This window comes from Paraburkholderia fungorum, assembly GCF_003610895.1.
Lineage (GTDB): Bacteria > Pseudomonadota > Gammaproteobacteria > Burkholderiales > Burkholderiaceae > Paraburkholderia > Paraburkholderia fungorum_B.
In genome coordinates this window covers 1-57,671 of the sequence record NZ_MCAS01000035.1, presented here as the reverse complement: position 1 = coordinate 57,671, position 57,671 = coordinate 1, and the positions used below count along the sequence as shown (strand labels likewise).

Below are 57,671 nucleotides of genomic sequence, written 5' to 3'. Positions count from 1 at the left end.
GTACTTCAGGTCGGCGACCATCACTTCGTCCCACAGACCGCGTTCCTTCAGGTCACGCACCAGGTAGTCGTTGACCACCGTGAACTCGCCCGACAGGTTCGACTTCACATACAGGTTCTGGAAGGTCGGTTCGATACAGGCCGACACGCCGATGATGTTCGAGATCGTCGCCGTCGGCGCGATCGCGATGCAGTTCGAGTTGCGCATGCCGTAGGTGGCGATGCGCGAACGCAGTTCGGTCCAGTCCATCGACTCGCTCGAATCGACTTCGACGTAACCGCCGCGCGCCTGCTCCAGCAGCTTCACCGAGTCTTGCGGGAGGATGCCGCGATCCCACAGCGAGCCGCGGTAGCTGGAGTAACGGCCGCGTTCCTGCGCCAGTTCGGTCGACGCGTAGTAAGCGTAGTAGCAAACCGCTTCCATCGACGTATCGGCGAACGCAACCGCCTCTTGCGACGCGTACGGCGTGCGCAGCAGGTGCAGGCAGTCCTGGAAGCCCATGATGCCCATGCCGACCGGACGGTGCTTCAGGTTCGAGTTACGCGCCTTGGCAACCGCGTAGTAATTGATGTCGATCACGTTGTCGAGCATGCGCATTGCCACGCTGACCGTGCGCTTCAGCTTGTCGTGGTCGAGCGCCAGGGTGCCGTCGGCCTGTTCCTTCAGGTGAGCGACGAGGTTCACGGAGCCCAGGTTGCAGACGGCGATTTCGGCGTCGCTCGTGTTCAGCGTGATTTCCGTGCACAGGTTCGACGAGTGAACGACGCCGACGTGCTGTTGCGGCGAGCGCACATTGCACGGATCCTTGAACGTGATCCACGGGTGGCCGGTTTCGAACAGCATGCCCAGCATCTTGCGCCACAGTTGCGCTGCCGGAAGCTTCTTGAACAGCTTGATCTCGCCGCGCGCAACCTTCTCTTCGTAAGCTGTGTAAGCCGTTTCGAATTCTGCGCCGAACAGGTCATGCAGATCCGGGCAGGTGGACGGCGAGAACAGCGTCCAGTCACCGCCTTCCATCACGCGCTTCATGAACAGGTCGGGAATCCAGTTCGCCGTGTTCATGTCGTGCGTGCGGCGACGGTCGTCGCCGGTGTTCTTACGCAGCTCGAGGAATTCTTCGATGTCCAGGTGCCACGTTTCCAGGTACGCGCAAACCGCGCCCTTGCGCTTGCCGCCCTGGTTGACCGCCACCGCCGTGTCGTTGACGACTTTCAGGAACGGCACCACGCCTTGCGACTTGCCGTTAGTGCCCTTGATGTGCGAACCGAGTGCGCGCACGCGCGTCCAGTCGTTGCCCAGACCGCCGGCGAATTTCGACAGCAGCGCGTTTTCCTTCAGCGCTTCGTAGATGCCGTCGAGGTCGTCGTCCACCGTCGTCAGGTAGCACGACGACAGTTGCGAGCGATGCGTGCCCGAATTGAACAGCGTCGGCGTGGACGACATGAAGTCGAAGCTCGACAGGATGTTGTAGAACTCGATAGCGCGCGCTTCGCGGTCGATCTCGTTCAGCGACAGGCCCATTGCGACACGCATAAAGAATGCCTGCGGCATTTCGATGCGCACGCCGTCGTGATGCAGGAAGTAGCGGTCATACAGCGTTTGCAGACCGAGGTAGCCGAACTGCAGGTCGCGGCTGTTGTCGAGCGCGGCGCCGAGGCGCTTCAGGTCGAACTGCTGGAGCTTGTCGTCGAGCAGGCCGGCGCCGATGCCGCGCTTGATGAACTGCGGGAAGTACTCGGCATAGCGGTCGGCCATTTCCGTTTGCGTGACTTCCTCTTCGAGGATCTCGCGGCGGATCGTGTGCAGCAGGATGCGTGCGGTGACCTGGCTGTATGCCGGGTCCTTTTCGATCATCGTGCGGGCAGCCAGAATCGCCGAGTCGTAGACTTGGGCCATCGGCACGCCGTCGTACAGATTCTTCACCGTTTCCGCGATGATCGGATCGGCATTCACGACGTCGCCCAGGTTCGAGCAAGCCAGTTCGATGATGCCGCGCAGCGCAGCCATGTCGAGCGGACGCGTCACGCCGTTGTCCGTGACATTCAGACCCGGAGTGCTGGCGACGATCTGGTCGTCATGGCCGCGCGCCTGGGTGCGCTTCTCGCGATACAGCACGTAGGCACGCGCGACGTTGTGTTCGCCGCCGCGCATCAGCGCGAGTTCGACCTGATCCTGAATGTCTTCAATATGGAAGGTGCCGCCGTTCGGGCGGCTGCGCACGAGCGCGCGCACCACGTTCTGCGTGAGTTGCTCGACCAGCTCGCGCACACGCGCGGAGGCTGCGCCTTGACCACCGTTGACGGCCAGGAATGCCTTCGTCACGGCGATGGCGATTTTCGACGGTTCGAACGACACCACGCTGCCGTTGCGGCGGATCACCTTGTAGTCGGCGTAGGTCGCTTGCGGCGCGAGCGCTTGCGCGCCTTGTGCCTGGCCAAAGTTCTGGCCAGTCGATGAACCCTCGTACCGGGTCGTCACGTTGTCGGTGGTTTGCATGTGCAAAGCTCCTGGTCTTGGAAATGTTGCGGAGGAAGCCGCGGATTAAAACGAACGCTGCGCCGCCGCGTGCGCAAACGATGGGGTGCAGAAGAAAGGCCGGCTGAGCCGGGTGGCGGGATGCGACAGCGATGAAGCCTGATTCGAATTGATAACGGTCTTCACGCTGTGTGTCGCGATCACTTGCTGTGCCCTTTTCCTGAATTTTTCTGGACGCTGCCGACTCTCTATCAGCCGCGCCGCAGGAATTGTTTTGTCACTGCCTGGAATGCTTGCGGCGCCGTGCTCGGGAGCGGGGCGCCGCATAACTTATGCACTCAGTTATGCACAGAGTTATACACACCGGACACAAGATATAGTGCAAAACTGAATTTCTGGCACCAAGTATAGTGTAGTTTCAAGACAGGTCAAATCGTTTTATTTGCTTTCGAAGTCTTGACTTTTGCATAGCGCGGCGGGAAGCCGCCTCCCCGGAGAGCGAGGCTGCGCCTTGCTCTCCTTGCTTCGCGCAAAGTCGCGCGAAGGGCCGTTACGGCGTTTGGGGAAACTTGAGATAGGGGAAGTACTGATCGGCCAGCGCGGTGTCGCGTTGCAGCCGCTGCCACTCGAAATGGGGTCCTGGATCGGTTTTGCGGCCGGGGGCAATGTCCGAGTGACCGGCCAGTCCCTCGACCGGATAGCGAGCCTTGAGCGCCGTCACAAGCGCGCCGAGCGTGCGGTATTGCGCCGCTTCGAAAGCAGTCGTGTCGCTGCCTTCCAGCTCGATGCCGATCGAGAAATCATTGCAGCGCTCGCGGCCGAAAAAATTCGATGGGCCTGCGTGCCATGCGCGCTCGTTGCAGGACACAAACTGTTCGAGCGAGCCGTCGCGATGGATCACGAAGTGCGCCGACACCCGCACGCCGCGCAGATGCGTGTCGTAGTACGGGTGGGCATCGCAGTCGAGCGTGTTCTGGAACAGCTCGGCAATCGCCGTGCCGCCGAACTCGTCAGGCGGCAGGCTGATGTTGTGCACGACGATCAATGTGGGCACGGCCCCTGCGGGCCGCGCTTCGAAATTCGGCGATGGCAGTTTGCGCGCGGCGTCGACCCAACCGTCGGCCTCGACGGTGAACGCGAGGTTCATCGCGCGTCGCGGCCCGTGGGATGCGCGCCATGACGTTGCGCGTGCGCGGCGCTGCAGAACGCCTGCCCGGCAACGACGACCGAGTCGCTCTTCGGCGCGTGCACGCCGCATTCGGCGCAGCGGATCATCGGCTCGGCAAGCTGCGGCTGCGCTTGCGCGGAGGCTGGCCCACGCGCGCCGCCGTTCGGGCCGCTCCGGCCACTCTGGCCGTTGGCCCCCGCAGCGCTATTCGCACCGGCACCGCCCGTGCGCTGAGACGCTTGCGCGTCATGACGACGCAGCGCCTTCACCAGCCACTGGCCAACGATAAACAACAGGATCAGCAGAAAAATTTGTCGCATGGCAGGACACTCACACTACAGCACGGTGCAGCAGCACCTCGAATACGAAACGGCTGCCGACGTACGCCAGCAGCAGCGCGACGAACGACGCCAGCACCCAGCGCAATGCCGCACGGCCGCGCCAGCCGGACACCTTGCGCGCGGTCAGCAGCGCGCCGAACATCACCCAGGAAAGAATCGCGAACACGGTTTTGTGGTCGAGCCGCAATGCGCGGTCGACCAGTTGCTCGCTAAATATGATGCCCGAGAGCAGCGTCAGCGTGAGCAGGACGAAACCGGCGCCGATCAGGCGGAACAGCAACTTTTCCAGCGTCAGCAGCGGCGGCAGCGTGTCGAGCCAGCTCGACAGCCAGCCGTTGCCCGCAGCCGCATTGCGTTGCGACATGCCGCCGCGCATTGCGTGCAGACGGCGCTCGACCAGCAGCATCAGAATCGCGTGCAACGCCGCTATCGCGAACAAACCGTACGCGATATTGGCGATCAGGAAGTGCAGCTTGAACATGGGCGCGGCCGAATACGGCAGCACACGCACGCCATTGAACGCCAGCGGCAATAAGGAAGCCACACAGGCGAGCGGCAACACCAGCAGGCGCAGGCCGTCGAGCGGGAAGAAAAAACTCTCGATCCAGTAGATGCCGGCGCCGAGCCAGAACATCGCCGACAGCGCGAACGCGAAACCGAAAACCATCGCGTTCTGAGGAAAGATGGTGGTGTGCAGCAGCACGCCGTGGGCTAGCAGGGCAACAAATAGCAGCGCGCGGCCCGAGCTGCTCATGCCCGAGGCGGCCGAGGAAGACAATGGGACCGACCTGCCCGCGGTGACGGGCACCGCCGGCACGCTCTCGAGCATGGGGCGCAAGGCGGCGTGCCGGTGCGAGCGCCAGCCGGCCACGGCGAGACCGCCGTAGAGGAGCGCAGTGAGGGCATACAGTACAATATCCATATTCGAAGTTTACACTAGGCCCCTGCTCCGCGACGTCTCCCGCATCGCGCCCTGCTCCGGCCGCACTGTTCATCGCTCCCCATGCTCGACAATCTGACTCAACGGATGGCGCGCGTCGTCAAGACGCTGCGCGGCGAAGCCCGGCTCACCGAGGCGAACACCCAGGAAATGCTGCGCGAAGTGCGCCTGGCACTTCTCGAGGCGGACGTGGCGCTGCCCGTCGTGCGCGAATTCATCGCCAAGGTGAAGGAAAAGGCGCTCGGCGAGGAAGTCATCAGCAGCCTGTCGCCGGGTCAGGCACTCGTCGGCGTGGTGCAGCGCGAGCTGACCGCGGTGATCGGCGGCGACTACGAAGGCAAGGCGGTCGAACTGAACCTCGCCGTCACGCCGCCGGCCGTCATCCTGATGGCGGGTCTGCAAGGCGCCGGTAAGACGACCACGGTCGGCAAGCTCGCCAAGCTCCTGCGCGAAAAATACAAGAAGAAGGTCCTGACCGTTTCATGCGACGTTTACCGTCCGGCTGCCATCGCGCAGTTGAAGATGGTGACCGAGCAGGTCGGCGCGGACTTCTTCCCGTCGGAACCGGATCAGAAACCGGTCGACATCGCGATCGCCGCGGTGGATTGGGCCAAGCGCCACTACCACGACGTGCTGCTGGTCGACACGGCCGGCCGTCTGGGTATCGACGAAGCGATGATGGCGGAAATCACCGCGCTGCACAGCACGTTGAAGCCGGCGGAAACGCTGTTCGTGGTCGACGCGATGCTCGGTCAGGATGCCGTCAACACCGCGAAGGCCTTTAGCGACGCATTGCCGCTCACCGGCGTGGTCCTCACGAAGCTCGACGGCGACTCGCGCGGTGGCGCGGCGCTCTCCGTGCGTCACGTGACGGGCAAGCCGATCAAGTTCGTCGGTGTCGCCGAAAAGCTCGACGGCCTCGAAGTCTTCTACCCGGATCGCATGGCGAACCGGATTCTCGGCATGGGCGACATTCTCGCCCTCGTCGAGGAAGCACAGAAAGGCGTGGACGTACAGGCTGCGCAGAAGCTCGCCGACAAGGTCAAGAAAGGCGGCGACTTCGACCTCAACGATTTCCGCGCGCAGCTGACCCAGATGAAGGGCATGGGCGGGCTGTCCTCGCTGATGGACAAACTGCCGGCCCAGTTCCAGCAAGCCGCCGCCGGCGCCGACATGGGCCAGGCCGAAAAGCAGATGCGCCGCATGGAAGGCATCATCAATTCCATGACGCCGCTGGAGCGCGCAAAGCCCGACCTGATCAAGGCCACCCGCAAGCGCCGTATCGCCGCTGGTGCTGGCGTGCAGGTGCAGGAAGTCAACCGCATGCTGAATCAGTACGACCAGATGCGCACGATGATGAAAAAGCTGAAGGGCGGTAATCTGCAAAAGATGATGCGCGGCATGAAGGGCATGATGCCCGGCATGCGCTAAGCTTTAGCAAGACGGCGGCGCGCGTGCTTTCGTGCAGGAACCGTGGCACGCGCGGCTGACTCCGGATTTATGCGGGTTTATTCTGTACCGCATGCCGCCGTCCCCCAGGGGATTTCCTTCGGGGTATTCCCACTCACACTATGTATACAGTTACCGCCCGTCTGACGTCATGAACCGCGAAGAAGCTCTCCACATTTTTAGCCACTCCGAAGAAATCGTTTCGGCCGACGACGTCAACGCGTCGATCAGCGGCATGGCCACGGCCATCCGCAACGAGATGAGCGAGGACTTCCCGCTCGTGCTGTCGGTAATGGGCGGCGCGGCGGTGTTCACCGGCATGCTGCTGCCGCACCTCGATTTCCCGCTCGAGTTCGACTACATCCACCTGACCCGCTATCGCAATACCACCAAGGGTGGCAATGAGATGCAGTGGCGCGTGGCGCCGGCCGAGTCGGTGAAGGATCGCGTCGTGCTGGTGCTCGACGACATCCTCGACGAAGGCGAAACCATGGCCGCGATCCGCGACCGCATCCTCGCGATGGGCGCGAAGCGCTTCCTGAGCGCGGTGCTGTGCGAGAAGATCATTCCGAAGGCGAAGCCGCTGCGCCCGGACTACTGTGGATTCGAAGTACCGGACCGCTACGTGTTCGGTTGCGGGATGGACGCCAAGGGTTACTGGCGCAATCTGCCGACTATCCGGGCGTTGACTGAGGGCGCTTGAGCGGCGTGCTTGAGCGACATAATAGCGGCGGCGTTTTTTGACGACGCGGCTCGATAAAAAAAGCGGCCAACAGGCCGCTTTCTTATTTGCCGAAGACGATGCAAAGGGTGGCTCTACCCGCCTCGCACTCTCTGCGCCGACTCAAAGCTGATGCACAAAAGAACGGATACCGCCGAGCATCATCTCCACTGAGATCGCCACGAGCACCAACCCCATCAAGCGCTCAAAGGCCATCATCGCGCGCTCGCCGAGCCAGGCCTGAATCCGCTCCGCCAGCATCAGCACGATCGCGCAGACGATCATCGTGACAGTCAGCGCACCGATCCACTCGAACATCTTGCCCGGCGCCTGCGATGTCAGCAGCATCACCGTCGCAAGCGCCGACGGACCCGCCAGCGCGGGAATGGCGAGCGGCACGATGAGCGGCTCGCCGCCCCGCGTGTCGCCGCCGAACGGACCGTCCGGATGCGGAAACACCATTCTGAGCGCGATCAGGAACAGCACGATTCCACCGCCGATACGCAGCGACTGGTCGGTCAGACTCATCATGCGCAAGAAACGGTCGCCGACCACCATGAACACCAGCAGGATCGCGAAGGCGATCGCCACCTCACGGAGGATGACGATCGTGCGCCGCTTCGGCGCCACCCCGCGCAGACAACTGATGAAGAGCGGAATGTTGCCGAGCGGATCGGTGATCAGAATCAGCAGGACTGTCGCGGACAGAAAGGTGTATTCCACCTCGGCTCCGCTTAGCGCGCCAACGCGGCGCGAACCTTGCCGATCACCGTTTGAGCGGCGTCCTCGACCGGCAGCAGCGTCGCTTCAGCGTCGCGGCGGCCTTGATACTCGAGCTTGCCGTCCTTGAGACCCCGATCGCCGATCACCAGACGATGCGGCACGCCGATCAGTTCCCAGTCGGCGAACATCACGCCAGGGCGTTCACCGCGATCGTCGAGGATCACGTCGACACCTGCTTCGAGCAACTCGGCGTACAGCTTGTCGGCCTGCTCACGCACGGCATCGCTTCGGTCATAGCCCATCGGGCACAGCACCACCTCGAACGGTGCGATCGACTCCGGCCAGATGATGCCCTTGTCGTCGAAATTCTGCTCGATCGCCGCGCCCAGAATACGCGTGACGCCAATGCCGTAGCAGCCCATTTCCATCGGACGCGGCTTGCCGGTTTCGTCGAGGCAGGTGGCGTTCATGGCATCCGAGTACTTCGTGCCGAGCTGAAACACGTGGCCCACTTCAATGCCACGGCAGATGTCGAGCACGCCCTTGCCGTCCGGCGACGGGTCGCCCTTCTTCACGTTGCGAATATCGGCGACGACCGGCTCCGGCAGATCGCGGCCCCAGTTCACGCCGGTGGTGTGGTAGTCCACCTCGTTCGAGCCGACCACAAAGTCGCTCATGTTCGCCACCGTGCGGTCCGCGACGACCTTGACCGGCTTCTTCGTATTGAGCGGGCCGAGGTAGCCCGGCGGCGTGCCGAATGTTTCGACGATCTCGGCTTCGGTCGCCATGCGGAAATCGGCGAGTCCCGGCAGCTTGCTCGCCTTGATCTCGTTCAGATCGTGGTCGCCGCGCAGCATCAGCAGCCAGATGGTCGGCTCGGCACCTTCGTTTTCCGTGGCGAGGACGATCGACTTGATCGTGCGCTCGAGCGGGATGTTCAGCAGTTCAGCCACGGCTTCGCACTTCGCCTTGCCCGGTGTCGCGGTCTTCTTCATCTCCTCGGCCGGCGCGGCACGTTGCGCGTGCAGCGGCAATGCTTCGGCCGCTTCGACGTTCGCGGCGAAATCCGAGGTCGGGCAATACGCGATCGCGTCTTCACCCGTGTCGGCGATCACGTGGAACTCATGCGAACCGCTGCCGCCGATCGAGCCGTTGTCCGCTGCCACCGCGCGGAAATCCAGACCAAGACGCGTGAAGATGCGCACGTACGCGTCGTACATCTTGCGATACGACTCGCGCAGGCCTTCCGCGTCCTTGTCGAACGAGTACGCGTCTTTCATGATGAACTCGCGGCCGCGCATCACGCCGAAACGCGGACGGATCTCGTCGCGGAACTTCGTCTGGACCTGATAGAAGTTCACCGGCAACTGGCGGTAGCTCTTGATCTGATTGCGCGCAATGTCCGTGATCACTTCCTCATGAGTCGGTCCGATCACGAAATCGGATTGCTTGCGATCCTTGAAGCGCAGCAGCTCAGGGCCGTATTTTTCCCAACGGCCCGATTCCTGCCAGAGTTCAGCCGGCTGCACTGCGGGCATCAGCAGTTCGATCGCGCCGGCCCGGTTCATTTCTTCGCGCACGATGGCTTCCACCTTGCGGATCGAACGCAGGCCAACCGGCAGGTAGCTATAGATGCCGCCGGCGACGCGGCGGATCATGCCGGCGCGCACCATGAGCTTGTGGCTGACGATCTCGGCGTCGGCAGGCGCTTCTTTCAGCGTGCCGATAAAGAAACGGGAAGCTTTCATTCAGATTTTCCAAAAGCGGCGGCTCCGGAAGGACCGCCCGAAAGGTGAAAACGGTGGGGAAATCGACACAGACCCGGCTTGAAGCCGGCACGGACTCGCCGAACACCCGGCCAACGGTCTGCGTATACCAGGCAAAACCCCGGCAAAACCGGCCCGAGCGCAGCGTTGAAGCCGCCGCGCAAAGCCTTTGCAGCAAGGGATAAGGCACGGAAAGACAGACAGGCTACCGCAAACGCGGGCCTTTTGCGGCGAATCGTTCCAATCTGGTGCGAATCGGTGCGTCGGGTCCGTTATCTGTTTATAATCAAAGCAATTTTAAAGGATTCGAAGGTGGTTGTATGCTGGATCGTGAAGGCTTTCGCCCGAACGTCGGCATCATCCTCTTGAACGCGCACAACGAGGTGTTTTGGGGCAAACGGCTCCGTGAACATTCCTGGCAGTTTCCGCAAGGGGGCATCAAGTACGGAGAGACCCCCGTGCAAGCGATGTATCGGGAGTTACACGAAGAAACCGGGCTGCTTCCTGAGCACGTCAAGGTGATCGGTCGCACGCGCGACTGGTTGCGTTACGAGGTGCCTGACAAGTTCATCAAGCGCGAAGTACGCGGTCATTACCGCGGCCAGAAGCAAATCTGGTTTTTGCTCCGGATGGTTGGACGCGATTGCGACATATGCTTGCGCGCCACCGACCACCCCGAGTTCGATGCGTGGCGCTGGAACGAGTACTGGGTGCCACTCGACTGTGTGATCGAGTTCAAGCGGGATGTGTATCAGTTGGCGCTGACGGAGCTATCCCGTTTCATGCGCCGGGCTGCGCCGCGTGCGGAAAAACCTGGCGGGCACCATGGGCCTCGCTATCCCCGGATAGCGCCGTCAATGGAAAGTCCGCCGGATTCGACGATGATGACGGTCACCACCTCGGTGACCACCCTCAGCATCGAAACGTCGATTCACACGACGATCGCGTCTGATTGCGGTCCGGGTTCCGGGTCGGTGGCCGAGGTTGGCTCCGCGTCGGAACACGAAGACGAGTCCGATCGCGAAACCGCCGCCGGCTCGCTGTTCCGCCCAGGCGTACGCAATTAACAACTCTGTGCGGCCGTCCACGCCGCCTCCACGGGTGCGGCTCAACAGGCCGCGCCCGTCTTTCGAGGAAACCATATTGAAAGCACTTGCTCTCGTCGTGGCGTGCGTCGCCACCGGCGCCCTGCTGGCTGGATGTTCGAGCGCCGGCAAACCCACCAATAAAGACGACAGCGCGTTTGCCTATCTGCTGGACCGGCCGACCAACTGGGTTGAAAACAAGGTCGACACCTTGCCGCCACTGCCACAAGACTCGAATCTGCTGCCTTTTGAAGTCTCCGGCAACACGCCGCTGCAGTTCGCAATCGACAAGAATTCACTCAGCGTCGGCACCGACGGCGTGGTGCGCTACACCGTCGTCGTCACGAGCCCGAGCGGCGCGCGCAACGTGAACTACGAAGGGATTCGCTGCGACACGTATGAATGGCGCCAATATGCGGGACTGAACGCCGATCACGACGGCTGGGATCAAACCGTCGCCAACGACTTCAGGCGCATCGAGAATGGCGCGCTGAACGCCTATCAGGCAACGCTGTATCAGGATTATTTCTGCGCGAACAAGATACCCACGGCCAGCGCGAAGCAGATTGTCGAGAACATCCGCTACAAGCGCACGCAGACCTCGCTGATCCACTAAGGCAGTTTTTTCGTGAGCGTGCTTTAGATTGTCTGAAAGCCGCTTCGAGCCTCGGATGTAAAAAAGCCGTTCCAGCTCACGCTGGAACGGCTTTTTTTGTCTATCGCGCAGGTTGCGCCGAGCAGTCAGACCAGCACAAGATTGTCGCGGTGGATCACCTCAGGCTCCAGCATATAGCCGAGCACCGATTCAATTTCGCCGCTCGGACGCCGCTGGATCAGCTTGGTTTCCGCGCTGCTGTAGTTGGTCAGGCCGCGCGCGACTTCACGCCCGGCCGCGCTCAGGCAGGCGATTACTTCGCCACGCGCAAACGCACCCTGCACACCCACGATGCCGATCGGCAGCAAGCTCTTGCCGCCTTCGGTCAGCTTTTCGACCGCGCCGTCGTCGATCACCACGTGGCCGCGCACCTGGAGGTGATCGGCCATCCATTGCTTGCGCGCCGCCATGCGTGCGGTGCGCGCGATCAACTGCGTGCCGATCGCTTCACCCGAGGCAAGGCGTGACAACACGTCGGCTTCACGCCCGCTCGCGATCACCGTATTGGCGCCGCTGTGCGCCGCGCGTTTGGCGGCAAGAATCTTGGTCAGCATACCGCCGCGGCCCAGGCTCGAACCCGCGCCACCGGCCATTGCTTCGAGCTCAGGCGCGCCGGCATCGGCCTGCTGAACGAGTGTCGCACCCGGATCCTTGCGCGGATCAGCGGTAAAAAGCCCTTGCTGATCGGTGAGGATAACAAGCGCATCGCCTTCGATCAGATTCGCGACCAATGCGCCCAACGTGTCGTTGTCGCCGAACTTGATTTCGTCAGTGACGACCGTATCGTTCTCATTGATGATCGGCACAACGCCCAGACGCAGCAGCGTCAGCAACGTGGAACGCGCATTCAGATAGCGTTCGCGATCGGCCAGATCGGCATGGGTTAGCAGAATTTGCGCGGTCTGGATCGAATGCTCGGCAAAGCGGCTTTCGTAAACTTGCGCGAGGCCCATTTGACCGACAGCAGCGGCCGCCTGCAGCTCGTCAATTTCACGAGGCCGTTTGGTCCAGCCGAGCCGCTGCATGCCTTCGGCAATAGCACCCGAACTGACCAGCACGACTTCCTTGCCTTGCGCGCGCAAAGCGGCAATCTGGGCGGCCCAGCGGCCGATCGCAGCATGATCGAGGCCGCGCCCGTCGTTGGTGACAAGGCTCGAGCCGACTTTCACTACCAATCGCCGTGAATCTGCGATGACTGAACGCATTGTGCGCGGTCTCCCAGGATAACGCGTGATGCCTGTGTGCCGGCGGCCTTTGCAGGCGCCGGTGCTCAGGCTTGCTCAGGTTTGTTACGACTGCGGGTCGATGTCGGACTCGTCCGCAGCGGCAGCCGGTGCTTCCGGTTTCTCGCGGAAACGTACGTCGGCGGCGAGATCTTCGGCTTCAGCCGCGCGCTGCGCGTCCGAATGCGCGGCGATGTGGTCATACACCGCATAAACAAGACCTTCGCAACCCTGGCCGGTCAGCGCCGAGATTTCGAACACCGGACCGTCCCAGCCGAAGCCTTCGAGGAATGCCGACACCCGCGCTTCGCGCTCGTCTTCGGGCACCATGTCGAGCTTGTTGAGCACGAGCCACCGCGGCTTCTCGTAGAGCAATTCGTCGTACTTGCGCAGCTCGTTGACAATTGCCTTGGCTTCCGCGACCGGGTCGACGGACTCGTCGAACGGTGCGAGGTCGACGATATGCAGCAGGAGGCCAGTACGCTGCAAGTGGCGCAGGAACTGGTGGCCGAGACCGGCGCCTTCCGCCGCGCCTTCGATCAGACCGGGAATGTCGGCAATCACGAAGCTGCGGCTCGGCCCGACACGCACCACGCCGAGGTTCGGTGCGAGCGTGGTGAACGGATAGTCCGCAATCTTCGGCCGCGCGTTCGACACCGACGAGATGAAGGTCGACTTGCCGGCGTTCGGCATGCCGAGCAGACCGACGTCGGCCAGCACCTTCAGTTCGAGGCGCACCATGCGGCGCTCGCCAGGCTTGCCGTCGGTTTTCTGGCGCGGCGCGCGGTTCGTACTGGATTTGAAATGCAGGTTACCGAGACCGCCCGCGCCGCCTTGCGCGATCTGCACGCTCTGGTTGTGCTCGGTGAGGTCGGCGATCAGCTCGCCGGTTTCCATATCGGTAATAGTCGTGCCGACCGGCATGCGCAGCGTGATATCGTCGCCGCCCTTGCCGTAGCAATCCGCGCCACGGCCGTTTTCGCCGTTGCGCGCCAAATGTTTTTTCGCGTAGCGATAGTCGATCAGCGTGTTGATGTTGCGGTCTGCGACCGCAATCACGCTGCCGCCCCGGCCGCCGTCGCCGCCATCCGGGCCGCCGAACGGAACGAATTTCTCGCGGCGCATCGACGCGCTGCCATCCCCTCCGTCGCCGGCGATGACTTCAATCCTCGCTTCGTCAATGAACTTCATGCGTAACTCCGTCCCGTGGTGTACTGCTAGATGGTGCTGCTGGGTTGATGCTTTCAGATGATGCTATTTTGCCGCGCCCGCCGTGCGGTGGGCAATCGGCCGATCGGCCAGGTACGCCGATGTGGCCGTTCAGTCCGCCAATTCTTCGGACAAAAAGCGCTGCAATAAAAAAAGCCCCGCTAACTTCGCGGGGCCTTTTTCCGGTCCTGAAGCCCGTGCCTGAGTAAGCTCAGACTGCTGCCGGGACGACGTTGACCATGTGCTTCTTCGCTGCGCCCTTCGTCGAGAAATTGACGTGGCCGTCCGTCAGCGCGAACAAGGTGTGATCCTTGCCGATACCGACGTTTTCGCCCGGGTGCATACGCGTGCCACGTTGACGCACGATGATGCCGCCAGCGTTGATGGCTTGACCGCCGTAGACCTTGACGCCGAGACGCTTCGATTCAGAGTCGCGGCCGTTGCGGGATGATCCGCCTGCCTTTTTGTGTGCCATTTGATTTGCTCCTTAACCGTTGCGCTTACGCGTTGATCGCGTCGATGCGCAGTTCGGTATAGTTCTGGCGGTGGCCGCCATGCTTCTGGTAGTGCTTCCGGCGACGCATCTTGAAGATGGTCACTTTTGCGTGACGACCTTGCGACACGACGGTAGCCTTGACGGAAGCCCCACTGACCAGCGGCGTACCGAACTTAATCGATTCGCCTTCGCCCACTGCGAGAACCTGGTCGAGCGTGATTTCAGCGTCAATGTCTGCCGGTATCTGTTCTACTTTAAGTTTTTCGCCGACGGCAACTTTATACTGCTTGCCACCGGTTTTTATGACCGCGTACATTGAGAACCTCACTCTGTGTTCATTTTTCCCACGCACCGCGCGCGGAAACCCGTGATTATACATAGAGTTAGCTGCTCGGTCAAAACTCATTGAGAGTCGCGGCGCGCAGCGCCCGGCGCGGTGTCATCCGACCCCGGTAGCGGCCCTGCCACGGCCCGCGCCGCCTCGCGTCGCAGCCTGCGACCCGGAACTGTCGCGATTCGCCTTATAATTCGCGGCACTACCCAATTCAGCCATCATGTCGTCGACCGCCACCCCCTCCTCAAACGCCGCCAGCCTGCTCGCTCCGATCGCCGAAGACATGCAGCAGGTCAATCGCGTCATACGGCACCGTCTGGCGTCCGACGTGATGCTGATCAATCAGATCTCCGAGTACATCATCAGCGCCGGGGGCAAGCGGCTGCGGCCCGCCCTGCTGCTGCTGGTGGCAGGGGCACTGGGCGAGACCACCGGGCATCGGCACGAACTGGCCGCCGTCGTGGAATTCATCCACACGGCCACGCTGCTGCACGACGACGTGGTCGACGAATCCGATCTGCGGCGCGGCCGCCAGACCGCCAACGCGCTGTTCGGCAACGCCGCGAGCGTGCTGGTCGGCGATTTCCTGTACTCGCGCTCGTTCCAGATGATGGTCGGCGTGGGCAAGATGCGTGTAATGGAAATCCTGTCGGAGGCGACCAACATCATCTCCGAGGGCGAAGTGCTCCAGTTGCTGAACATGCATGACGCCGACGTGGACGAAGCGCGCTACATGCAGGTGATCCGCTACAAGACCGCCAAGCTGTTCGAAGCCGCCGCCCAGCTCGGTGCGGTACTGGCCGGTTCGGACGCGAAGACCGAAGCCGCCGCGGCGGAGTTCGGCCGCCGCATCGGCACCGCGTTCCAGATCATGGACGACTGGCTCGACTACACGGGCACGGCTGAATCAATGGGCAAGAACGCCGGCGACGATCTGCGCGAAGGCAAACCCACGCTCCCGCTGATCTATCTGATCGAACGCGGTTCGCCGGAACAGTCGGCGCTCGCACGGGAAGCCATCGAACAGGGCGGGACGGACCGTTTCGACACCATTTTCGAGGCGATCACGCGCTCCGGCGCGCTCGACCACACGCTTGAATGCGCGAAGCAGGAAGCGATGGCCGCAGCTGCAGCAATTTCTTCGTTTCCCGATTCCATTTTCAAAGATAGCCTGCTAGAATTATGTTCTTACTCGACGGCGAGACAGTCTTGAACGGGACTGAAACGCCGAGTTAGTCTGAATCGAGTGCAGCAGTACAAATCGGGGTGTAGCTTAGCCTGGTAGAGCGCTACGTTCGGGACGTAGAGGCCGGAGGTTCGAATCCTCTCACCCCGACCAGATTTTCCTTGTTAGTTCAAGGCTCGAAAAACCGCCCAGCTTGCTTGGCGGTTTTTTGTTTTTGGGTCGCAATTTTTAGTGACCGATAAGTGCTTTGCCGTCGCGGGTGATGGGCTTTGGGCATCCCAGAGCCCTCCACACAACCGGTTCGCGTAGCCCCCTCTGCTATATTCTCTCCATCCCGTCCCCTACCCTTCACAACGCGTGGAACAACTTCCCTTATGGGCGCAGATCGGCGCCGTCTTTCTGCTACTTATCTGCTCCAGCTTCTTTTCGATTTCCGAAACGGCGATGATGGCGATCAACCGCCATCGCCTGAAACACCTTGCCAATCAGAACGCGCTCGGCGCGAAGACCACTCAAGGTCTGTTGGCGCACACCGACCAGCTGTTGAGCGTGGTGCTGATCGGCAACAATCTCTTCAACACGATCATCCCGGTGCTCACCACCTCGATCGCGTTGCATACCTTTGGCCGTAACAATGTGGTGCTGTCGATCGCGACGGGTATCGTCGCGTTTCTGATCATCGTATTCGCGGAAATCACGCCGAAAATTGTGGGCGCGACGTTCCCCGAGAAGATTGCGCTGCCGGCCAGCCTGCTGATCGCACCCATGATGCGAATCGGCAAGCCGCTCGTCTGGTTCGTCAATCTGTTCGCGAACACGATCCTGCGCGTCCTGCATATCAACACCAAAGGCGCGCACGATCAGCGGCTTTCCACCGAAGAACTGCGCACCATTGTGCTGGAATCAGGCAGCTTCATGCCGACCAAGCACCGCAGCATTCTGTTGAATCTGTTCGATCTCGAGAACATCTCCGTCGACGACGTGATGATCCCGCGGCGCCGCATCGAAGCGCTCGACTTCGACGCGCCGTTCGAACAGATCCTGCATCAGCTGGAAACCTGCTACCACAACAAACTGATCGTCTATCAGGGCGACATCGACCGCGTGCTCGGCGTGCTTCACGTGCGCAAGACACTGGCCGCGCTGCATAACCAGGAACTGGAACGCGAGACGTTGCGCGAATTGCTGGCCGAGCCGTACTTCGTGCCGAGCGGAACGCCAGTGTTCCAGCAACTGCAGTACTTCCAGGAGAGCCGTCACCGTACGGCGCTGGTCGTAAATGAGTACGGTGAGTTACAAGGGCTGGTCACGCCGGAAGACATCATCGAAGAGCTGATCGGCGAATTCACCACCTCGATTCCGCGTAGCGCCAATTCGCGTGGCGGCTGGAACGAGAGCGGCGAATGCATCGTTGCCGGCAGCATGCCGTTGCGCGAACTGAACCGCTGGCTGCATCTCACGCTGCCGACCGATGGACCGAAAACGCTCAACGGACTGATTCTCGAGATACTCGAAGACATTCCCGACGGCGACGTGTGCGTACAGATCGGCGACGTGAAACTCGAGGTGATGCGCAGCGACGATCAGGCAATTCGCACCGTCAAGCTATTCAAACCACCCAGTCGCACGGGCGCGAAAACCGTCAAGGCTGTGCGCGGTTAAGCCCTGCACGCCGTAGCATTGCATAGGGCAGCGCTGCGCGCCATTAGCCGATTGGCCGAATAGTGCCGCGAGCGGCCTTACCGGATGATGGAGTCGTCATGTTCTACAGGCGGCTCGTCACCGGTCCCTCATGCAAGAGTCTTTTCAACGCACGGCGTCGTTGCGGCCCATCGCCGTCGATCGTGAAAGCGCCGTCAAACCCAGGCAAAAGAGCTTTGCGGCCAGCGCCGCAGTCGGCGCCAATCTCAACCCGGATCTCGCCGATTCCGACAACGCACCCGCCGTACGCCTGCTGACCGACACGTTGCAGGAAGCAACCCGCCGCAACGCATCAGACCTGCATATCGAGCCGGCCGAGCATGGCTGGCGCATGCGTTTGCGCATCGACGGCGTGCTGCATGAAATCCCCCAGCCCCCCGCGCATTTACGCGACGCCTTCATCACACGCGTGAAAGTGCTGGCACGCATGGATATCGCCGAACGACGCGTGCCGCAAGATGGCCGGCTGCGCATTGCCACCTCACCGGGCCGCGTCGAAGACTACCGCGTCAACTCGCTGCCTACCCTGTTCGGCGAAAAGCTGGTACTGCGCCGGCTCGACGCGTTGCCTGCCGATCTTTCGCTGGACTCACTCGGCCTCGATCCACAACAACGCGCAGCAGTCGATGCCGCGATCCGTGCGCCGCACGGCCTCGTGCTCGTGACGGGGCCCACCGGCAGCGGCAAGACGTTGTCGCTGTACTGCTTCCTGCACATGCTCAACGACGAGGCGCGCAATCTGTGCTCGGTTGAGGATCCGGCGGAAATTCAATTGGCCGGGATCAATCAGGTGAGTGTGCGCGAAAAGGCCGGCCTGACATTCGCGCTGGCGCTGCGTGCGTTTCTCCGTCAGGACCCCGATGTGATCATGGTTGGCGAAATTCGCGACAACGAAACCGCCGACGTCGCCGTGAAGGCAGCGCAAACCGGACACCTCGTGCTGTCCACCTTGCATACGAACGACGCGCCTGCTGCCGTCGCGCGCCTGATCGACATCGGCGTCGAACCGTACAACCTGGCCGCCGCACTCAAGATGGTGACGGCACAGCGGCTGGTGCGGCGATTGTGCGTGGCGTGCCGCGCACCCGCGCCGCAATCAACGGCGGCGCTGCGAGCAGCGGGCTTCGCAGACGATCACCTCGACGACTGGCAACCATTCGGCGCCGCCGGATGCGCGGCTTGCCACGGCATCGGCTACCGCGGCCGCGTCGGCGTTCACCAGGTGATGCCTGTCTCCGATGCAATGCGCGAGTTGATCGTTGCACGCGCAAGCACCCATGAGTTGTCCCGCCTCGCCCAGGCCGAACGGGTTGCCACCTTGCGCGACGCAGCCTTGGCACGTGTGCGCGACGGCACGACGAGCCTTTCTGAAGCGCTGGCCGCCACCGAGGTCTCATGAGCACCGCCGCCTCCACTCAGTCCGCAGCTGATTTGCGCTTCAGATGGCGCGGTGTCGACGCCAACGGCCTTAAAAAAAGCGGGGCGCTCGTTGCGCCGGATGCTAGCGCCGCGCGAGCGATGCTCAAGCGCGACAATCTGTTCATCCTCGAACTGGCGGCCCGCGGGCCGGCACCACGCCCCAGAACCCGCGCCACCGACGTGACGATATTCACCCGCCAGCTCGCCAGTCTGCTGCGCGCCGGGCTGCCGCTCGCTCCCTCGCTGGAACTGCTGGCGCAAGCACAAAGCTCGCGCCGGCAAGGCATGCCGCGAATCGTCGGCGCGCTGGCGCGTGATATCACCGGCGGCCTGCGTTTTTCGGCGGCTTTGCGGCGACATCCGGCGCAGTTCAACGCGTTGTATTGTCAGCTCGTCGAGGTCGGTGAAGCCGCTGGCGCCTTGCCGACAATCCTCGCCCGGCTCGCCGACGACCGTGAACGCGCCGCCGCGCAGCGTTCCAGAGTGCGCGCGGCGCTGACCTATCCTGGGGCCATCCTGCTGCTCGCCATGGCGATTACCGCAGCCTTACTGATCTGGGTTGTTCCCACCTTCAAGCAGATCTTCGACGGTTTCGGCGCGAAGCTGCCCGTACCGACGCAGTTCGTGCTGGCTTTGTCCGCAGGCGCCGCGCGCTGGAGTGTTCCTCTGGTCGGCATGATCTTCGCAGCAGGGTCGGCTGTGACATTTCTGCTACGACGTTCCGAAGCAGCGCGCCTCTGGTTCGCGCGCGCATCGCTGATAATCCCGGTCGCCGGTCCATTGCTGCGTACCTTGTGCGCGGCGCGCTGGAGCCGCGCGCTCGGCACCTTGTTGTCGGCCGGTACACCACTCGCGGACGCATTCGGTTCACTCACTCACGCCACCGGCAACGCTTTCTTCGATAGCGCCACCGTGGAAATTGCCGCCCGGCTGCGGCGTGGCGAGCGGCTTGCCGCGGCAATGCGCGCGGCGCGCTGCTTTCCACCGGAGGTCGTGCAGCCTGTTGCGGTTGCCGAGGAGTCCGGAGCGCTCGACACGATGCTGATCGACGTCGCGTCGCTTGCAGATCGTCAGGTAGACGAAAAGATCGGCACGCTCTCGAGCCTGTGCGAGCCGCTTGTCATCATCGTGCTGGGTACGCTGGTCGGCGGCCTCGTGATCGCGATGTATCTTCCCATTATTCAACTTGGCAACGTGGTGTAGCATCGCAGCCGAATCCCACCCTTTTTATATGCAGTTCACTACCCCACTCGTGTCAGATACCTCTTCCAGCCTGCTTTCGGGTCTGCTGTCCGGCCAGTTCACAACCGGTCTCGAGCTCGCGTTCGGCAGCTTGCCCGGCGGCCTGCGAATCGCATTCGCGATCGTGTTCGGTCTGGTGATCGGCAGCTTCCTGAACGTGGTGGTGCACCGGGTGCCGATCATGCTGGAGCGCGCGTGGCGCGAGGAGGTCAGCGAGGCCACCGAACAGCCGCTTGAAAGCGACGGCTTACCCACCCGCTACAACCTGTGGGCACCGCGCAGCGCATGCCCTCATTGCGGCCACGTGCTCAGCGCGTGGGAGAACCTGCCGCTGCTGAGCTACCTGCTGTTGCGCGGGCGCTGCTCCGCCTGCAAGACACGCATCAGTCTGCGCTACCCGTTGCTCGAAATCGCCACCGCCGCCTTCGCAGCAGGGGCGCTCATGCTGTATGGGCCGACCGGCACAGCACTTGCCGCCTTCGGACTATGCGCCGCGCTGCTGGCGATGAGTGCGATCGACATCGACACGCATTTACTGCCCGACTCGATGACGCTGCCGCTCCTGTGGGCCGGTCTGATCGTGAACTTCAACGGCATGTTCGCGAGCCTGCACGACGCCGTGCTGGGCGCGATCTTCGGCTACCTGGTGCTGTGGGCCGTGCATTGGCTGTTCCGGCTGGTACGCGGCATTGAAGGCATGGGTTATGGTGATTTCAAACTGCTGGCTGCGCTCGGTGCATGGCTCGGCTGGGCGGCGCTGCCGCAGATCGTGCTGATCGCGGCGGTGACTGGCGCAGTAGTCGGTCTCGCGGCAACATGGCGTGGCCGCATGCGCTTCGAAGAGCCGCTGCCGTTCGGGCCGTTTCTTGCAGCAGGCGGTGCAGTTACGCTGTTTCTCGGCACACCGCTTTACCTGGCGTTAGGAGGCTGAAGCATGTTTGCTGTGGGATTGACCGGCGGCATCGGTAGCGGCAAATCGACCGTGGCCAACCTGTTTGCCGCACACGGCGTACCGCTTGTCGACACCGACCTGATCGCGCACCGCATCACGGCACCGCACGGCATCGCAATGCCGCAGATCGCCGCGGAGTTCGGCGATTCGTTCGTTGCCGCAGACGGCTCGCTCGACCGCGCCCGCATGCGCACGCTGGTATTCGCCGACGAGGGCGCGCGCAAACGCCTCGAGGACATCACGCATCCGTTGATTCGCGCAGAGACCGAGCACGAACAACGCGAGGCGCAAGGGCCGTACGTGATCGTGGTGGTACCGCTGCTAGTGGAATCGGGGAGCTGGAAAAAGCGCGTGAATCGCGTGTTGACGGTCGATTGCAGCGTCGACACGCAAATCTCGCGCGTGATGAGCCGCAACGGCTTCACCCGTGAACAGGTTCTGGCGATCATCGCCCGCCAGGCGACGCGCGAAGCCCGTCTCGCCGCAGCCGATGATGTGATCGACAATGACAACGTGCCGCTCGACGCACTCAAGGCACACGTTGACACGCAGCATGGCGTCTATCTGTCGCTGGCGAGCGCATGAAAATAGGCGGGCCGTGGTGTGCTGCGCGCAAAGGTCTGTTGAATTTTTCAGTGACACGCGAACCGAAGCACGCCGAAAACCGCTCGAAACACGTGAAAAAAATTGCGAGAGCGCGCTGAAAAAGTGCGTGATTGCTAGGGTAGTCTCACGGCATTAGAATGTTCTGCATTCCTGTCACCGACCACGCCCGAGGCGAGCCCGCTTGATCCTTTACGAGTATCCCTTCAACGAGCGAATCCGGACGCTATTGCGCCTCGAAGATCTGTTCGAGCGCTTCACGTTCTTTCTGACTCAGGAAGACGCCCGGGAACATCACGTCGCGCTGACAACGTTGTTCGAAATCTCAGAGGTGGCGGGTCGCGCGGATCTGAAGTCCGATCTGATGAAGGAGCTTGAGCGCCAGCGGCAAACCCTGGCGCCGTTCCGCGGCAATCCTGGCATCGAACAGAACGCACTGGAGGCAGTGCTAGGGGAGATCGAGCAGACTTTGGCGGGGCTTTCACAGATGCAGGGCAAGACCGGCCAGCATCTGGCAGACAACGAGTGGCTCGCCAGCATCCGCAGCCGCGCGATCATTCCGGGCGGCACCTGCAAGTTCGATTTGCCTTCGTATTATGCCTGGCAGCAGATTCATCCCGATCAACGCCGTCAGGACATCGCCAAATGGGTCACGCCGCTGCTTCCCTTGCGCGATGCGGCAACCATCGTGCTGCGTCTCGCGCGCGAATCGGGTCAGGCGTCGAAGGTCATGGCTATGCAGGGCAGCTATCAGCAGATGCTGTCCGGCCGTTCATACCAGCTGATGCAAGTCCGCGTGGCACCTGAACTGCGCGTAATTCCCGAGGCTAGCGCTAACAAATACATGCTTTGGGTGCGATTTACCGTGCAGGACGGCGATCTGCGTCCGCGCGCGGTGGATGTCGACGTACCCTTCCAGCTCACGCTGTGCAGCCTGTAACGTTCGCCCTTTAGAACCGAACCGCGGGCTACGCCTTTGAAGGGGCAAAAAATGCCCCTATATTCATTACTTGTTCAGTTTCCGATCGACTGCCTGACCGTATGCCTACCGTCGTCAAATGCCCCACTTGCGGGAAGGATGTCCGCTGGACCCCTGAAAGCCGCTTCCGCCCGTTCTGCTCCGATCGCTGCAAGCAGATCGACCTCGGCGCATGGGCCGCTGAGAAGTACAAGATTGGCGGCACAGATAAAGAAGCATCGTCGGATGAATCGCCTGGCGGGGACTACAACCCGCATTAAGGCCTCCAGCAGAGCGTGTTGCAACCGGGCGAGGCGACGCCGCTCACGCAGCGCCGCCGGCAACCGGGCACTGTCTTTCTAATTTTGCTCAGCCGCGAGCCATTCCAGTACGGGAATCGCCGCCGGTAACAACGGCGAAACTGTCGCCGGCAGCGTCTGCCAGACAAAGGCCTGGCCCTCGCGGCCGTGCGGATCGCCGGCCCACTCTGTCACCTTGCAAAAGAACAGCCGCACGTAGGCATGCGGGTAGTCGTGTTCGAGCGTGCGCCAAAGATGGCTCGCCTTGACGTCGATACCCAGTTCCTCGTGCAACTCACGGGCTAGTGCGGCCTCGACCGACTCGCCCGCCTCCAGCTTGCCGCCAGGAAACTCCCAGTACCCTTCGTACGGCTTGCCTGCCGGGCGCTGCGCCAGCAGATAGTGCCCGTCGGGCTGAACCAGCACGCCCACGGCCACTTCGGTCACCGGGCGGCCAGCCGCGTTGTTCGGCGCGTCGCTCATGCCGGGGCCTTCCGGCCGGACCAGTCGCGCGCGAATTGCCACGCGACACGCCCCGAGCGCGATCCGCGCTCCAGTGCCCAAACCAGCGCGTCGCCCCGCGCGGCCTCGACTTCCGCGTCGTCGCAGCCGAAATGGCGCAGCCAGTGGCCGATGATCGACAGGTAGTCGTCCTGTTTGAACGGATAGAAGCTGACCCACAGCCCGAAGCGCTCGGACAGCGAGATCTTCTCTTCGACCAGTTCACCCGGATGAATCTCGCCGTCGGACGTGTGCTTGTACGTCTCGTTGTCGCTCATGTATTCGGGCAACAGGTGGCGGCGGTTGGAGGTTGCGTAGATCAGCACGTTGTCCGACTGCGCGGCGATCGAACCGTCGAGCGCGACCTTCAGCGCCTTGTAGCCCGACTCGCCGTCTTCGAACGACAAATCGTCGCAGAACACCACGAACCGCTCCGGCCGTTGCGAAATCTGATCGACGATGTCGCCCAGATCGTGCAAATCGTCTTTATCCACTTCGATCAGGCGCAGACCGTCTTTCGCATAGGCATTCAGGCAAGCCTTGATGAGCGACGACTTGCCGGTACCGCGCGCGCCCGTCAGCAGCACATTGTTGGCCGGCTGCTTGTGCACGAACTGACGCGTGTTCTGCTCGATCAACCCCTTCTGGCGGTCGATGTTTTGCAGGTCGTCGAGCGTGATCGACGAGATGGCCGGGACCGGCTGCAGATAACCGCGCCCCTGCCGTTTGCGCCAGCGAAAGGCGACCGCCGCCGACCAGTCGATTTCCGGTTGGGCAGGCGGAAGCATCGCTTCGAGGCGGACGAGCACGGCTTCGGCCCGGGTCAGAAACTGTTCGAGTTTATCCATGGCTATGAGGTAAGCGGCCAAAGCGGCAGCCAAAGCGCCGCGCAATGAACCAGGTTACGAACGATAGTCGGCGTTGATGCTCACGTAGTCGTGCGACAGATCGCAAGTCCAGATCGTGGCTTGCGCATTGCCGCGGCCGAGTACGACGCGAATGCCGATCTCGCTCTTTTTCATGACGCGCTGGCCGTCTTCTTCGCGATAGGCCGGATTGCGGCCGCCGGCAGTGGCGACCAGCACGTCGTCCAGATACAGATCGATTTTGCCGACGTCGAGATCGTCCACGCCGGCATAGCCGATGGCCGCGAGAATGCGGCCGAGATTCGGATCCGATGCATAGAAAGCCGTCTTCACGAGCGGCGAGTGGCCGATCGCATAAGCGATCTGGCGGCATTCGCCGACGCTCGAGCCGCCTTCGACATGCACGGTCATGAACTTGGTCGCACCTTCGCCGTCGCGCACGATCAGTTGTGCGAGGGCCTGGGCGACTTCGGTCACCGCGTCGCGCAGCGCTGCATAAGCGGGCGAATCGGTGGACGTGATCGCCGGCAAGCTCGATTTGCCCGAGGCGATCAGAATGAAGGAATCGTTGGTCGACGTATCGCCGTCGATCGTGATGCAGTTAAACGAGCGGTCTGCCACGTGCTTGACCAATGCGTCGAGCACCGGTTGCGCGACGGCGGCGTCGAAGGCGAGGAAACCGAGCATGGTCGCCATGTTCGGCTTGATCATGCCGGCGCCCTTGCTGATGCCGGTGAGCGTGACGGTGTGCCCTTCGACCGTGACCTGGCGCGAGACGGCCTTCGGCAACGTGTCCGTGGTCATGATCGCCTGGGCGGCGTCGTACCAGTTGGCTTCCTTGCGGTTCGCCAGCGCAGCCGGCAGACCCGCCTTCAGACGATCGACCGGCAGCGGTTCCAGAATCACGCCCGTCGAAAACGGCAGAACCTGTTCCGGTGTGATGTCGGCGAGACGCGCCAGTTCGGCGCAGGTTTCGCGTGCTGCAACAAGGCCCGGCTCGCCCGTGCCCGCGTTCGCGTTGCCGGTGTTGATCACCAGCGCGCGAATCGGCTTGCCGCCCGCACGCACGCGCTCCAGATTCTCACGGCACACCGTGACGGGCGCGGCGCAAAATCGGTTTTGTGTGAACACGCCGCCCACTGTCGCGCCGTCGCCAACGGAAATGACCAGCACGTCTTTGCGGTTCGGCTTGCGGATATTCGCCTCCGCCCAGCCCAGCGTAACGCCGGCGACAGGGTGGAGTTGAGCGGGATCGATCGAAGGGAAATTGACAGCCATGGTCGCGACCTGTCGAAGAAAATGCCGGCGGACGCCGGCATCGATGGAAACGGAAACTGATGATTCGAGCGCGTTGCCGAATCACCGCGAAATCACCTGCAAAGCACTGTGTAAAACGAAGCGGCGCGCTTGAAGCGCGCCGCCTTCGCCATTATGCAATCCTACCGTGACACTGCTTGTACTTCTTGCCGCTGCCGCACGGGCACGGGTCGTTGCGGCCCACCTTCGGCACGCTGTCCGCGCTTACGTCCGACGCCACGGCGTGCGACGAGCCATGGCTCATCGCCTCGCCGATCATCGCAGCGGTGGCTGCTTCCGCAGCCGCAGGCGCGGCGGCTGCCGCCTCGGCGAATTCCGCATGACGGAACTCGACGTTTTCAAGGTGGCTGCCCTGCTCTTCGTACTGCTCGGCGGCCTGTTCCAGCTGTTCCGGCGACTGGATCTGCACGTTCATCACCACACGCGTGACTTCGAGCTTCACAGCGTCGAGCATCGCGGCGAACAGTTCAAACGCCTCGCGCTTGTATTCCTGCTTCGGATTCTTCTGCGCATAACCGCGCAGGTGGATACCCTGGCGCAGATGATCGAGCGCGGCCAGATGTTCGCGCCAGCTGCGGTCCAGCGTTTGCAGCATGATCGAGCGTTCGAACGCGCTGAACGATTCGCGGCCGACCTGTTCGACCTTCGATTCATACGCTTCGTCCGCGGCGGCTTCCACCGCTTCGAGGATCTCGTCCGCGCTGATCGAATTCGACTCGTTGATCATTTCCTGGATCGCGAGGTCGAGCTGCCATTCGTTACGCAGCACTTCCTCCAGCTCAGGCACTTCCCACTGCTCTTCGATGCTGCCGGCCGGCACGAACTGGTGAACGATGTCCGCGATCACGCCATGACGCATCGCGCCGATGGTTTCGGTGATGTCGTTCGCTTCGAGCAATTCATTGCGCTGCTGATAGATCACTTTGCGCTGATCGTTCGAGACATCGTCGTATTCGAGCAATTGCTTGCGAACGTCGAAGTTGCGTGCTTCAACCTTGCGCTGTGCCGATTCGATCGAACGCGACACGATGCCCGCCTCGATCGCCTCGCCTTCCGGCATCTTCAGGCGGTCCATGATGGCGCGCACGCGATCGCCCGCGAAAATGCGCAGCAGCGGATCTTCCAGCGACAGATAGAAGCGCGACGAACCCGGGTCGCCCTGACGGCCGGCACGGCCGCGCAACTGGTTGTCGATCCGGCGCGATTCGTGACGTTCGGTGCCGATGATATGCAGACCGCCCGCGGCCTTCACCTGATCGTGCAGCGCCTGCCATTCGTCGTGCAGCTTCTGGATGCGGGTTTGCTTGTCTGCGTCAGAAAGCGTTTCATCCTGTTCGAGGAAGGACGCCTGCTTTTCAGCGTTGCCGCCGAGCACGATGTCGGTACCGCGACCGGCCATGTTGGTGGCGATCGTGACGCGCTTCGGACGGCCCGCTTCAGCAACGATCTCGGCTTCACGCGCGTGCTGCTTGGCGTTCAGCACTTCGTGCGGCAAGCCCGCCTGCTTCAGCAGATGCGACAGCAGCTCCGAGTTTTCGATCGACGTCGTGCCGACCAGCACCGGCTGACCACGCTCATAGCAATCGCGAATGTCGCGGATCACCGCGTCATAACGCTCTTTGGCGGTCTTGTAGATCTGATCCTGCTTGTCGATCCGCTTCGGCGGACGGTTGGTCGGGATCACGACCGTTTCGAGACCGTAGATCTCGTTGAATTCGTATGCTTCGGTGTCGGCCGTGCCGGTCATGCCGGACAGCTTCGCGTACATACGGAAGTAGTTCTGGAACGTGATCGACGCGAGCGTCTGGTTCTCGCTCTGGATCTTGACGTGTTCCTTCGCCTCAACGGCCTGGTGCAAGCCGTCCGACCAGCGGCGGCCCGACATCAGGCGGCCGGTGAATTCGTCGACGATCACGACTTCGCCGTTCTGCACCACATAGTGCTGATCCTTGAAGAACAGCGTGTGAGCGCGCAGTGCGGCGTACACGTGGTGCATCAGCGTGATGTTTTGCGGCGCGTACAGGCTTTCGCCCTCGCCGATCAGGCCCCACTCGGCGAGCAGACGCTCGGCCTTTTCGTGGCCCGATTCCGTCAGGAAGACCTGACGGCCTTTCTCGTCCAGCGTGTAGTCGCCCGGCTTTTCGACGCCGGTGCCGTCCGCTTTCTCTTCGCCGATCTGGCGTTCGAGCAGCGGCGGCAGCGCATTCATGCGCACGTAGAGTTCGGTGTGATCTTCGGCCTGGCCGGAGATGATCAGCGGCGTACGGGCTTCGTCGATCAGGATCGAGTCGACCTCGTCGACCACCGCGAAATTCAGGGCTCGCTGCACGCGCGCGTCGGTCTCGTAGACCATGTTGTCGCGCAGGTAATCGAAGCCGAATTCGTTGTTGGTGCCGTAAGTGATGTCAGCGGCGTACGCTTCCTGCTTCGCGCCATGGTCCATCTGCGACAGGTTGATGCCGACCGACAGGCCCAGGAAGTTGTACAGACGCGCCATCCATTCGGCGTCGCGCTGGGCAAGGTAGTCGTTGACCGTGACGACGTGCACGCCGCGGCCGGACAGTGCATTCAGGTACACCGGCAGCGTGGCGACGAGCGTCTTGCCTTCGCCAGTGCGCATTTCGCCGATCTTGCCGTAATGCAGGACCATGCCGCCGATCAACTGTACGTCGAAGTGGCGCATCTTCAGCACCCGCTTGCTGGCCTCGCGGCACACCGCGAAGGCCTCCGGCAGGAGCTTGTCGAGCGACTCGCCACTCGCGACGCGCTGGCGGAATTCACCCGTTTTCGCGCGCAGTTCGTCGTCCGTCAATTGCTCGATCTGCGGCTCGAGCGCATTGATCGCCGTGACGGTCTTTTGATATTGCTTGACTAGCCGCTGGTTACGGCTGCCAAAAATCTTCTGTAGAAAACCGGTGGTCATCGGATCGGTGTCTGCGTCGCGGCTTCGGCTGGTTCGCGGCGTGCGGTTCGTGCACGTGCGCTCCGGGGTCGGAAGGGCCTCGGCGGCTTAGTCCAAGAGTGAATTCGAATCGGGCATTTTAGCACGCGCCCCCGCCCGCGCCTGTGTCAGCAGTGCGACGGCGGCAAGGCACTGGAAGCCCGCCGCAGCGACCTCCGACAGCAAGCATTGAGGCGGGTCCGCGTGCATCCCGCGCGGTACAATCGCCGCGTGAACGCACATCGGGTGCGAACACGCTGTCACAATCAAACATGAGCCGTTTTCCTTCCTTTTCAAGGCCGCCGCCCCAGCAGTTCAAAGCGCGCCGCCCGCAACCCGTCGCTGAAGTGCTCAAACGCACTGATGCGTTCGCGGCCCTGCGCGCGGGCGTCGAGCAGATTGCGGCGCTGGAAAAGGATTTACGCGAGCTGCTGCCGGATTATCTGGCCACCAGCGTCGAGCCGAGCTTCATCAAGGAAGGCGTACTGGCCCTGTTTGCCGCGCACAACGCGCTGGCTGCCCGCCTGCGTCAGATCGAGCCGCGGCTGCTGTCGGAGTTGCAGCAGCGCGGCTGGCCGGTCAATGCGCTGCGAATTCGCGTACGGCCGCAGCCGCTGAAAGACCCGCCACCGGTCAAACAGGCGCGCATGACTCCGGCTGGCGCGGACGCGCTGCACGCGCTATCCGAATCGCTCGCGCCTTCGCCACTGCAGGAAGCTTTGGCGAAAATGGCAGCGCGGCATCGGCGAAATCGCTGAACAAAAAATAAGCGGCCCACAAGGGCCGCTTATTTTTCATCCATTCGCTTCGGAAATTTCATCCGAAGCCACTACGTAGATTACGCAAACGCCGTCTGCGTTTCGTACGCAAAGCCGCGCGGCGCCTTTTGCGTGTCCTCGAATGTGACGATTTCGTACGAATCCTCGTGCGCCAGCAGTTCGCGCAGCAGCGCATTGTTCAAGCCGTGGCCCGACTTGTACGCCGTGTACGAAGCCAGCAACGGATGGCCAATGACGTAAAGGTCGCCGATCGCGTCGAGCATCTTGTGCTTCACGAATTCGTCGTCGTAACGCAGTCCGTCATTATTCAGAATGCGGTATTCGTCCAGCACGATGGCGTTATCCATACTGCCGCCGCGCGCCAAACCGAGCTCGCGCATCATCTCCACTTCATGCGCAAAGCCGAACGTACGCGCACGGGCAATTTCCCGCACATACGACGTATTGGCAAAATCCACTTCCAGTGCCTGGCCGGTTTTATCCACTGCCGGGTGACGGAAATCGATGGTGAATTTGAGCTTGAAACCGAAATACGGATCGAGGCGCGCGAATTTATCGCCGTCACGAATTTCGACCGGCTGGGTGACCTTGATGAATTTCTTCGGCGCGTTCTGCTCTTCAATACCGGCCGACTGAATCAGAAACACGAACGAACCCGCACTGCCGTCCATGATCGGAATTTCTTCGGCAGTGACGTCGACATAAAGATTGTCGATGCCGAGGCCCGCGCATGCGGACATCAAATGCTCGACGGTCGACACGCGCGCGCCGTCTTTCTGCAACACGGAAGCGAGGCGCGTATCGCCAATCGACATCGCCGACGCAGGAATGTCCACCGGCGTGGGCAAATCCACGCGCGAAAACACGATGCCAGTATCCGGCGCCGCCGGACGGAGCGTCAGGTCGACCTTGCGGCCGGAGTGCAGGCCGATGCCGACTGTCTTGACGATTGATTTGATAGTGCGCTGCTTCAACATGGTGATCTTCTATTCGATTGAAAATCCCAATCGGGACTTTTTATTCCATAGCGCGAAGTATACTCCAATACCCTAAGGAGCGTCGTTTCGCGGAACGTATCAATCTGTTTCGCTGCATTACCCAATAGGTGCCCGTCAGGGAAAGCGTGACGGGCCGATGTCCGGAACGGAGGCGTTTCCGGTCATCGGCCCGCGTAACGGCCTGTCACAAAAGCGTCTTATGCGCCGTTGCCCTGATACAACGCGCTAACCGCGCAGACTCAAGGCGAAGGCATGAAACGCCATCGCAACTAGCTCAACGTAGCGAGGATACTCTCTGCATCGCTGACTTCGAATTTGCCGGCAGCCTCGACGTTCAACGTCTTGACCACGCCGTCGTCGACAACCATTGCGTAGCGCTGGGAACGGATTCCCATGCCGCGCGCCGACAAATCCTGCTCAAGACCGAGCGCCCGCGTGAAAGCCGCACTGCCATCCGCCATCATGCGCACCTTGCCCGAGGCGTGCTGATCGCGTCCCCACGCGCCCATTACGAACGCGTCGTTGACGGACACGCACCAGATCTCGTCGACGCCAAGAGCGCGCAACTGCTCGGCATGCTCGACGTAACCCGGTACATGTTTGGCCGAACAGGTCGGCGTGAATGCGCCCGGCAACCCGAAGATCACCACGCGCTTACCCGCCGTCTGCTCGCGCACGTCGAAGCTGTTAGGCCCCAGCGTGCAGCCCGCCCGCGTGTCTTCGACGAACTCGAAGAGCGTTGCGTCGGGCAGCTTCTCACCTGTTTGAATCATGCTCAGTCCTTTGCATCGATGCGAAGCACGCTCGCACGTTATCGTGTCGCAGTGAATTCAGCGGGCGCCCCAATACAGGCCCCGCCATCCGGCGACAGTTACCCCATCCGCTTCGCGAATCCGAAGAGGGCACTTGTCCTTGCCGCGAATCAGACGATACGCGGCTGGTTCGCCGTTCACTCGCCACGCTCGTGCATTCGTCCGCCTGCGCTGCACTGCTTGACAACCCGCAGCGCGGCAACGAAAGCCTGCTCGTGCGCTCAGTCCGCCTGCTTGCGCAGGAACGCCGGAATGTCGTACGTATCGACGCCCTTTTCCTGCAGCGCCTGCACGTGCGAGGCTGCCGTATCGCGCGACGTGCGCCACACAGCCGGCGTATCGAGCGCGCCGTAATCGGCCGTGCTGGCATGCGAGGACGACGGTGCGTAAGCAGCGTGTTGCATCCCGCCGATCGGCTGGTTGTCCGTGCCGGTGCGCAGCAGCGTCATCGGTGCCGATTGCTGCTTCTTCGCCGCACGGCCCAGACCCGTTGCCACGACCGTCACGCGCAGCGCGTCGCCCATTGCATCGTCGTACACCGCACCGAAGATCACGGTCGCGTCTTCTGCAGCATAGCTCTTGATGGTGTTCATCACTTCGCGCGTTTCCGACAGACGCAGCGAACGGCTCGACGTGATGTTGACCAGCACGCCACGCGCGCCCGACAGATCCACCCCTTCCAGCAGCGGGCTGGCCACAGCCTGCTCGGCAGCCAGACGTGCGCGATCGACGCCGGCGACCGTCGCCGTGCCCATCATCGCCTTGCCCTGCTCGCCCATCACCGTCTTCACGTCTTCGAAGTCGACGTTCACCAGACCGTCGACGTTGATGATTTCCGCGATGCCGGCCACTGCGTTGTTGAGAACGTCGTCCGCGCACTGGAAGCACTTGTCCATCTCGGCGTCATCGCCCATCACCTCGAACAGCTTGTCGTTCAGAACGACGATCAGCGAGTCGACGTGATCCTCCAGTTGCTGCGAACCCGCTTCTGCGACGCGCATGCGCTTGCCGCCTTCGAATTCGAACGGCTTGCTGACCACGCCAACAGTCAAGATACCCATTTCCTTGGCGATCTGCGCAACCACGGGTGCTGCGCCCGTGCCCGTGCCGCCGCCCATACCGGCGGTGATGAACACCATATGCGCGCCACGCAGTGCGTCGGCGATGCGCTCACGTGCTTCTTCTGCTGCCGCGCGGCCCATTTCCGGCTTGGCGCCAGCGCCCAGACCCGTGTTGCCGAGCTGGATCACCGCGGACGCGCGCGAACGCGACAGAGCCTGCGCGTCCGTGTTCATCACGATGAAGTCGACGCCTTGCACGCCTTTGTTGATCATGTGCTGAACGGCATTGCCGCCAGCGCCACCTACTCCGATCACCTTGATGATGGTGCCGTTCGTTTCGGTTTCCAGCATCTGGAATTCCATGTTGCCTCCGTCAAGATAAAAAATTTGCAGCCACTCGGCCGTTATTCGGCAGGAGATCGGGCAACCTCCTGTCGCGCGCCAGCCGCCGGCACCAGCGCGTATTTCGAAATCTGTTTCTGAAACGCGAAATCTTTAGAAGTTGCCGAGGAACCAGTCTTTCATTCGCGTGAAGACCTGGCCCATCGACCCCGACTGCACCGCGACCTTGCGGCCGCGCATCCGTTGCGAGCGTCCTTCGACGAGCAGGCCCATCGCCGTCGAATAACGCGGGTTACGCACGACGTCGGCAAGACCGCCTGCGTATTCCGGCACGCCAATGCGCACCGGCTTCAGGAAAATGTCCTCGCCGAGTTCGACCATGCCGAGCATCATCGACGCGCCGCCGGTCAGCACCACGCCGGAGCTCAGCAGTTCTTCGTAACCCGACTCGCGCACCACTTGCTGCACGAGCGAAAACAGTTCTTCGACACGCGGCTCGACCACCGCCGCGAGAGCCTGGCGCGACAGCGTGCGCGGTCCGCGCTCGCCGAGACCCGGCACTTCGATCATTTCGTCCGGATCGGCGAGAGCCTGCTTCGCAATGCCGTAGTCGACCTTGATGTCTTCCGCGTCCGGCGTCGGCGTGCGCAAGGCCATCGCGATGTCGCTCGTGATCTGGTCACCGGCGATCGGAATCACCGCCGTGTGGCGAATCGCGCCTTCGCTGAAAATCGCAATATCCGTCGTGCCGCCGCCGATATCGACCAGCACTACGCCGAGTTCCTTTTCGTCTTCCGTCAGCACCGCCAGCGACGAAGCGAGCGGCTGCAGGATCAGATCGTTCACTTCGAGCCCGCAACGGCGCACGCACTTGACGATGTTCTGCGCCGCGCTCACCGCTCCGGTGACGATATGCACCTTCACTTCCAGCCGGATGCCGCTCATGCCGATCGGCTCGCGCACATCTTCCTGGCCGTCGATGATGAATTCCTGCGTCAGGATGTGCAGCACCTGCTGATCGGTCGGGATGTTGATCGCCTTGGCCGTCTCGATCACGCGCGCGACGTCCGTCTGCGTGACTTCCTTCTCCTTGATCGCCACCATGCCGCTCGAATTGAAGCTGCGGATATGGCTGCCGGCGATCCCGGTAAATACGTTCGTGATCTTGCAGTCGGCCATCAGCTCGGCTTCCTCGAGCGCGCGCTGAATGGACTGCACGGTGGCTTCGATGTTCACCACCACGCCCTTCTTGAGCCCCTTCGATTCGCTCTGGCCGAGGCCGATCACCTCGTAGTGGCCCTCGCCCTTCAATTCGGCGACGATAGCCACTACCTTCGACGTCCCAATGTCGAGGGCGACCAGCAGATCTTTATAGTCTTTACTCATAGCGTGCTCATTGCGTGTGATGTCCGTTTACTTCTTGCCCTTGTCGGGTTCGCTGATAAAGCGCATGCCAGCGGCACGAATCGCGAAACCGTTCGGATAGCGCAAGTCTGCATACTCGATGTCCTTTCCCCAACGTTGCGTCACCGCGTTCCACGCCGCGGTCAGGCGGCGGCTTCGATCAAGCAGCGTGTCCTGATTACGTTCGCGCCCAAGCTCCACTTGCATTCCGTTCGACAGCTTCACCGTCCACGCATAACGCGGCGACAGCGTGACTTCTTCGGGCGTCGCGCCTAGGGGCGCAAACCACTTCTTGAAGTCGCTATAACGCGCAACGACCTCTTTTGCCGTACCGTCCGGGCCGTCGAACGCGGGCAACTCTTCTTCGAGCTCGCCCTGGTTCGCGGTGAACAACTCGCCGTCCACACTCACCAGCTGATCGCTGCCCCACGTACCAAGCGGTTTGTACTCTTCAAGCGTGACAGCCAGCGCATTCGGCCAGACTCGCCGCACACTCGCGTGACGCACCCATGGCATCTGCTCGAACGCCTGCCGCGCGACGTCGAGATCCACCGTAAAAAAGTTGCCTTTCAAGCGCCCTACTACCCCGGCACGCACCGTCGGCGAATTGATGTGCTCGGTGTCGCCGTCGATCTGGATCTCGCGCAGCGCGAAATTCGGACGCTGGATCAGCCAGTAACCGCCAGCCGCCAGCAGCACGAGCACCAGCACCGCATGCAATGCGTTGGCGGCGAGATTGAGCTGGCGAACGTTGTTCCACATGGTGTTGCTTTCGGGTCGCCCCGGTCAGTCCTTTGTTAGTCCTTGAGCGTCAGCGCCAATACGCCGACCACCAGTTCCTGGTAGCTGATACCCACCGCGCGCGCCGCTTTCGGCGGCAGCGAGTGATCGGTCATACCAGGCGCCGTGTTCACTTCCAGGAAATACGGGTTGCCTTCAGCGTCGAGCATGAAATCGGCGCGGCCCCAATCGGCACAGCCGAGCACGTCGAACGCGCGGCGCGCCAGCACTTTCAGGCGTGCTTCTTCGTCAGCCGCCAGACCGCACGGAATCAGGTACTGCGTGTCGTTGGCGATGTACTTCGCGTGGTAGTCGTAAAACTCGCCGGCCGGCACGATGCGAATCACCGGCAGATCCAGATCGCCGGCAATGCATGCGGTGTATTCGCCGCCACCTTCGATGCTCTGTTCCACCACGACGATCCTGTCGTACCTGACCGCTTCGAGCAGCGCCGCCGGCAATGCGTCGGCGCTTTTCACCTTGATCACCGCAACGCTCGAACCTTCGCTGGCCGGCTTCACGAAGAGCGGCAAGCCGAGCTTCGCGACGATGTCTTTCGCGCGTGCTTCGTAGTCGTCGCCGCGCAGCACTGCCTCGAACGGCGGCGTCGGAATGCCGAGTTGCTGCCACACGAGTTTCGTGCGGAACTTGTCCAGACCCAGCGCCGAGCCGAGCACGCCGCTACCCGTGTAGCGAATGCCGTAAAAATCCAGCGCGCCCTGGATCTGGCCGTTCTCGCCGTAGCCGCCATGCAGCGCGTTGAACACGCGTACAAAGCCTTCTTCCTTCAACGCAGCGAGCGGACGCTCGGCCGGGTCGAACGGATGCGCGTCGACACCGGCGTCGCGCAGACCTTGCAGCACGAGGCGGCCGGAATTGAGCGACACCTCGCGCTCGGCGGAATTCCCACCGAGCAGCACTGCCACTTTGCCGAATTGTTTTGGATCGATGCTGCTCATCTCACACCTTCGTCTCTTGTGCGAGGCGACCCGGCACACCGCCGATCGAACCCGCGCCCATCGTGATCACCACATCGCCGTCGCGCACCACTGCTGAGAGCGCGTCCGGCACTTCGTCCACCGACTCGACAAACACCGGTTCGACCTTGCCCGCCACGCGCAGCGCACGCGCCAGAGCGCGGCCGTCCGCGGCGACGATCGGCGCTTCACCGGCCGAATAGACTTCGGTCAGCACGAGCGCGTCGACGGTCGACAACACCTTCACAAAATCTTCGAAACAATCGCGCGTGCGCGTGAAACGGTGCGGCTGGAAGGCCAGCACCAGACGCCGCCCCGGAAACGCGCCACGTGCGGCCGCCACCGTTGCCGCCATTTCGACGGGGTGATGACCGTAATCGTCGACCAGCGTGTACGCGCCGGCGGCTTTTCCTTCCGACACGACCGGCACTTCGCCGTAGCGCTGGAAGCGTCGGCCCACGCCGTTGAAATCCGCCAGCGCTCGCTGGATATCGGCATCTTTCACTTCAAGTTCAGTCGCAATCGCGATGGCGGCCAGCGCGTTCTGCACGTTGTGCTCGCCTGGCAGGTTCAAAACGATGTCGATCGGCGCCGCGTCTTCGCGCATTGCCGTGAAATGCATCTTGCCGCCACGTGCTTCGACGTTGACCGCGCGAACCTGAGCATCCGGCGCGAAGCCGTAGCGGATGATCGGCTTGGACACGAACGGCAGGATTTCCTTCACGTTCGGATCGTCGACGCACAACACCGCGATTCCATAGAACGGCAAACGATGCGTGAATTCGATGAACGCCTGCTTGAGCCGGGCGAAATCGTGCCCGTAGGTGTCCATGTGATCGGCATCGATGTTCGTGATGACTTCGATCACCGGGAACAGATTCAGGAACGACGCATCCGACTCGTCCGCCTCGGCGACGATGAAGTCGCCCGTTCCCAGACGCGCATTCGCGCCCGCGCTGATCAGGCGCCCGCCGATGACGAACGTCGGATCGAGGCCGCCCGCCGCGAGCACGCTTGCCACCAGCGAGGTGGTCGTGGTCTTGCCGTGCGTGCCGGCAATCGCGATGCCCTGCTTCAGGCGCATCAGTTCCGCGAGCATCACGGCGCGCGGCACGATCGGGATGCGGCGATGACGCGCGGCCAGCACTTCCGGGTTGTCGCTGCGCACCGCGGTGGAAACCACCACCGCATTCGCGCCTTCGATGTTCTCCGCCGCGTGACCGATCGCGATCCGTGCGCCGAGTGCGGCCAGGCGATCGGTGATTGCGTTGCTCGTCAGATCCGAGCCGCTCACCTGATAGCCGAGATTGACCAGCACCTCCGCGATACCGCTCATGCCGACACCGCCGATGCCGACAAAGTGAATATGTTTGACGATGTGTTTCATTGCTTTCCTTCTGGGCTCGCGCCCGAAATCGAACCCGCCACAGTCGCGCAAATCTTTGCGACCTGTTCCGTGGCGTCGGGTTTCGCGAGCGAGCGCGAACGCTCCGCCATCTCCGCGAGGGTCTCTCGCGTCTGGCTGCGCAACCAGTCGGCGAGTTGCTGCGCCGACAGATCGCGTTGCTGCACGACCAGCGCCGCGCCGTTATCGGCGAGGAACGCTGCATTAGTGGTTTGGTGATCGTCTACTGCAAACGGGAACGGCACGAAGAACGCCGCCACCCCAACTGCTGCAATCTCCGACACGGTCATCGCGCCCGAACGGCAGATCACCAGATCCGCGTTCGCGTACGCGCTCGTCATGTCGTCGATGAAAGGCACGAGCTCTACATCGGCGCCTGCTTGCAGGCCCGCCGCCGCGTAGTTCTCACGCAGCGCTTCAATATGCTTGGCGCCCGCCTGATGCACGATGCGCGGACGCTCATTCGGCGCCAGCAGCGCAACCGCGCGCGGCACCACTTCATTCAACGCCGCCGCGCCCAGACTGCCGCCCACCACCAGCACATTCAGCGGACCGCTGCGCGCTGCGTAGCGTGCTTTGGGTGCAATTGCGCGCGCAAGTTCCGCACGAATCGGGTTTCCGGTCCATTCGCCGTGCGGCAGCGCATTCGGAAACGCAACCAGCACGCGTTTGGCGACTTTTGCGAGCACCTTGTTGGCGAGACCCGCAATCGAATTCTGTTCATGCAGCACCAGCGGACGGCCACTCATCGCGGTCATCAAACCCGCCGGGAATGTGATGTAGCCGCCCATGCCAAGCACGACGTCGGGCTTCACGCGCCGCAACACGCTCAGACTTTGCGAGCAGGCGCGCAGCAGATTGAGCGGCAACATCAGCTTGGTCTTCAGACCCTTGCCACGCAGTCCGCCAAAGCGCACGTACTCCATCGGGATGCCGTGTTTCGGCACCAGGGTAGCTTCCATGCCGGCGGGATTGCCGAGCCAGACGACCTTCCAGCCCCACGCCTGCATCAGGTGCGCGACCGCGAGCCCCGGGAACACATGTCCCCCGGTGCCACCGGCCATCACCATCAGCGTGCGTTGCGGGAGAGCGGTCATACTTTGCCCCCACGCATGAGCATGAACGGGAATTCGTTTTGGCTCCGGCCGCTGCGCTTAACTTCGCGCGCTTTGCGCACGAAGTTAGCCTTCGCCGAAATCGTGTGCTGCTGCATGGGGGTCATACCTTCCCCCCACGCATCAGCACACGATTTTCATAATCCACGCGCATCAACACCGCCACCGCCACGCAGTTCAGCAAAATGCCCGAGCCGCCATAGCTCACGAGCGGCAACGTCAAACCCTTGGTCGGCAGCAGCCCGAGGTTCACACCCATGTTGATGAAGGTCTGGGCGCCGAACCAGATGCCGATACCCTTCGCGACCAGCCCCGCAAAGGTGCGGTCGAGGGCCAGCGCCTGACGGCCGATCTCGAACGAGCGGCGCACGATCCAGTAGAACATCAAGATCACGACAAGCACGCCGACAAAACCGAGTTCCTCACCGATCACCGCCAGGATGAAGTCGGTATGCGCTTCCGGCAAATAGTTGAGTTTCTCGACACTTCCGCCGAGCCCCACGCCAAACCATTCGCCGCGCCCGAACGCGATCAGCGAGTGCGTCAATTGGTAAGCCTTGCCCTGCGCGTAACGGTCGTCCCACGGATCGAGGTAAGCGAAGATCCGCTCACGCCGCCACGGCGACGCCCACACCAGCAAGCTGAACGTGCCGACCGCGGTAGCCACCAGGCCGCCGAACAGTTTGCCGTTCACGCCGCCGAGGAACAGCACGCCCATCGCGATCGCGGCGATCACCATGAACGCACCCATGTCCGGCTCGAGAAGCAGCAACGCACCGACGAGACCCACCGCCACCGCCATCGGCAGAAAGCCCTTGGCGAAGCTGTGCATGTACTCCTGCTTGCGCACCGTGTAGTTCGCCGCGTAAATCGTCACGGCCAGCTTCATGATTTCCGACGGTTGCATGTTCGTGATGCCGAGCGGAATCCAGCGGCGCGCGCCGTTCACACCCTTGCCGACGTGCGGGATCAGCACGATCACGAGCGCCGCCAGCGAAATCAGGAAGAGCTTCGGCGCGTATTTATCCCACGTCGAAATCGGGATGCGGAACGACACGACACCGATCACCGAGCCCATCACCACAAAAATGATCTGACGCACGAGGAATGCATAGTCGCGGTACGACGCGTACTTCGGCGAATCGGGCATCGCGATCGAAGCCGAATACACCATCACGACACCCAGCCCAAGCAAGGCGACCACCACCCACAGCAACGAGTGATCGTAGTCGAGCATGCGCGAGCGCAGCGGACGCACGCCGTTCACGGCGCTCGCAAGACCGCTGCGACCCGAGGTGCGAGGCGCGCTACCCGTATCGTCACTACCGGCACGTGAGCCGGCGAGGCGCGAACCGAAGCGTTCCGACCAGCTCATATCATCGTCCCCCGTTCAGCCGCGATGTCTTCCACCGTGTCGCGGAACACGGCCGCGCGATGTGCGTAGCCCTTGAACATGTCGAAGCTTGCGCAGGCGGGCGACAGCAGCACCGCATCCCCTGGCTGCGCCAACGCAGTGGCGGCCCGTGTCGCTTCTTCGAGCGTAGCGTGGTCGGTCATTGCAATGCCGGTATCTTCCAGCGCGGCGCGAATCTGCGGTGCGTCCCGGCCGATCAGCATCACAGCGCGGCACCAGCGCATCACCGGTGCGGCGAGGGGTTCGAAGTCCTGCCCCTTGCCGTCACCGCCGGCGATCAGCACCGCGCGTTGCGCGAGACCGTCGAGTGCGGCAACCGTCGCACCGACATTGGTGCCCTTGCTGTCGTCGACGTAATCGACACCTTCGATCGACGCGATCAATTCCACGCGATGCGGCTCGCCATGGTATTCACGCAAACCGTGCAGAAGCGGCGCGCCAGGCAGACCGATCGCACGGGCCAAGGCATACGCGGCCAATGCGTTGGCGGCGTTGTGCAGGCCGCGAATGCGCAGCGCGTCCGCCGGCATCAGGCGTTTGAGCGCGATGTTCTTCGGCGCCGCCACTTCGTTCTTGCGACGGCGCGTCGGCGCAGGTTCGTCGCTCACGTCGCGATCATGCGCTTCGACCAGCCAGATCATGCCGTTGTCGCGCAACAGGCCATAGTCGCCGTCGTTCTTCGGTTCGGTGACGCCGAAGGTGATCATCGCGGCATCGCTATCGGCCGAAGGCGTCAGCGCCATCACCCGCGAGTCGTCGCGGTTCAGCACGCGCACGGTGTGTGTACCAAAGATGCGGCCCTTCGCTGCGGCGTACGCATCAAGGCCACCATGCCAATCCAGGTGATCCTGTGTGATGTTCAGCACGACCGCTGCGTCTGGGGAAAACGTGTGCGCGGTTTCCAGCTGGAAGCTCGACAGTTCCAGCACCCACACGTCGGGCAACGCCGTGTTGTCGATCGCTTCGCTGAGTTTGTCCAGCGCGGCGGGACTAATGTTGCCCGCCACCGCGACCTTCTTGCCGGCGCGTTCGCACAGCAAGCCAGTGAGGCTCGTCGTCGTGGTCTTGCCGTTGGTGCCGGTAATCGCGATCACCTTGGGCGCATAACCGCTTTCGCCAAGTGTCTTCAATGCCTGCGCGAAGAATTCGAGTTCGCCCCATACGGGGATGTCCTGCTCACGCGCCGCCGAGATCAGCGGCAGCAGATCGGCGGCAAGCGGCGACAAACCCGGGCTGATCGCCACGATTTCGACGCCTTCGAGCAACGAAAGCGAGAACGGGCCGCCGACGAACTCCGCATCGACGCCATGCGCTTGCATCGCGGACAGGTTCGGCGGTACTTCGCGCGTATCGGCCACACGCAGCCGACAGCCGTGCCGCGCGCACCAGCGCGCCATCGCGAGACCGGATTCACCGAGTCCCAGCACGAGCACCATCGGCTTTTGCCGATCCCGAAACTTCTCGCCAAACATCGCCTGCTTCCCCTAAATACGACTTAACGCAACTTGAGCGTGGACAAACCGAACAGACACAGCATCAACGTGATGATCCAGAAGCGCACGACCACCTGCGTTTCCTTCCAGCCCGACAATTCAAAGTGGTGATGCAGCGGCGCCATCTTGAAGAGACGCCGCCCTTCGCCAAAGCGGCGCTTGGTGAACTTGAACCATGTCACCTGCAACATCACGGAAAGCGTTTCTGCGACAAAAATGCCGCCCATGATGAAAAGCACGATTTCCTGACGCACGATCACCGCGACCGTGCCGAGCGCGCCGCCAAGCGCCAGTGCGCCGACGTCGCCCATGAACATCTGCGCCGGGTGCGTGTTGAACCAGAGGAACGCGAGCCCTGCCCCGCCCATTGCCGAACAGAAGATCAGCAATTCTCCCGCACCGGCAATATGCGGGAACAGCAGATACTTCGAATAGACCGAGCTACCCATCACATAGGCGAACACGCCGAGCGATGCGCCGACCAGCACGACCGGCATGATGACAAGACCGTCGAGACCGTCCGTGAGATTCACCGCGTTACTCGCGCCGACGATCACCAGATACGTCAGGACGATGAAGCCCCATACGCCGAGCGGATAGCTGATCGATTTGACGAACGGCAGCATCAGGTCGGCGCGCGCCGGCAAGCCCATCGACAAGCCGCTGCGCACCCACGCCATGAACAGGTCGAACACGCGCACGTTGCTCGCTTCGGACACGCTGAAGGCGAGATACACCGCCGCGAACAGCCCGATCACCGACTGCCAGAAATACTTTTCACGCGACGACATCCCGCGCGGGTCTTTGTAGACCACCTTGCGGTAATCGTCGACCCAGCCGATCACGCCGAAACCGAACGTGACCAGCATCACGATCCAGATGAAGCGGTTGGTCAGATCGGCCCACAATAACGTCGACACCGCAATGCCAAGCAGAATCAGTACGCCACCCATGGTCGGCGTACCGGATTTGACGAGGTGGCTTTGCGGACCGTCTTTACGAACGGCCTGACCGACCTTCATCGCGGTCAGCTTGCGGATCACCGCCGGGCCGCAGACGAGCCCGATCAGCAGCGCGGTGATGGTGGCCATCACCGCACGGAATGTCAGATAACTGAACACGCGCAAGAAGCTTGCGTCATTCTGCAGCCATTGCGCCAGCGCCAGTAGCATGCTTCGGTCCTTCTAGTTCAATGTGCGGCGGGCGCATTGCCCGCTGCGTTGGGTTGTGGACTCGTTACGGCGTCCACCACGCGCTCCATTTGCATGAAGCGCGAGCCTTTCACGAGAAGCGTTGCAGCGGAGCCGAAACCGGCTTGCTGCAATTGCGCGACCAGCGTGCCGATGTCGGTCGCGTGATGCGCGCCCGCGCCATACGCGCTGCAGGCGTCGCGCGAGGCGTCGCCCATGGCGTATAGCGCGTCGATACCGCGTTCCTTTGCGTAGGCACCGATTTCGCGGTGAAACGCCGGGCCGTTGTCGCCAACTTCACCCATGTCGCCCATCACCAGCACGCGCGGCGATTCGCGCGACGCGAGCACGTCGATGGCCGCGCGCATCGAATCGGGATTCGCGTTGTAGGTGTCGTCGATCACGGTTGCACCGGCGAGTGTGCCGAGCGCCGCGCGCTTCACCTGCAAACGGCCTTTCACGGCGCCGAACGATTCGAGGCCGCGCCTGATCGCCTCGAGCGGCACGCCTGCGGCAAGCGCGGCCGACGTCGCGGCCAACGCGTTGTGCGCGTTGTGGTCGCCGAGCACTTGCAGCGTGACCTCGATGTGGCCTTCCGGCGTGTCGATGCTCAACACGTTGCCTTCGAACGTGCCCGTTACCGCGGCTTCAGTCGCGCGCCCGGCGTTATTCAAGGCGAAATCGACGATGCGGTTGCCGGTTGCGGCGACGCGCCAGATGCTCGCGTAAGCGTCGGCGGCGGGGAATACTGCGACGCCTTCCGGCGTCAGCGCGTGAATCACGCTGGCATGTTCGAGCGCCACGGCTTCGACCGTCGCCATGAATTCCTGATGCTCGCGCTGCGCGTTGTTCACCACCGCGACCGTCGGCTCCGCAATTTTTGCGAGCAGCGAGGTCTCGCCCGGATGGTTCATGCCGAGTTCGACGACCGCCAGTTGATGCGCGGCGTGCAGACGAAACAGCGTCAGCGGCAAGCCGATATCGTTGTTGAAGTTGCCGGCGGTCGCGAGGCGTGCGTCGGCGCCGACCGCCGCGGCGAAGATCGACGCGATCATTTCCTTGACCGTTGTCTTGCCATTGCTGCCCGTCACAGCGACGAGCGGCATGCTGAAATTGCGCCGCCAGCCGCGTGCAAGTGCGCCGAGCGCGACACGCGTATCGGCTACCCGCAATGCGGGCACATGCCAGTTGTCAGGTGTGCGCGTCAGCAGCGCCGCCGTCACGTTGCGCGATGCGACTTCCGGGAGGAAATCGTGCGCGTCGAAACGCTCACCCTTGATCGCCACGAACAGGTCGCCCGGGCCGGCACTGCGGCTGTCGGTCGAGACGCGTTCGAAGCTTACGTTATCGTCGCCCAGCACGATTGCACCGGGAATCAGCGCGGCGGCTTCACGCAGCGAGAACATCGCAGTACGCCCCCCGGTCATTCGCCACCTCCGCGTACATGCGTCGCCCGTGCGGCAAGCGCAAGGCGAGCGTGATCCTGATCGGAGAAAGCGCGTTTCTTACCCATGATTTCCTGTGTTGCTTCGTGCCCCTTGCCGGCCAGCACAATGACGTCTTCGCGCGCGGCGCCGCGGATCGCTTGCAGGATCGCGCTTGCGCGGTCCTCGATGCGACGCGCCTTCGCCGCCTCTTTCATGCCCGCGGCGATCTGCTCGATGATCGATTGCGGATCTTCGCTGCGCGGGTTGTCGCTGGTCACAACGACACCGTCTGCCAGTTTCTCGGCGATCGCGCCCATCAGAGGACGTTTGGTCGCGTCACGGTCGCCGCCGCAGCCGAACATGCAGATCAGTTCGCCACCGCGCGCGGCTGCCATTGGACGCAGCGCTTCCAGGGTCTTTTCCAGCGCATCCGGCGTGTGCGCGTAATCGATCACGACGAGCGGCTCGTCGTTCTGCAAGCGGCCGCCGAGACGTTGCATGCGGCCATTGACCGGCTCGAGCTTCGCCAGTTCGGCAAGCGCGGCTTCGAAAGGCACCTCGGCGGCAAGCAACGCGCCGAGTACGCCGAGCAGATTGCTGACGTTGAATGCGCCGAGCGTTTGCACTTCGACTTCAGCATTGCCCCAGTCTGATGTGACCAGATGAAACGCAGTGCCGGTCGCGGTAGCGCGCACATTCGATGCGAGCAGCAACGCGTCGGCTTGCGGCGCGTCTTTGAGCGTTTCGTCGAGACCGTAGGCGATCGTGCGGGCATGGCCCTTCGTGCTCACGAGCAGACGGCGGCCGGCGGCATCGTCACGGTTGATCACCGCGGCGCGCAATTCCGGCCATGCGAATAGCCGCGCCTTGGCGGCTTCGTAGGCTTCGAACGTGCCGTGATAGTCGAGGTGGTCTTGCGTGAGATTCGTGAACACGGCGATGTCGAAGGCCGTGCCGTTCACGCGGCCTTGATGCAACGCGTGCGACGAGACTTCCATCGCCACCGCTTCAGCACCTGCGTCGCGCAGCTGCGCGAGACTGCGTTGCAGTTGCGGCGCGTCAGGCGTCGTAAAGCCGGTGTGCACGAGTTGCCCCGGCAGGCCCGTGCCGAGCGTGCCGATGATCGCGCAACGCTTGCCGAGCGCGGTGAGCGCCGCCGAAATCCATTGGCTGCACGACGTCTTGCCGTTGGTGCCAGTGATACCGACCGCCAGCATGCCGTCGCTCGGATCGTTGTACCAGGCGCTCGCAATCGAACCGGCAAGTTCATTCAACGCCGGCACGGCCAGCGTGGTGGACGGATCGATCGCGCCGCTAAAGCCTTCCGGCTGGACCAGCACGGCGGCTGCGCCACGCTCGATCGCACCGTCGATGAACGGGCGATTGTCCGCACCGTCGACCGCATAGGCGAAAAACGCGTCGCCAGCCGCGACCGTGCGCGTGTCGGCGTGCAGATGCGCGCCTGGCTGCACGCGCGCGCGCAGCCAGGTGAGTGCCTCGGCGATCTGCCGGTGCGCTGGATGCTTCTTGCGCAGCGCGCTCATCGCACAACTCCGGGATGGGTTTTCGCATTGGCGGCGATCGTCATCTTCTTCGCGCCGCCGCTGGTGGCGAGTTTCTTGACCACGGCGGGCGACGCCGGTGCGCTCGGCGCGACAGGCGCCGAATCGTCCGACACGACCATCTGCTTGACCGGCATATCCGGCGGCACGTTCAGCGAACGCAGCGTATCGCCGACGATCGCCGAGAACACCGGACCGGACACCTGACCGCCGAAGTGGCTACCCGCCGTCGGTTCGTCGACCGACACGGCGACGACGATGCGCGGATTCGGCATCGGCGCCATGCCGACGAACGAGGCGCGATACTTGGAATGGTCGTAACCGTGAGCGCCGTGCTTGTACGCGGTGCCGCTCTTGCCGCCGACGCGATAGCCCGGCACGGCCGCATCCGGCGACGTGCCGCCCGGCGCCGTCACGGTTTCGAGCATCGCGCGCACTTCTCGAGCCGTGGTGGGTGCGAAAATTTGCGGTCCCGTGGCCGGTTGATCGCCAGGCGTGCGGAAAATCGACACCGGCATAATCTCGCCGTCGTGCGCGATCGCGGTGTACGCACGGCCCAACTGGAACAGCGACACCGACAGACCGTAGCCGTACGACATGGTCGCCTGCTCGATGCGGCGCCAGCTCTTCCACGGACGCAGACGGCCCGCCGCCGCGCCCGGGAAGCCGACCTTCGGCGCCTGGCCGAGACCGATGCTGGTATACATATTCCACATCTCTTCGGGCTTAAGCTGCATGGCGATCTTCGTCGCGCCGATGTTGCTCGACTTCTGGATCACGCCGCCCACCGTCAGCACGCCGAACGCGCTGTCGTCGGTAATCGGCGCACCGTCGAGCACAAAACGACCGCCGCCTGTATCAACCAGTGTAGTCGGCGTCACGCGGTGCAGGTCGAGTGCGAGCGACACCGTGAACGGCTTCATGATCGAGCCCGGCTCGAACGTGTCCGTGAGAATGCGGTTGCGTAACTGGTCGCCCGTGAGGTGCGAACGGTCGTTCGGGTTGTAGGTCGGATAATTCACCAACGCGAGCACTTCGCCGGTCCGCACGTCGATCACCATCGCCGCGCCGGCCTTCGCCTTGAATTTCTCGACGGCCGCTTTCAGGTTCGTATAAGCGATGTACTGAATCTTGCTGTCGATCGAAAGATCGACGTCCTGCCCGTTATGCGGCACGACCTGTTCGTCCACATCCTCGATGATGTGGCCCATGCGGTCTTTGATCACACGGCGGCTGCCCGCCATGCCGGCGAGCAGCTTCTGGTCGCCGAGTTCGACGCCCTCCTGGCCTTCGTCTTCCACATTGGTGAAGCCGATCAGGTGAGCCGTGATCTCGCCTTCCGGGTAGAAGCGCTTGTACTCGTCGCGTGCGTAAATGCCGGGGATGTCCAGCGCGGTGACTTTCTCGGCGACGTCGACCGGCACCTGGCGCCTCACGTAGACGAAGTTCTTGTCCTCCGACAGCTTGGCGCGCAACTCCTTGTTCGTCATGCCGAGCAGCTTGCCGAGCTGGTTCAGCTTGTCGGCGCCGAGGTCATCCGGCACCGAATCGGGAATCGCCCAGATCGCGCGCACCGGCAGACTCGTGGCGAGCACGAGGCCGTTTCGGTCGAGAATCTTGCCGCGCGTGGCCGGCAGTTCGAGCCGGCGCTGATAGCGGATCTCACCCTGCTTCTGATAGAACGCGTTGCCCGGCCCCTGGATCCAGAAGGCGCGCGCGGTCAGCGCGACAAACGCCATGAACAGCATGAACACGACGAGTTTCGAGCGCCACATGGGCAGGCGCACCGACAGAATCGGGTTCGCCGAAAAGGCGACGCTTTTGCGAGTCGACGATTTTTTCATCGCACGCCTCCGCGGCGGGCCGCAGCCGGCGCCGAAGCCGGACCGGACGTCGGAATCGGTGCATCCTCAGCCTTGGCCGCGCCCGGGTCGAGCGTCAGGTACTGGGTGCGTCCGGTCGTAACCGATTGCATCTTCAGGGAATCAGTGGCGATCTGCTCGATGCGCGACGTCTTCGACAACGCGCTCTGCTGATATTGAAGCTGTGAGTAATCCTGCTGCAGTTGGCGCTCCTGCGATTGCGCGCGCTGCAGCTGGATAAAGATCTGACGCTGCTGATTGGTTGCGTTGACGACAGACAAAGCGCAGCCCATCACGATCATCAGCAGGAAGATATTGAGGCGGCTCATGGTGCGATCCGCTCCGCCACACGCATCACGGCAGAACGGGCGCGCGGGTTCGCGGCGACTTCAGCGTCGCTTGCGAACACGCGGCCGACGATTTTGAGCGGGGGACTCGGCAGATCGACTGCACGGATCGGCAGGCGGCGGTCCACCGCAGGCGTACTGGCGTGCGCCTGCATGAATCGCTTGACGATCCGGTCCTCGAGCGAATGAAAGCTGATGACCACCAGCCGCCCCCCTTGCTCCAACAGCGACAACGCTGCTTCTAAAACGACTTGCAACTCCGCAAGCTCTTGATTGATGTGAATCCGTATAGCTTGAAAGGTGCGGGTTGCCGGATCCTTGCCCTTCTCACGGGTCTTGACGACGTTAGCCACGATTTGGGCAAGCTCGCCCGTGCTGACGAGAGGCCCAAGACGGTCGGACTCTGCCCGGCGAGCAACAAGCGCCTTTGCAATCTGAAAAGCAAACCGTTCTTCCCCATAATCTCGTATCACCTCCGTCAGTTCCTGCACCGTGGCCCGCGCCAGCCAGTCAGCCGCAGACTCGCCGCGCGTCGGGTCCATCCGCATGTCGAGCGGGCCATCGGCGCGGAAACTGAAACCCCGCTCCGGATCGTCGACTTGCGGCGACGAGACGCCCAGATCCAGCAAAACACCCGACACCCGCCCTACTCCGCGCTCCGCAATCGCCTCGTTCAGCGAAGCAAAACTCTCGTGCACGATGCCAAAGCGCGGATCGGCAATCTGCTGCGCCGTGGCGATGGCGAGCGGGTCTTTGTCGAACGCAATCAGGCGCCCCGACTCACCCAGCTTCTCCAGCACCAGGCGGCTATGTCCGCCGCGCCCGAACGTACCGTCCACATAAACGCCGTCCGCGCGCGTGATCAACGCTTCGACCGCCTCTTCCAGCAGCACCGTGCGATGCTGCAATTCGTTTCCCATCGCAGGTGCCATATATGTAGTCCGCGATCAGAACGTGAAATTCTTTAACGCTTCGGGCATGCCCTCGGCGATCGCTGCCTGTTCCTTTGCTGCGTAAATTTGTGCGTCCCACAATTCAAAGTGCCGACCCATGCCGAGCAAGGTCAGTTCTTTTTCCAGCGAGCCGGCCGCGCGCAATTCGGGCGATACCAGCACGCGGCCCGCGCCGTCCATATCGACGTCCATGGCATTACCGAGAAAAATGCGCTTCCACCAGGCCGCGTTCATGGGCAGCTTGTCGACTTTGTCGCGGAAGATTTCCCATTCCGGGCGCGGAAAGAGCAACAGGCAGCCGTCCGGGTGCTTGGTGATCGTCACCCGGCCCTCTGCCTGTGTTTGCAGCGCATCCCGATAGCGAGAGGGAATCGACATCCGCCCTTTCGCATCGAGCGTCAGCGCCGACGCCCCTTGGAACACTTCGCTCTCCCCTGTCGGCCCGAGTTGGCGCTTTAGCGCTTACTCGGGCCCCATGCAGTCCACTGCGGTCGACCAGAGTTAGCGCTTTAGCGCTTTACTCCTGCCCCTTGCAACCTGGTTGCTAACGGTGTTTCTCCGCCGGCTGCCCGATTCGTGAAAATCTACCCCAAACTGCCAGTGAGATCACACAAAAATACACTTTCTCACACTGTCTCCCACTTTAGAGGAACGCTAAACAGGGGTCAAGGGAGATACGCGCTTTTCGAGCGAATTTTGTTTGTTAGAACAAGGACTTAGCGCGACTCTTTCATGTCAGACATAAAACGGAAAACCGTTATAAATGAATGAGCTAGTGAATCTTGTGAAGGTGATACGTGAAAAGTGCGAGGGAAAGGCGCGGAATGTAAGAGATCGTGAAGCGGGATCTGGAGGTGTTTGCTGGCGTTCCGGGTAATTCGGACGGACGGCGCACAAGGCGCCGTCCCACTCTCAGGCAATGCGTGAGCAGAGGTCTCGAATCTAGATGTAGTAGGCGGTGCGTGTCATGACTTTCGACACCGCACGCATCAGTGCACGCGCAGGAAACGGTAGCTCGATGCCGCCGGCATCCATAGCGGACTTGCCATGCTCGGCCTCGTCCACACGCATCTGTTCGACGATCGCGCGCGACTCGCGGTCGGCCGCGGGTAATTGATCCAGATGGCTATCAAGATGCTGTTCGACCTGGCGTTCGGTTTCAGCCATGAAGCCGAGACTCACCCGATCGCCCAGGCGACCTGCTGCGAGGCCGATTGCCAATGCGCCGGTATACCAGAGCGGGTTCAGCAGACTTGGACGCGAATCGAGCGCCTCGAGGCGTTTAGCGGTCCACGCCAGATGGTCCTCCTCCTCTATGGCAGCGTGATTAAACACGGCTCGCAAGGACGGTGAGCGGGTGGCGAGTTTCTGTGCCTGATAAAGCGCCTGGGCGCACACCTCACCGACGTGGTTCACGCGCATCAAGCCGGCCGAGTGCGCGCGCTCCGCCGGCGAAAGCTCGACCGGCTCCGCCGTCGATTCTTGCGGAACTGGCAACGGACGACTCATCCGCGACACGCCAGTCATTGAGCGTAAACCCCGATCAAACTCGCTAATCAACTCGTCCAGAAACATTCAGCACTCCCTGATTCGACAACCGCCCCGCCGTGCTGACGGGTCCGCGCGACAAGGCTTTGCGGGGCAAAACCGGCTTCACGAAGACCCTGAATCCAGACGATTCAGACGGCCAATTTATGATTTTAGACCATGTTGCGTAAACGAAACAGGAGCCGTCCTGGCCATCTCCTTTTTCTTTGTGCCATGTATGCCTTTTGTTACATTACGTGCAACTTCTCGCGAAGTTGGACAAGCAAGGCCTCAACGCTAGACAAATATTCGCCTTGTACAAAAGATTCGTAATCCTTGGAGATCATTCGATGAAAAAGTCGCTTCTCGCTCTCGCAGCACTGGGCGCATTCGCAGGCGTCGCACATGCTCAGAGCAGCGTGACCCTGTACGGTATCATTGACGAAGGCTTCAACATCAACACCAACTCGGCCGGCAAGCACCTGTACAACCTGTCCAGCGGCGTTATGCAAGGCTCGCGTTTCGGCCTGCGCGGCACGGAAGATCTGGGCGGCGGTCTGAAGGCAATCTTCGTGTTGGAAAACGGTTTTGACGTGAACACCGGCAAGCTGGGTCAAGGCGGCCTCATGTTCGGTCGTCAAGCTTACGTCGGCCTGTCGAGCCAGTTCGGTACGGTCACGCTGGGTCGTCAATACGACTCCGTGGTTGACTACGTTGGTCCGCTGGAAGCGGGCGACCAGTGGGGCGGCTACATCGCTGCTCACCCGGGCGACATCGACAACTTCAACAACGCGTACCGCACCAACAACACGGTCAAGTACACGAGCATCAACTACAACGGCCTGACGTTCGGCGGCACGTACAGCTTCGGCGGCATCGCAGGCAACGTCACGTCGAACCAGATCTGGTCGTTGGGCGCTGGCTACAACAACGGTCCGTTGGTCTTGGGCGTCGGCTACTTGAACGCGCGCACCCCGGCAGCATCGGGCGGCCTGTTCAACAACGGCGGCACGGCTTCGACGGCTGGCACGGCAGTCGCATCGCCGGTCTATGGCGCTTACACGTCGGCTAACACGTACCAGGTGATCGGTGCTGGTGGCGCATACACGTTCGGCGCAGCAACGGTTGGCCTGACGTACTCGAACATCCGTTTCGCAAACCTGGGCACGACGTTCTCGCAAGCAGCTGTCCGTGGTCAATCGGCTACGTTCAACAACGCGGAACTCAACTTCAAGTATCAGTTGACCCCGGCGTTGCTGGTTGGCGCAGCGTATGACTACACGCGCGGCGCGAGCATCCAGGGTGCGTCGACGGCTCAGTACCACCAAGGTTCGCTGGGCGTGGACTACTTCCTGTCCAAGCGTACCGACGTCTACGTGATTGGTGTGTACCAACACGCTCTGGGCCAAGTGCTGAACGCATCGGGCACGGGCACGACCGACGCAACGGCTGGCATCAACGGCCTGTCGGGTTCGTCGAACCAGAACCAACTCGCGGCTCGCGTCGGCATCCGCCACAAGTTCTAATAAGTCGTAAAAAAGCAGTCTGCCTCAAAGGCGCCTTCGGGCGCCTTTTTTTATGACCGCGCCGCGCATTGTTCTGGCTGGTTTTTGCACGGAACACGCTGGCTCAAAGAGAAAGGCCCGGCAGGTTTTCATCTGTCGGGCCTTTCTCTTTCTTCCTTTCGCCGGGTTAATTCGTACCGGCTCTATTCAGGCCGATGTGCGCCACACGATTAGTGCACTTACCGCCCTTAGGCCCGGCCATCGCGCAACTCGCGCCGCAGAATCTTGCCGACATTGCTCTTGGGCAGTTCAGTCCGGAATTCAACGACCTTCGGCCGCTTGTAACCAGTCAACTGCGTTTTGCAGTAAGCGAAGATGTCCGCATCAGTAAGGGCCTGGTCCTTCTTCACGATGAACAGCTTCACCGCTTCGCCTGAATGCTGATCCGGCACGCCAACCGCCGCGACTTCAAATACGCCCGGCATCTTGGCGACAACGTCTTCGATTTCATTCGGATAGACATTGAAACCCGAGACCAGAATCATGTCCTTCTTCCGGTCGACGATCTTGACGAAGCCATTTTCGTTCATCAGGCCGACATCACCTGACTTAAAGAAGCCATCTGGCGTCATAACCTTTGCGGTTTCGTCCGGACGGTTCCAGTAGCCCGCCATCACCTGCGGGCCACGAATGCAGATTTCGCCCGGCTGGCCGAGTGGCACCTCATTGCCTTCGTCGTCGCGAATCGAGATTTCGGTCGACGGCAGCGGCAAACCGATCGTGCCGCTATATTCCGTAACGGTCACCGGATTGCAGGTAACGCACGGCGAAGTCTCCGACAGACCGTAGCCCTCGATGATCGGCGTATGCGTCAGCTCGAACCAGCGCTTCGCCACGGCTTCCTGCACCGCCATGCCGCCGCCATTGGCTGCGATCAGCTTCGAAAAATCGAGCTTATGGAAGTCCGGGCTGTTGAGCATGGCGTTGTACAACGTGTTGACGGCCGGAATCGTGGTAATCGGATAGCCTTCCAGCGCCTTGATCATGCCCGGGATGTCGCGCGGATTCGGGATCAGCACGCCGAGGCCGCCGGTACGGATCGTTAGCAGTCCGCAAACCGTCAACGCGAAGACGTGATAAAGCGGCAACGCAACCACGGTGATGAACTGATCGATGTCCGTGCGATTGGCGCGAACCGGATCGAGCCAGATTTCCGACTGCAGCACATTGGCGATCAGGTTTCGATGCAGGAGCGTCGCGCCCTTGGCAACACCGGTCGTGCCCCCCGTGTACTGTAGAAATGCGACGTCGTCCGGGCCTTGTTGAACCGTCTTGAAATCCTTGCGGCCGCCCTCGGCGATCGCGGTGTTGAATTTGACGTGGCCTGGGAGACTCCACGCCGGCACCATCTTCTTCACCCGGCGCACAACGAAGTTCACGAGTGTGCCCTTCACGCCCATCAGATCGCCCATAGCGGCTACGACAATGTGCTTGACCGACGTATTACGCACGATCGCCTGCAGCGTCACGGCAAAGTTTTCGAGCAGAATGATCGCTTCCGCGCCGCTGTCCTTGAGCTGATGTTCGAGCTCCCGCGGGGTGTAGAGCGGATTCACATTCACCACCACGTAGCCCGCGCGCAAGATCGCGGCGATCGCGACAGGGTATTGCAGCACGTTTGGCATCATGATCGCGATGCGTGCACCGCGGGCAAGACCCTTCGACTGAAACCACGCGGCCAGTTTGCGGGAGAGCGCGTCGAGTTCGCCGTAGGTGATCTGCTTGCCCATGCACACGAACGCCGGTTTGGCACGGTGCTCGCGGAAAGCTTCTTCGAGCAGTTCGGCGACGGACGAATAGCGAGTCGGGTCAATCTCTGCGGGAACGCCGGGTGGATAAGATTTCAGCCAGATTTTGTCCATGCAGCGTCTCCTCCTTTATTTTCGAATGGTCGTGCTAAAAACGCATCGTAGCATGGGCATCCCTGTGCTATTCGCGAAAAGCGGCTGGGTTAGACTGCAGCCTCCAACCCATTGCAGGCCACAGCTGTTTGATTTTTGGGTGTGTTTTCAGACACGTTCGACTTCGACGAGACAGTCGTAGAACGTGGCCGATCCACCCAGGTCTGTGAGTGCCTGGCTGGTGACCTGGTTGGCGTTGCGGCCGTCGGGCGCGAGCTTCTTCCACCAGATCGACAAGCCGACCACGAGCCCTTCACGTGTCTTCTCGGTGACACGAGCGCGCGCCTGCATCGCGCCGCGATCGTTGAATATGCGCACCTGATCACCGTCCGTGATGCCGCGCTGCTGCGCGTCGGCCGGGTGGATGTCCAGATGCGGCTCACCTTCCGTCGAACGCAGGCTTTCGATGTTCACGAAGGTGCTGTTCAGGAAATTTCGGGCAGGCGGTGAGATCATTGCAAGCGGATAACGGGCAGCAAGCGCAGGCGCACCGTCGGCGGATTCGTAAGGCGGCAGATAGTCCGGCAGCGGATCGAGCCCCTGCTGCGCGAGGCGCTCGCTGAAGAATTCGCATTTGCCCGACGGCGTGCGAAAACCACCCTCGGCGAAAGGCGCGTCAGGCAGATTCAGCGCTGCCCAGCCGCTTTTCTTCAGCGACTCCCAAGTGACGCCTTCGAGCGTTTGGTCTTTCCAGCGGAACGCCAACTGCCCGATGGCGTCGTCGCTCTCGTAAAGCGCCGGCTCCTGCAGGCCCATGTGGCGCGCGAGGCCGCGAAAGATCTCCGTGTTCGGGCGGGCGTCGCCGACCGGCGCGATCGCGGGCAGGTTAACCATCACGTGCGTATGCCCGTACGACTTGTGCACATCGAGGTGCTCGAGCTGTGTCGTGGCAGGGAGAAGCAGATCGGCATAGTCCGCGGTGTCGGTCTGAAAATGCTCGAGCACGATCGTGAACAGGTCTTCGCGAGCAAAACCGGCGGCGACGCGTTCCGAGTCCGGCGCGACCGCCACCGGATTCGAGTTATAGACGACGATCGCTTCGACTTTCGGGCCGAAGGTCGCGTCGCCTGGGTGCAGCAATGCGTCGCCGATTGCGTTCATATTAACGACACGCGGCGCCTTGGCGGGCCAGCCCGGCATCAGATCGGGGCGCTGCAACGCATGTGAATCCACCGGCGCCCAGCCACCCGATGACAACAGGACGCCACCCGCCCGCTCGCGCCACGCGCCTGTCAGCGAAGGCAAACAGGCGATTGCGCGCACGGCGTTACCGCCGCCACGCACTCGCTGCAGACCATAGTTCATCCGGATCGCGGCTTTCCTCGTGCTGCCATAAAGGCGCGCAAGGTCGACGATCACTTGTTCGTCCACATCGCAAATCTGCGCGGCGCGCGAGGGCGGATAGCCGAGGGCGCGCGATTTGAGCTCGTCAAAACCGAGCGTATGAGCCGCGATGTAGGCCTGATCGAGCAGGTTTTCCGTGATTAATACGTTGATCATGCCAAGTGCTAAAGCACCGTCGGTTCCTGGCTTCAGGGCGATGTGCTGATGGCATTTTTCCGCCGTCAGCGACCGGTACGGGTCGATCGCGATCAGCCGTGCTCCGCGACGCTTGGCTTCCTGAGCGCGCGTCCAGAAATGCAGGTTCGAGGCGATGGGGTTTGAACCCCAGATCAGGATGACCTCGCTCTCGGCGAAAAACTCGGTAAGCATACCGAGGCTGGCACCGTAGGTGTATTTCAACCCCGCCGCACCGGCTGCCGCGCAAATCGTGCGGTCCAGTTGCGATGCGCCGAGTTTGTGAAAGAACCGTTGCGCAATGCTGTCCCCCTGAACCAGGCCCATCGTGCCGGCATAGCTGTACGGCACAATGGCTTCAGGCGTTCGGCTCGCGATCTCCGACAGGCGTGCCGCGGCCAGCTCGAACGCTTCATCCCAACTGATCGGCTCGAAACGGCCTTCGCCTTTGCGACCGACGCGCTTCATCGGCGTCGTCAACCGATGCGGATGGTGCACTCGCTCGGCATAGCGACTGACTTTCGTACACAGCGCGCCTTGAGTGGGAGGATGGTCGGGGTCCCCGACGACTTTGACCGCTCGTCCGTCGTCGACGATCACCCGCATCGCACAGGTGTCAGGGCAATCGTGCGGGCACACCGCGCGGGCGAATTCAGTAGGAGCATTCATCGGCGGTCCGTCCAGGAGAGCAGTAAGCGGTAAGACGACCCCGGATTTTATTACGTCCATTGCCCGTTGACCCGCCTAGTGCCGCCAAAAATGCCTTCGGCGTAGAATCAGGTATCAACGTGCCCGGGCGGTATAGCCCCGAGCGATTCCACGCAAAGCAAAGCACAAGCGCACTCCCATGAAACTGATCCCAGAAATCCAGGCCGCCCACGGCGAAATCCAGACCCTCCGACGAGCGATCCATGCACACCCCGAGCTTCGTTACGAAGAAACAGCAACCGCGGATCTGGTTGCCAGGACACTTGAATCCTGGGGCATTGAAACTCATCGCGGATTGGGTAAAACAGGCGTAGTCGGCATCCTGAAACGCGGCAACGGCACACGCTCGATTGGACTGCGCGCTGACATGGATGCGCTGCCGATCCAGGAGCTCAATACCTTCGGCCATCGCTCGCAGAACGACGGCAAAATGCACGCGTGCGGCCATGACGGGCATACCGCGATGCTGCTCGGCGCGGCGCGTCATCTGGTCAAGCACGGCGATTTTGATGGCACGATCGTATTTATCTTTCAGCCTGCGGAAGAAGGGGGTGCTGGCGCACAGGCGATGATCGATGACGGTCTGTTCACCAGATTTCCGGTCGACGCCGTTTTCGGAATCCACAACTGGCCAGGCATGCCGGCAGGCCACTTCGGCGTGACCGAAGGTCCGATCATGGCGTCCAGCAACGAGTTCCGTATTGAAATCAAGGGTGTGGGTTCGCATGCCGCGCTGCCTCACAACGGGCGTGACCCGGTTTTCACGGCGGTGCAGATTGCGAACGGACTGCAGGGCATCATCACGCGAAACAAGAAGCCGCTCGATACCGCGGTACTTTCGATCACTCAGATCCATGCCGGTGACGCTCTCAATGTGGTCCCCGACGATGCGTGGATCGCAGGCACTGTGCGGACTTTTACCACCGAAACGCTCGATCTGATTGAAACGCGCATGCGCAAGATCGCTGAGAGCACGGCCGAGGCTTACGATTGCTCAGTCGATATCCACTTTCACCGCAACTATCCGCCGACCATTAACAGTAGCGAAGAGACCCGTTTCGCTGCGATGGTCATGAAGGAAATTGTTGGCGACGAAAACGTCGATGATGCGGTCGAGCCGACCATGGGCGCCGAGGATTTTTCGTTCATGCTGCTGGCAAAACCTGGCTGTTACGCGTTTCTCGGTAATGGCGACGGTGGTCACCGGGACTCCGGACACGGCGCTGGGCCTTGCATGTTGCATAACGCGAGCTATGACTTCAACGACGAGCTATTGCCAGTTGGTTCGACGTTCTGGGTTCGGCTGGCGCAACGATTCTTGGCACAGGGGAAGTAAGGCGCTTGAGGGGTGGTCGATAGGTTATGGCCCCCCGCTGCATTTCCGCGCGCCTCAATACGCGGCGCGCTGCTAATGCGTCGGTCACCGGGGGCGCGTAGCTGGAGCTGAGAGGTTACGGCCTAGGAAAAGATGGTAGTGGAGAGTCGTGCCCGCATGCCGCGGATGTGGGCATGAGCTGACTTGTTACGAAGACGTTCTGCCCTGCCGCGTCTGCAGCGGGCGTAGCTGCGCCGGATCGAGGAAGTCCGGGCTGGTGCTGAGCTGACGGGGATTTACGAGAGTCGAGAGTCCCGTGCGATCGCACGATGGCAAAGTCCTGTGCTGTTTCTGGCCCGTAAACGCAGAAACCCCACCTTTTCGGGGTGGGGTTTCTGGTGCTGCTAGGGAGCCTGACGATTACCTACTTTCACACGGGAATCCGCACTATCATCGGCGTGGAGTCGTTTCACGGTCCTGTTCGGGATGGGAAGGGGTGGGACCGACTCGCTATGGTCATCAGGCATGACTTGTTGTCGTGCTGTCTTTGGGGGACAGCACAACCAATCTGGAAGAAGTAGTTTCTGGTGATGCTCACCAGAGGGAGATTCGGGGGTTGTGTTGTTTCTGGCACAACACTGATCTC

49 protein-coding genes, 1 tRNA gene and 1 rRNA gene (1 of these 51 running past the window's edge) are annotated in these 57,671 nt (G+C 62.0%); 16 read left to right on the top strand and 35 right to left on the bottom strand.

Annotation, left to right across the window (positions count from 1 at the left end):
- The 4 genes from BCY88_RS28525 to BCY88_RS28510 form a co-directional block, all read right to left on the bottom strand.
- Positions 1-2,496 carry the 5' portion of a ribonucleoside-diphosphate reductase subunit alpha gene (locus BCY88_RS28525; RefSeq protein ID WP_120347517.1) on the bottom strand. The gene continues 507 nt to the left of window position 1, outside the view, so only the first 2,496 of its 3,003 coding nucleotides appear in the window; its start codon is at positions 2,494-2,496; its stop codon lies beyond the left edge, outside the window.
- 529 nt (positions 2,497-3,025) lie between these two features.
- Positions 3,026-3,622: a 1,6-anhydro-N-acetylmuramyl-L-alanine amidase AmpD gene (gene ampD, locus BCY88_RS28520; RefSeq protein WP_120347516.1), complete on the bottom strand. Its 597-nt coding sequence runs from the start codon at positions 3,620-3,622 to the stop codon at positions 3,026-3,028.
- Positions 3,619-3,963, bottom strand: coding sequence for a PP0621 family protein (locus BCY88_RS28515; RefSeq protein WP_120347515.1), 345 nt, complete (start codon positions 3,961-3,963; stop codon positions 3,619-3,621). The genes ampD and BCY88_RS28515 overlap by 4 nt, the downstream gene beginning before the upstream one ends.
- Before the next feature lie 10 nt (positions 3,964-3,973).
- Complete coding sequence (locus BCY88_RS28510) at positions 3,974-4,906, bottom strand: cytochrome C assembly family protein (RefSeq protein ID WP_120347514.1); 933 nt, start codon at positions 4,904-4,906, stop codon at positions 3,974-3,976.
- 81 nt (positions 4,907-4,987) lie between these two features.
- Here BCY88_RS28510 and ffh point away from each other — a divergent pair, with 81 nt between their 5' ends.
- Positions 4,988-6,355 (top strand): signal recognition particle protein, encoded by a 1,368-nt coding sequence (ffh, locus tag BCY88_RS28505; RefSeq protein WP_120347513.1) that lies wholly within the window; start codon positions 4,988-4,990, stop codon positions 6,353-6,355.
- 169 nt (positions 6,356-6,524) lie between these two features.
- Complete coding sequence (locus tag BCY88_RS28500) at positions 6,525-7,076, top strand: hypoxanthine-guanine phosphoribosyltransferase (RefSeq protein WP_120347512.1); 552 nt, start codon at positions 6,525-6,527, stop codon at positions 7,074-7,076.
- A gap of 141 nt (positions 7,077-7,217) precedes the next feature.
- Here the strand turns inward: BCY88_RS28500 and BCY88_RS28495 are convergent, their stop codons facing one another.
- The gene (locus tag BCY88_RS28495) at positions 7,218-7,817 is read right to left on the bottom strand and encodes a MarC family protein (RefSeq protein WP_120347511.1); all 600 of its coding nucleotides are present in this window, start codon (positions 7,815-7,817) and stop codon (positions 7,218-7,220) included.
- An 11-nt stretch (positions 7,818-7,828) separates the two neighbouring features.
- A complete protein-coding gene (locus BCY88_RS28490; RefSeq protein ID WP_120347510.1) occupies positions 7,829-9,565 on the bottom strand; it encodes a proline--tRNA ligase in 1,737 nt (578 codons plus the stop codon).
- 338 nt (positions 9,566-9,903) lie between these two features.
- Here BCY88_RS28490 and BCY88_RS28480 point away from each other — a divergent pair, with 338 nt between their 5' ends.
- Both BCY88_RS28480 and BCY88_RS28475 read left to right on the top strand, forming a co-directional pair.
- Entirely contained in the window at positions 9,904-10,650 is a 747-nt protein-coding gene (locus tag BCY88_RS28480) for an RNA pyrophosphohydrolase (RefSeq protein WP_120347508.1), read from the top strand.
- Between the two features lie 76 nt (positions 10,651-10,726).
- Entirely contained in the window at positions 10,727-11,284 is a 558-nt protein-coding gene (locus BCY88_RS28475) for a CNP1-like family protein (RefSeq protein WP_120347507.1), read from the top strand.
- A 125-nt stretch (positions 11,285-11,409) separates the two neighbouring features.
- Here BCY88_RS28475 and proB read toward each other — a convergent pair whose 3' ends face one another.
- The 4 genes from proB to rplU all read right to left on the bottom strand — a co-directional run bounded on the left by proB (position 11,410) and on the right by rplU (position 14,567).
- Complete coding sequence (gene proB / locus BCY88_RS28470) at positions 11,410-12,528, bottom strand: glutamate 5-kinase (RefSeq protein ID WP_120347506.1); 1,119 nt, start codon at positions 12,526-12,528, stop codon at positions 11,410-11,412.
- Between the two features lie 84 nt (positions 12,529-12,612).
- The gene (gene cgtA, locus BCY88_RS28465; RefSeq protein ID WP_120347505.1) at positions 12,613-13,737 is read right to left on the bottom strand and encodes an Obg family GTPase CgtA; all 1,125 of its coding nucleotides are present in this window, start codon (positions 13,735-13,737) and stop codon (positions 12,613-12,615) included.
- A 229-nt stretch (positions 13,738-13,966) separates the two neighbouring features.
- Positions 13,967-14,230, bottom strand: coding sequence for a 50S ribosomal protein L27 (gene rpmA, locus BCY88_RS28460; RefSeq protein WP_007180330.1), 264 nt, complete (start codon positions 14,228-14,230; stop codon positions 13,967-13,969).
- Between the two features lie 25 nt (positions 14,231-14,255).
- Positions 14,256-14,567, bottom strand: coding sequence for a 50S ribosomal protein L21 (rplU, locus tag BCY88_RS28455; RefSeq protein WP_007180329.1), 312 nt, complete (start codon positions 14,565-14,567; stop codon positions 14,256-14,258).
- 238 nt (positions 14,568-14,805) lie between these two features.
- Between rplU and BCY88_RS28450 the strand changes: the two genes are divergently transcribed.
- The 9 genes from BCY88_RS28450 (at position 14,806) to yacG (ending at position 22,927) form a co-directional block, all read left to right on the top strand.
- Entirely contained in the window at positions 14,806-15,798 is a 993-nt protein-coding gene (locus BCY88_RS28450) for a polyprenyl synthetase family protein (protein WP_120347504.1), read from the top strand.
- Between the two features lie 49 nt (positions 15,799-15,847).
- Positions 15,848-15,924, top strand: a tRNA-Pro gene (locus BCY88_RS28445).
- Positions 15,925-16,128: 204 nt separating this feature from the next.
- Positions 16,129-17,433 carry an HlyC/CorC family transporter gene (locus BCY88_RS28440; RefSeq protein ID WP_183081475.1) on the top strand — a complete coding sequence of 435 codons (1,305 nt, stop codon included), beginning with the start codon at positions 16,129-16,131 and terminating at the stop codon, positions 17,431-17,433.
- Between the two features lie 130 nt (positions 17,434-17,563).
- Positions 17,564-18,871, top strand: coding sequence for a GspE/PulE family protein (locus tag BCY88_RS28435; RefSeq protein WP_120347502.1), 1,308 nt, complete (start codon positions 17,564-17,566; stop codon positions 18,869-18,871).
- The gene (locus tag BCY88_RS28430; RefSeq protein WP_120347501.1) at positions 18,868-20,094 is read left to right on the top strand and encodes a type II secretion system F family protein; all 1,227 of its coding nucleotides are present in this window, start codon (positions 18,868-18,870) and stop codon (positions 20,092-20,094) included. Before BCY88_RS28435 ends, BCY88_RS28430 begins: the two co-directional genes overlap by 4 nt.
- A gap of 28 nt (positions 20,095-20,122) precedes the next feature.
- Complete coding sequence (locus BCY88_RS28425) at positions 20,123-21,064, top strand: prepilin peptidase (RefSeq protein ID WP_120347500.1); 942 nt, start codon at positions 20,123-20,125, stop codon at positions 21,062-21,064.
- Positions 21,065-21,067: 3 nt separating this feature from the next.
- Positions 21,068-21,670, top strand: a complete 603-nt coding sequence (gene coaE / locus BCY88_RS28420) for a dephospho-CoA kinase (RefSeq protein WP_120347499.1) — start codon at positions 21,068-21,070, stop codon at positions 21,668-21,670.
- A gap of 202 nt (positions 21,671-21,872) precedes the next feature.
- Complete coding sequence (gene zapD / locus BCY88_RS28415; protein WP_091798841.1) at positions 21,873-22,628, top strand: cell division protein ZapD; 756 nt, start codon at positions 21,873-21,875, stop codon at positions 22,626-22,628.
- Between the two features lie 101 nt (positions 22,629-22,729).
- Positions 22,730-22,927, top strand: a complete 198-nt coding sequence (yacG, locus tag BCY88_RS28410; protein ID WP_115099175.1) for a DNA gyrase inhibitor YacG — start codon at positions 22,730-22,732, stop codon at positions 22,925-22,927.
- 78 nt (positions 22,928-23,005) lie between these two features.
- Here the strand turns inward: yacG and BCY88_RS28405 are convergent, their stop codons facing one another.
- The 4 genes from BCY88_RS28405 to secA all read right to left on the bottom strand — a co-directional run bounded on the left by BCY88_RS28405 (position 23,006) and on the right by secA (position 28,552).
- Entirely contained in the window at positions 23,006-23,428 is a 423-nt protein-coding gene (locus BCY88_RS28405) for an NUDIX domain-containing protein (RefSeq protein ID WP_120347498.1), read from the bottom strand.
- A complete protein-coding gene (locus tag BCY88_RS28400) occupies positions 23,425-24,294 on the bottom strand; it encodes an ATP-binding protein (protein ID WP_120347497.1) in 870 nt (289 codons plus the stop codon). The genes BCY88_RS28405 and BCY88_RS28400 overlap by 4 nt, the downstream gene beginning before the upstream one ends.
- Positions 24,295-24,348: 54 nt before the next feature.
- Positions 24,349-25,590, bottom strand: a complete 1,242-nt coding sequence (argJ, locus tag BCY88_RS28395) for a bifunctional glutamate N-acetyltransferase/amino-acid acetyltransferase ArgJ (protein ID WP_120347496.1) — start codon at positions 25,588-25,590, stop codon at positions 24,349-24,351.
- 151 nt (positions 25,591-25,741) lie between these two features.
- Positions 25,742-28,552: a preprotein translocase subunit SecA gene (gene secA / locus BCY88_RS28390; protein ID WP_120347495.1), complete on the bottom strand. Its 2,811-nt coding sequence runs from the start codon at positions 28,550-28,552 to the stop codon at positions 25,742-25,744.
- A 290-nt stretch (positions 28,553-28,842) separates the two neighbouring features.
- On the opposite strand from secA, the gene BCY88_RS28380 reads away from it, so the two are divergent.
- The gene (locus BCY88_RS28380; RefSeq protein ID WP_120347493.1) at positions 28,843-29,328 is read left to right on the top strand and encodes a DciA family protein; all 486 of its coding nucleotides are present in this window, start codon (positions 28,843-28,845) and stop codon (positions 29,326-29,328) included.
- An 80-nt stretch (positions 29,329-29,408) separates the two neighbouring features.
- Here BCY88_RS28380 and lpxC read toward each other — a convergent pair whose 3' ends face one another.
- The 18 genes from lpxC to coq7 all read right to left on the bottom strand — a co-directional run bounded on the left by lpxC (position 29,409) and on the right by coq7 (position 50,066).
- Positions 29,409-30,326 (bottom strand): UDP-3-O-acyl-N-acetylglucosamine deacetylase, encoded by a 918-nt coding sequence (gene lpxC / locus BCY88_RS28375; protein ID WP_120347492.1) that lies wholly within the window; start codon positions 30,324-30,326, stop codon positions 29,409-29,411.
- A gap of 290 nt (positions 30,327-30,616) precedes the next feature.
- Entirely contained in the window at positions 30,617-31,120 is a 504-nt protein-coding gene (locus tag BCY88_RS28370) for a peroxiredoxin (RefSeq protein ID WP_120347491.1), read from the bottom strand.
- A 260-nt stretch (positions 31,121-31,380) separates the two neighbouring features.
- Entirely contained in the window at positions 31,381-32,583 is a 1,203-nt protein-coding gene (gene ftsZ, locus BCY88_RS28365; RefSeq protein WP_120347490.1) for a cell division protein FtsZ, read from the bottom strand.
- 132 nt (positions 32,584-32,715) lie between these two features.
- Positions 32,716-33,948, bottom strand: coding sequence for a cell division protein FtsA (gene ftsA, locus BCY88_RS28355; protein WP_007180311.1), 1,233 nt, complete (start codon positions 33,946-33,948; stop codon positions 32,716-32,718).
- A gap of 27 nt (positions 33,949-33,975) precedes the next feature.
- Entirely contained in the window at positions 33,976-34,728 is a 753-nt protein-coding gene (locus tag BCY88_RS28350) for a cell division protein FtsQ/DivIB (protein WP_028196489.1), read from the bottom strand.
- A gap of 35 nt (positions 34,729-34,763) precedes the next feature.
- Positions 34,764-35,705 carry a D-alanine--D-alanine ligase gene (locus tag BCY88_RS28345; protein WP_120347489.1) on the bottom strand — a complete coding sequence of 314 codons (942 nt, stop codon included), beginning with the start codon at positions 35,703-35,705 and terminating at the stop codon, positions 34,764-34,766.
- Position 35,706: 1 nt separating this feature from the next.
- Positions 35,707-37,110 carry a UDP-N-acetylmuramate--L-alanine ligase gene (gene murC, locus BCY88_RS28340; RefSeq protein WP_120347488.1) on the bottom strand — a complete coding sequence of 468 codons (1,404 nt, stop codon included), beginning with the start codon at positions 37,108-37,110 and terminating at the stop codon, positions 35,707-35,709.
- The gene (gene murG / locus BCY88_RS28335; protein WP_120347487.1) at positions 37,107-38,225 is read right to left on the bottom strand and encodes an undecaprenyldiphospho-muramoylpentapeptide beta-N-acetylglucosaminyltransferase; all 1,119 of its coding nucleotides are present in this window, start codon (positions 38,223-38,225) and stop codon (positions 37,107-37,109) included. Before murG ends, murC begins: the two co-directional genes overlap by 4 nt.
- Before the next feature lie 121 nt (positions 38,226-38,346).
- Complete coding sequence (gene ftsW / locus BCY88_RS28330) at positions 38,347-39,618, bottom strand: putative lipid II flippase FtsW (protein ID WP_120347486.1); 1,272 nt, start codon at positions 39,616-39,618, stop codon at positions 38,347-38,349.
- On the bottom strand, positions 39,615-41,129 hold the full coding sequence (gene murD, locus BCY88_RS28325) for a UDP-N-acetylmuramoyl-L-alanine--D-glutamate ligase (protein WP_120347485.1): 1,515 nt from the start codon (positions 41,127-41,129) through the stop codon (positions 39,615-39,617). The genes ftsW and murD overlap by 4 nt, the downstream gene beginning before the upstream one ends.
- A gap of 23 nt (positions 41,130-41,152) precedes the next feature.
- Positions 41,153-42,322: a phospho-N-acetylmuramoyl-pentapeptide-transferase gene (gene mraY, locus BCY88_RS28320; RefSeq protein ID WP_120347484.1), complete on the bottom strand. Its 1,170-nt coding sequence runs from the start codon at positions 42,320-42,322 to the stop codon at positions 41,153-41,155.
- Positions 42,323-42,339: 17 nt separating this feature from the next.
- Positions 42,340-43,767 carry a UDP-N-acetylmuramoyl-tripeptide--D-alanyl-D-alanine ligase gene (locus tag BCY88_RS28315; protein ID WP_259461539.1) on the bottom strand — a complete coding sequence of 476 codons (1,428 nt, stop codon included), beginning with the start codon at positions 43,765-43,767 and terminating at the stop codon, positions 42,340-42,342.
- Complete coding sequence (locus BCY88_RS28310) at positions 43,764-45,311, bottom strand: UDP-N-acetylmuramoyl-L-alanyl-D-glutamate--2,6-diaminopimelate ligase (protein ID WP_120347482.1); 1,548 nt, start codon at positions 45,309-45,311, stop codon at positions 43,764-43,766. Before BCY88_RS28310 ends, BCY88_RS28315 begins: the two co-directional genes overlap by 4 nt.
- Positions 45,308-47,173: a peptidoglycan D,D-transpeptidase FtsI family protein gene (locus BCY88_RS28305; RefSeq protein WP_120347481.1), complete on the bottom strand. Its 1,866-nt coding sequence runs from the start codon at positions 47,171-47,173 to the stop codon at positions 45,308-45,310. Before BCY88_RS28305 ends, BCY88_RS28310 begins: the two co-directional genes overlap by 4 nt.
- A complete protein-coding gene (gene ftsL, locus BCY88_RS28300) occupies positions 47,170-47,520 on the bottom strand; it encodes a cell division protein FtsL (RefSeq protein WP_120347480.1) in 351 nt (116 codons plus the stop codon). Before ftsL ends, BCY88_RS28305 begins: the two co-directional genes overlap by 4 nt.
- Complete coding sequence (gene rsmH / locus BCY88_RS28295; protein WP_120347479.1) at positions 47,517-48,470, bottom strand: 16S rRNA (cytosine(1402)-N(4))-methyltransferase RsmH; 954 nt, start codon at positions 48,468-48,470, stop codon at positions 47,517-47,519. Before rsmH ends, ftsL begins: the two co-directional genes overlap by 4 nt.
- 15 nt (positions 48,471-48,485) lie before the next feature.
- Entirely contained in the window at positions 48,486-48,914 is a 429-nt protein-coding gene (gene mraZ / locus BCY88_RS28290; RefSeq protein WP_120347478.1) for a division/cell wall cluster transcriptional repressor MraZ, read from the bottom strand.
- 519 nt (positions 48,915-49,433) lie between these two features.
- Positions 49,434-50,066, bottom strand: coding sequence for a 2-polyprenyl-3-methyl-6-methoxy-1,4-benzoquinone monooxygenase (coq7, locus tag BCY88_RS28285; protein WP_120347477.1), 633 nt, complete (start codon positions 50,064-50,066; stop codon positions 49,434-49,436).
- A gap of 302 nt (positions 50,067-50,368) precedes the next feature.
- Between coq7 and BCY88_RS28280 the strand changes: the two genes are divergently transcribed.
- A complete protein-coding gene (locus tag BCY88_RS28280) occupies positions 50,369-51,544 on the top strand; it encodes a porin (RefSeq protein WP_120347476.1) in 1,176 nt (391 codons plus the stop codon).
- 227 nt (positions 51,545-51,771) lie between these two features.
- Here BCY88_RS28280 and BCY88_RS28275 read toward each other — a convergent pair whose 3' ends face one another.
- Positions 51,772-53,445, bottom strand: coding sequence for a long-chain fatty acid--CoA ligase (locus BCY88_RS28275; protein ID WP_120347475.1), 1,674 nt, complete (start codon positions 53,443-53,445; stop codon positions 51,772-51,774).
- 147 nt (positions 53,446-53,592) lie between these two features.
- Positions 53,593-55,671, bottom strand: coding sequence for a molybdopterin-containing oxidoreductase family protein (locus BCY88_RS28270; RefSeq protein ID WP_120347474.1), 2,079 nt, complete (start codon positions 55,669-55,671; stop codon positions 53,593-53,595).
- Positions 55,672-55,849: 178 nt separating this feature from the next.
- Here BCY88_RS28270 and BCY88_RS28265 point away from each other — a divergent pair, with 178 nt between their 5' ends.
- The gene (locus BCY88_RS28265; RefSeq protein WP_120347473.1) at positions 55,850-57,046 is read left to right on the top strand and encodes a M20 aminoacylase family protein; all 1,197 of its coding nucleotides are present in this window, start codon (positions 55,850-55,852) and stop codon (positions 57,044-57,046) included.
- A gap of 390 nt (positions 57,047-57,436) precedes the next feature.
- On the opposite strand, the gene rrf is transcribed toward BCY88_RS28265, so the two are convergent.
- Positions 57,437-57,549, bottom strand: a 5S ribosomal RNA gene (rrf, locus tag BCY88_RS28260).
- Positions 57,550-57,671 lie beyond the last annotated feature (122 nt).

What these genes read in the sequence shown, in the direction of transcription:
- ampD (WP_120347516.1), bottom strand. Translation starts at nt 3,622, where the DNA reads ATGAACCTCGCGTTCACCGTCGAGGCCGACGGTTGGGTCGACGCCGCG.
- BCY88_RS28515 (WP_120347515.1), bottom strand. Translation starts at nt 3,963, where the DNA reads ATGCGACAAATTTTTCTGCTGATCCTGTTGTTTATCGTTGGCCAGTGG.
- BCY88_RS28510 (WP_120347514.1), bottom strand. Translation starts at nt 4,906, where the DNA reads ATGGATATTGTACTGTATGCCCTCACTGCGCTCCTCTACGGCGGTCTC.
- ffh (WP_120347513.1), top strand. Translation starts at nt 4,988, where the DNA reads ATGCTCGACAATCTGACTCAACGGATGGCGCGCGTCGTCAAGACGCTG.
- BCY88_RS28500 (WP_120347512.1), top strand. Translation starts at nt 6,525, where the DNA reads ATGAACCGCGAAGAAGCTCTCCACATTTTTAGCCACTCCGAAGAAATC.
- BCY88_RS28490 (WP_120347510.1), bottom strand. Translation starts at nt 9,565, where the DNA reads ATGAAAGCTTCCCGTTTCTTTATCGGCACGCTGAAAGAAGCGCCTGCC.
- BCY88_RS28480 (WP_120347508.1), top strand. Translation starts at nt 9,904, where the DNA reads ATGCTGGATCGTGAAGGCTTTCGCCCGAACGTCGGCATCATCCTCTTG.
- proB (WP_120347506.1), bottom strand. Translation starts at nt 12,528, where the DNA reads ATGCGTTCAGTCATCGCAGATTCACGGCGATTGGTAGTGAAAGTCGGC.
- cgtA (WP_120347505.1), bottom strand. Translation starts at nt 13,737, where the DNA reads ATGAAGTTCATTGACGAAGCGAGGATTGAAGTCATCGCCGGCGACGGA.
- rpmA (WP_007180330.1), bottom strand. Translation starts at nt 14,230, where the DNA reads ATGGCACACAAAAAGGCAGGCGGATCATCCCGCAACGGCCGCGACTCT.
- rplU (WP_007180329.1), bottom strand. Translation starts at nt 14,567, where the DNA reads ATGTACGCGGTCATAAAAACCGGTGGCAAGCAGTATAAAGTTGCCGTC.
- BCY88_RS28450 (WP_120347504.1), top strand. Translation starts at nt 14,806, where the DNA reads ATGTCGTCGACCGCCACCCCCTCCTCAAACGCCGCCAGCCTGCTCGCT.
- BCY88_RS28435 (WP_120347502.1), top strand. Translation starts at nt 17,564, where the DNA reads ATGCAAGAGTCTTTTCAACGCACGGCGTCGTTGCGGCCCATCGCCGTC.
- BCY88_RS28430 (WP_120347501.1), top strand. Translation starts at nt 18,868, where the DNA reads ATGAGCACCGCCGCCTCCACTCAGTCCGCAGCTGATTTGCGCTTCAGA.
- BCY88_RS28425 (WP_120347500.1), top strand. Translation starts at nt 20,123, where the DNA reads ATGCAGTTCACTACCCCACTCGTGTCAGATACCTCTTCCAGCCTGCTT.
- coaE (WP_120347499.1), top strand. Translation starts at nt 21,068, where the DNA reads ATGTTTGCTGTGGGATTGACCGGCGGCATCGGTAGCGGCAAATCGACC.
- yacG (WP_115099175.1), top strand. Translation starts at nt 22,730, where the DNA reads ATGCCTACCGTCGTCAAATGCCCCACTTGCGGGAAGGATGTCCGCTGG.
- BCY88_RS28405 (WP_120347498.1), bottom strand. Translation starts at nt 23,428, where the DNA reads ATGAGCGACGCGCCGAACAACGCGGCTGGCCGCCCGGTGACCGAAGTG.
- BCY88_RS28400 (WP_120347497.1), bottom strand. Translation starts at nt 24,294, where the DNA reads ATGGATAAACTCGAACAGTTTCTGACCCGGGCCGAAGCCGTGCTCGTC.
- argJ (WP_120347496.1), bottom strand. Translation starts at nt 25,590, where the DNA reads ATGGCTGTCAATTTCCCTTCGATCGATCCCGCTCAACTCCACCCTGTC.
- secA (WP_120347495.1), bottom strand. Translation starts at nt 28,552, where the DNA reads ATGACCACCGGTTTTCTACAGAAGATTTTTGGCAGCCGTAACCAGCGG.
- BCY88_RS28380 (WP_120347493.1), top strand. Translation starts at nt 28,843, where the DNA reads ATGAGCCGTTTTCCTTCCTTTTCAAGGCCGCCGCCCCAGCAGTTCAAA.
- lpxC (WP_120347492.1), bottom strand. Translation starts at nt 30,326, where the DNA reads ATGTTGAAGCAGCGCACTATCAAATCAATCGTCAAGACAGTCGGCATC.
- BCY88_RS28370 (WP_120347491.1), bottom strand. Translation starts at nt 31,120, where the DNA reads ATGATTCAAACAGGTGAGAAGCTGCCCGACGCAACGCTCTTCGAGTTC.
- ftsZ (WP_120347490.1), bottom strand. Translation starts at nt 32,583, where the DNA reads ATGGAATTCCAGATGCTGGAAACCGAAACGAACGGCACCATCATCAAG.
- ftsA (WP_007180311.1), bottom strand. Translation starts at nt 33,948, where the DNA reads ATGAGTAAAGACTATAAAGATCTGCTGGTCGCCCTCGACATTGGGACG.
- BCY88_RS28350 (WP_028196489.1), bottom strand. Translation starts at nt 34,728, where the DNA reads ATGTGGAACAACGTTCGCCAGCTCAATCTCGCCGCCAACGCATTGCAT.
- BCY88_RS28345 (WP_120347489.1), bottom strand. Translation starts at nt 35,705, where the DNA reads ATGAGCAGCATCGATCCAAAACAATTCGGCAAAGTGGCAGTGCTGCTC.
- murC (WP_120347488.1), bottom strand. Translation starts at nt 37,110, where the DNA reads ATGAAACACATCGTCAAACATATTCACTTTGTCGGCATCGGCGGTGTC.
- murG (WP_120347487.1), bottom strand. Translation starts at nt 38,225, where the DNA reads ATGACCGCTCTCCCGCAACGCACGCTGATGGTGATGGCCGGTGGCACC.
- ftsW (WP_120347486.1), bottom strand. Translation starts at nt 39,618, where the DNA reads ATGAGCTGGTCGGAACGCTTCGGTTCGCGCCTCGCCGGCTCACGTGCC.
- murD (WP_120347485.1), bottom strand. Translation starts at nt 41,129, where the DNA reads ATGTTTGGCGAGAAGTTTCGGGATCGGCAAAAGCCGATGGTGCTCGTG.
- mraY (WP_120347484.1), bottom strand. Translation starts at nt 42,322, where the DNA reads ATGCTACTGGCGCTGGCGCAATGGCTGCAGAATGACGCAAGCTTCTTG.
- BCY88_RS28315 (WP_259461539.1), bottom strand. Translation starts at nt 43,767, where the DNA reads ATGACCGGGGGGCGTACTGCGATGTTCTCGCTGCGTGAAGCCGCCGCG.
- BCY88_RS28310 (WP_120347482.1), bottom strand. Translation starts at nt 45,311, where the DNA reads ATGAGCGCGCTGCGCAAGAAGCATCCAGCGCACCGGCAGATCGCCGAG.
- BCY88_RS28305 (WP_120347481.1), bottom strand. Translation starts at nt 47,173, where the DNA reads ATGAAAAAATCGTCGACTCGCAAAAGCGTCGCCTTTTCGGCGAACCCG.
- ftsL (WP_120347480.1), bottom strand. Translation starts at nt 47,520, where the DNA reads ATGAGCCGCCTCAATATCTTCCTGCTGATGATCGTGATGGGCTGCGCT.
- rsmH (WP_120347479.1), bottom strand. Translation starts at nt 48,470, where the DNA reads ATGGCACCTGCGATGGGAAACGAATTGCAGCATCGCACGGTGCTGCTG.
- coq7 (WP_120347477.1), bottom strand. Translation starts at nt 50,066, where the DNA reads ATGTTTCTGGACGAGTTGATTAGCGAGTTTGATCGGGGTTTACGCTCA.
- BCY88_RS28280 (WP_120347476.1), top strand. Translation starts at nt 50,369, where the DNA reads ATGAAAAAGTCGCTTCTCGCTCTCGCAGCACTGGGCGCATTCGCAGGC.
- BCY88_RS28275 (WP_120347475.1), bottom strand. Translation starts at nt 53,445, where the DNA reads ATGGACAAAATCTGGCTGAAATCTTATCCACCCGGCGTTCCCGCAGAG.
- BCY88_RS28270 (WP_120347474.1), bottom strand. Translation starts at nt 55,671, where the DNA reads ATGAATGCTCCTACTGAATTCGCCCGCGCGGTGTGCCCGCACGATTGC.
- BCY88_RS28265 (WP_120347473.1), top strand. Translation starts at nt 55,850, where the DNA reads ATGAAACTGATCCCAGAAATCCAGGCCGCCCACGGCGAAATCCAGACC.